50 protein-coding genes and 1 tRNA gene (1 of these 51 cut by a window edge) are annotated in these 57671 nt (G+C 41.2%); 12 read left to right on the top strand and 39 right to left on the bottom strand.

Annotation, left to right across the window (positions count from 1 at the left end; all coding sequences use genetic code 11):
• From ACR65H_RS14715 to ACR65H_RS14655, 13 genes are all read right to left on the bottom strand, one after another.
• Positions 1-1654: the 5' portion of a vWA domain-containing protein gene (locus ACR65H_RS14715; RefSeq protein WP_440501222.1), read on the bottom strand. Its footprint begins 113 nt before the window's first position; 1654 of the gene's 1767 nt are visible here — the first part of the coding sequence; its start codon is at positions 1652-1654; its stop codon lies beyond the left edge, outside the window.
• 14 nt (positions 1655-1668) lie between these two features.
• Positions 1669-2541: a DUF58 domain-containing protein gene (locus ACR65H_RS14710; RefSeq protein ID WP_440501220.1), complete on the bottom strand. Its 873-nt coding sequence runs from the start codon at positions 2539-2541 to the stop codon at positions 1669-1671.
• Complete coding sequence (locus ACR65H_RS14705) at positions 2541-3533, bottom strand: AAA family ATPase (RefSeq protein ID WP_440501219.1); 993 nt, start codon at positions 3531-3533, stop codon at positions 2541-2543. The genes ACR65H_RS14710 and ACR65H_RS14705 overlap by 1 nt, the downstream gene beginning before the upstream one ends.
• 22 nt (positions 3534-3555) lie before the next feature.
• Positions 3556-5013 carry a DUF8809 domain-containing protein gene (locus tag ACR65H_RS14700; RefSeq protein ID WP_440501218.1) on the bottom strand — a complete coding sequence of 486 codons (1458 nt, stop codon included), beginning with the start codon at positions 5011-5013 and terminating at the stop codon, positions 3556-3558.
• A gap of 13 nt (positions 5014-5026) precedes the next feature.
• Complete coding sequence (locus ACR65H_RS14695; protein ID WP_440501260.1) at positions 5027-5878, bottom strand: ABC transporter permease; 852 nt, start codon at positions 5876-5878, stop codon at positions 5027-5029.
• On the bottom strand, positions 5875-6804 hold the full coding sequence (locus ACR65H_RS14690; protein ID WP_440501217.1) for an ABC transporter ATP-binding protein: 930 nt from the start codon (positions 6802-6804) through the stop codon (positions 5875-5877). The genes ACR65H_RS14695 and ACR65H_RS14690 overlap by 4 nt, the downstream gene beginning before the upstream one ends.
• On the bottom strand, positions 6801-9215 hold the full coding sequence (locus tag ACR65H_RS14685; protein ID WP_440501216.1) for a DUF8725 domain-containing protein: 2415 nt from the start codon (positions 9213-9215) through the stop codon (positions 6801-6803). Before ACR65H_RS14685 ends, ACR65H_RS14690 begins: the two co-directional genes overlap by 4 nt.
• A 79-nt stretch (positions 9216-9294) precedes the next feature.
• Complete coding sequence (gene ccpC, locus ACR65H_RS14680) at positions 9295-10185, bottom strand: transcriptional regulator CcpC (protein WP_440501215.1); 891 nt, start codon at positions 10183-10185, stop codon at positions 9295-9297.
• Entirely contained in the window at positions 10172-11659 is a 1488-nt protein-coding gene (locus ACR65H_RS14675) for an MDR family MFS transporter (protein ID WP_440501214.1), read from the bottom strand. Before ACR65H_RS14675 ends, ccpC begins: the two co-directional genes overlap by 14 nt.
• A gap of 92 nt (positions 11660-11751) precedes the next feature.
• Positions 11752-12189, bottom strand: a complete 438-nt coding sequence (gene cbpB / locus ACR65H_RS14670) for a cyclic-di-AMP-binding protein CbpB (protein WP_440501213.1) — start codon at positions 12187-12189, stop codon at positions 11752-11754.
• A gap of 119 nt (positions 12190-12308) precedes the next feature.
• Positions 12309-12545 carry a hypothetical protein gene (locus ACR65H_RS14665; RefSeq protein ID WP_440501212.1) on the bottom strand — a complete coding sequence of 79 codons (237 nt, stop codon included), beginning with the start codon at positions 12543-12545 and terminating at the stop codon, positions 12309-12311.
• 68 nt (positions 12546-12613) lie between these two features.
• On the bottom strand, positions 12614-13372 hold the full coding sequence (gene fadH / locus ACR65H_RS14660) for a 2,4-dienoyl-CoA reductase (protein ID WP_440501211.1): 759 nt from the start codon (positions 13370-13372) through the stop codon (positions 12614-12616).
• Positions 13373-13503: 131 nt separating this feature from the next.
• On the bottom strand, positions 13504-15210 hold the full coding sequence (locus tag ACR65H_RS14655) for a putative bifunctional diguanylate cyclase/phosphodiesterase (protein WP_440501209.1): 1707 nt from the start codon (positions 15208-15210) through the stop codon (positions 13504-13506).
• Positions 15211-15431: 221 nt separating this feature from the next.
• Here ACR65H_RS14655 and ACR65H_RS14650 point away from each other — a divergent pair, with 221 nt between their 5' ends.
• Positions 15432-15893, top strand: a complete 462-nt coding sequence (locus ACR65H_RS14650) for a YkyB family protein (protein WP_440501207.1) — start codon at positions 15432-15434, stop codon at positions 15891-15893.
• A 69-nt stretch (positions 15894-15962) separates the two neighbouring features.
• On the opposite strand, the gene ACR65H_RS14645 is transcribed toward ACR65H_RS14650, so the two are convergent.
• The 5 genes from ACR65H_RS14645 to ACR65H_RS14625 all read right to left on the bottom strand — a co-directional run bounded on the left by ACR65H_RS14645 (position 15963) and on the right by ACR65H_RS14625 (position 20507).
• Positions 15963-16868, bottom strand: coding sequence for an NAD(P)-dependent oxidoreductase (locus tag ACR65H_RS14645; RefSeq protein ID WP_440501259.1), 906 nt, complete (start codon positions 16866-16868; stop codon positions 15963-15965).
• Positions 16869-16983: 115 nt separating this feature from the next.
• The gene (locus ACR65H_RS14640; protein ID WP_440501206.1) at positions 16984-18225 is read right to left on the bottom strand and encodes a hypothetical protein; all 1242 of its coding nucleotides are present in this window, start codon (positions 18223-18225) and stop codon (positions 16984-16986) included.
• A complete protein-coding gene (locus ACR65H_RS14635; protein ID WP_440501204.1) occupies positions 18168-19376 on the bottom strand; it encodes a DUF58 domain-containing protein in 1209 nt (402 codons plus the stop codon). The genes ACR65H_RS14640 and ACR65H_RS14635 overlap by 58 nt, the downstream gene beginning before the upstream one ends.
• On the bottom strand, positions 19376-20311 hold the full coding sequence (locus ACR65H_RS14630; protein WP_440501202.1) for an AAA family ATPase: 936 nt from the start codon (positions 20309-20311) through the stop codon (positions 19376-19378). The genes ACR65H_RS14635 and ACR65H_RS14630 overlap by 1 nt, the downstream gene beginning before the upstream one ends.
• Positions 20298-20507: an aspartyl-phosphate phosphatase Spo0E family protein gene (locus tag ACR65H_RS14625; protein WP_440501200.1), complete on the bottom strand. Its 210-nt coding sequence runs from the start codon at positions 20505-20507 to the stop codon at positions 20298-20300. The genes ACR65H_RS14630 and ACR65H_RS14625 overlap by 14 nt, the downstream gene beginning before the upstream one ends.
• 185 nt (positions 20508-20692) lie before the next feature.
• Here ACR65H_RS14625 and ACR65H_RS14620 point away from each other — a divergent pair, with 185 nt between their 5' ends.
• Both ACR65H_RS14620 and ACR65H_RS14615 read left to right on the top strand, forming a co-directional pair.
• Positions 20693-20881 (top strand): YkvS family protein, encoded by a 189-nt coding sequence (locus ACR65H_RS14620; protein ID WP_060210187.1) that lies wholly within the window; start codon positions 20693-20695, stop codon positions 20879-20881.
• A gap of 124 nt (positions 20882-21005) precedes the next feature.
• Positions 21006-21656: a hypothetical protein gene (locus ACR65H_RS14615; RefSeq protein ID WP_440501199.1), complete on the top strand. Its 651-nt coding sequence runs from the start codon at positions 21006-21008 to the stop codon at positions 21654-21656.
• 88 nt (positions 21657-21744) lie between these two features.
• On the opposite strand, the gene ACR65H_RS14610 is transcribed toward ACR65H_RS14615, so the two are convergent.
• Entirely contained in the window at positions 21745-22185 is a 441-nt protein-coding gene (locus ACR65H_RS14610) for a MarR family winged helix-turn-helix transcriptional regulator (RefSeq protein ID WP_440501198.1), read from the bottom strand.
• An 89-nt stretch (positions 22186-22274) separates the two neighbouring features.
• Positions 22275-23696 carry an ATP-binding protein gene (locus ACR65H_RS14605; protein WP_440501197.1) on the bottom strand — a complete coding sequence of 474 codons (1422 nt, stop codon included), beginning with the start codon at positions 23694-23696 and terminating at the stop codon, positions 22275-22277.
• Positions 23697-23901: 205 nt separating this feature from the next.
• Here ACR65H_RS14605 and ACR65H_RS14600 point away from each other — a divergent pair, with 205 nt between their 5' ends.
• Complete coding sequence (locus ACR65H_RS14600) at positions 23902-25653, top strand: B12-binding domain-containing radical SAM protein (protein WP_440501196.1); 1752 nt, start codon at positions 23902-23904, stop codon at positions 25651-25653.
• Between the two features lie 47 nt (positions 25654-25700).
• Here the strand turns inward: ACR65H_RS14600 and ACR65H_RS14595 are convergent, their stop codons facing one another.
• From ACR65H_RS14595 to ACR65H_RS14565, 7 genes are all read right to left on the bottom strand, one after another.
• The gene (locus ACR65H_RS14595) at positions 25701-27050 is read right to left on the bottom strand and encodes a TrkH family potassium uptake protein (protein WP_440501195.1); all 1350 of its coding nucleotides are present in this window, start codon (positions 27048-27050) and stop codon (positions 25701-25703) included.
• Positions 27051-27175: 125 nt separating this feature from the next.
• Positions 27176-27928: a TerC family protein gene (locus ACR65H_RS14590; RefSeq protein ID WP_440501194.1), complete on the bottom strand. Its 753-nt coding sequence runs from the start codon at positions 27926-27928 to the stop codon at positions 27176-27178.
• A 357-nt stretch (positions 27929-28285) separates the two neighbouring features.
• Positions 28286-29377 (bottom strand): SDR family oxidoreductase, encoded by a 1092-nt coding sequence (locus tag ACR65H_RS14585; RefSeq protein ID WP_440501193.1) that lies wholly within the window; start codon positions 29375-29377, stop codon positions 28286-28288.
• A 124-nt stretch (positions 29378-29501) separates the two neighbouring features.
• Positions 29502-32567 (bottom strand): efflux RND transporter permease subunit, encoded by a 3066-nt coding sequence (locus tag ACR65H_RS14580; RefSeq protein WP_440501192.1) that lies wholly within the window; start codon positions 32565-32567, stop codon positions 29502-29504.
• A 431-nt stretch (positions 32568-32998) separates the two neighbouring features.
• Positions 32999-34573, bottom strand: coding sequence for a peptide chain release factor 3 (locus ACR65H_RS14575; protein WP_440501191.1), 1575 nt, complete (start codon positions 34571-34573; stop codon positions 32999-33001).
• Positions 34574-34710: 137 nt separating this feature from the next.
• Positions 34711-36201 carry a UDP-N-acetylmuramoyl-L-alanyl-D-glutamate--2,6-diaminopimelate ligase gene (locus ACR65H_RS14570; RefSeq protein WP_440501190.1) on the bottom strand — a complete coding sequence of 497 codons (1491 nt, stop codon included), beginning with the start codon at positions 36199-36201 and terminating at the stop codon, positions 34711-34713.
• Positions 36202-36253: 52 nt separating this feature from the next.
• Positions 36254-37306: a M42 family metallopeptidase gene (locus ACR65H_RS14565; protein ID WP_440501189.1), complete on the bottom strand. Its 1053-nt coding sequence runs from the start codon at positions 37304-37306 to the stop codon at positions 36254-36256.
• A gap of 95 nt (positions 37307-37401) precedes the next feature.
• Here ACR65H_RS14565 and ACR65H_RS14560 point away from each other — a divergent pair, with 95 nt between their 5' ends.
• Positions 37402-39012 carry a two-component system sensor histidine kinase NtrB gene (locus ACR65H_RS14560; RefSeq protein ID WP_440501187.1) on the top strand — a complete coding sequence of 537 codons (1611 nt, stop codon included), beginning with the start codon at positions 37402-37404 and terminating at the stop codon, positions 39010-39012.
• Between the two features lie 58 nt (positions 39013-39070).
• On the opposite strand, the gene ACR65H_RS14555 is transcribed toward ACR65H_RS14560, so the two are convergent.
• Complete coding sequence (locus ACR65H_RS14555; protein ID WP_440501186.1) at positions 39071-40456, bottom strand: aldehyde dehydrogenase; 1386 nt, start codon at positions 40454-40456, stop codon at positions 39071-39073.
• A 319-nt stretch (positions 40457-40775) separates the two neighbouring features.
• Between ACR65H_RS14555 and ACR65H_RS14550 the strand changes: the two genes are divergently transcribed.
• Positions 40776-40934, top strand: a complete 159-nt coding sequence (locus ACR65H_RS14550; protein WP_440501184.1) for a hypothetical protein — start codon at positions 40776-40778, stop codon at positions 40932-40934.
• A 37-nt stretch (positions 40935-40971) separates the two neighbouring features.
• Here the strand turns inward: ACR65H_RS14550 and ACR65H_RS14545 are convergent, their stop codons facing one another.
• On the bottom strand, positions 40972-41817 hold the full coding sequence (locus ACR65H_RS14545; RefSeq protein WP_440501183.1) for a DNA-3-methyladenine glycosylase family protein: 846 nt from the start codon (positions 41815-41817) through the stop codon (positions 40972-40974).
• A gap of 130 nt (positions 41818-41947) precedes the next feature.
• Here ACR65H_RS14545 and ACR65H_RS14540 point away from each other — a divergent pair.
• A tRNA-Val gene (locus ACR65H_RS14540) sits at positions 41948-42020 on the top strand.
• A gap of 147 nt (positions 42021-42167) precedes the next feature.
• On the opposite strand, the gene ACR65H_RS14535 is transcribed toward ACR65H_RS14540, so the two are convergent.
• Both ACR65H_RS14535 and ACR65H_RS14530 read right to left on the bottom strand, forming a co-directional pair.
• Positions 42168-43550, bottom strand: coding sequence for a VWA domain-containing protein (locus ACR65H_RS14535; protein WP_440501181.1), 1383 nt, complete (start codon positions 43548-43550; stop codon positions 42168-42170).
• 35 nt (positions 43551-43585) lie between these two features.
• Positions 43586-44740 carry an AAA family ATPase gene (locus tag ACR65H_RS14530; protein WP_440501179.1) on the bottom strand — a complete coding sequence of 385 codons (1155 nt, stop codon included), beginning with the start codon at positions 44738-44740 and terminating at the stop codon, positions 43586-43588.
• A gap of 203 nt (positions 44741-44943) precedes the next feature.
• On the opposite strand from ACR65H_RS14530, the gene ACR65H_RS14525 reads away from it, so the two are divergent.
• Positions 44944-47004 (top strand): catalase, encoded by a 2061-nt coding sequence (locus ACR65H_RS14525; protein WP_440501178.1) that lies wholly within the window; start codon positions 44944-44946, stop codon positions 47002-47004.
• A gap of 217 nt (positions 47005-47221) precedes the next feature.
• On the top strand, positions 47222-47455 hold the full coding sequence (locus tag ACR65H_RS14520) for a hypothetical protein (protein ID WP_440501177.1): 234 nt from the start codon (positions 47222-47224) through the stop codon (positions 47453-47455).
• A gap of 45 nt (positions 47456-47500) precedes the next feature.
• Here the strand turns inward: ACR65H_RS14520 and qoxD are convergent, their stop codons facing one another.
• From qoxD to qoxA, 4 genes are all read right to left on the bottom strand, one after another.
• Entirely contained in the window at positions 47501-47782 is a 282-nt protein-coding gene (gene qoxD / locus ACR65H_RS14515) for a cytochrome aa3 quinol oxidase subunit IV (RefSeq protein WP_252503785.1), read from the bottom strand.
• A gap of 1 nt (position 47783) precedes the next feature.
• Positions 47784-48380 (bottom strand): cytochrome aa3 quinol oxidase subunit III, encoded by a 597-nt coding sequence (gene qoxC, locus ACR65H_RS14510; protein ID WP_440501176.1) that lies wholly within the window; start codon positions 48378-48380, stop codon positions 47784-47786.
• Positions 48367-50325 carry a cytochrome aa3 quinol oxidase subunit I gene (gene qoxB, locus ACR65H_RS14505; RefSeq protein WP_440501175.1) on the bottom strand — a complete coding sequence of 653 codons (1959 nt, stop codon included), beginning with the start codon at positions 50323-50325 and terminating at the stop codon, positions 48367-48369. Before qoxB ends, qoxC begins: the two co-directional genes overlap by 14 nt.
• 69 nt (positions 50326-50394) lie before the next feature.
• Positions 50395-51309, bottom strand: a complete 915-nt coding sequence (gene qoxA / locus ACR65H_RS14500; RefSeq protein ID WP_440501174.1) for a cytochrome aa3 quinol oxidase subunit II — start codon at positions 51307-51309, stop codon at positions 50395-50397.
• Between the two features lie 621 nt (positions 51310-51930).
• On the opposite strand from qoxA, the gene ACR65H_RS14495 reads away from it, so the two are divergent.
• Together ACR65H_RS14495 and ACR65H_RS14490 are read left to right on the top strand one after the other, a co-directional pair.
• Entirely contained in the window at positions 51931-52047 is a 117-nt protein-coding gene (locus ACR65H_RS14495) for a YjcZ family sporulation protein (RefSeq protein ID WP_440501173.1), read from the top strand.
• A gap of 331 nt (positions 52048-52378) precedes the next feature.
• On the top strand, positions 52379-52666 hold the full coding sequence (locus ACR65H_RS14490) for a phospholipase (RefSeq protein ID WP_440501171.1): 288 nt from the start codon (positions 52379-52381) through the stop codon (positions 52664-52666).
• Positions 52667-52862: 196 nt separating this feature from the next.
• Here ACR65H_RS14490 and arsC read toward each other — a convergent pair whose 3' ends face one another.
• From arsC to ACR65H_RS14475, 3 genes are all read right to left on the bottom strand, one after another.
• Positions 52863-53282 (bottom strand): arsenate reductase (thioredoxin), encoded by a 420-nt coding sequence (arsC, locus tag ACR65H_RS14485; protein WP_440501170.1) that lies wholly within the window; start codon positions 53280-53282, stop codon positions 52863-52865.
• 25 nt (positions 53283-53307) lie between these two features.
• On the bottom strand, positions 53308-54603 hold the full coding sequence (locus ACR65H_RS14480; RefSeq protein WP_440501168.1) for an arsenic transporter: 1296 nt from the start codon (positions 54601-54603) through the stop codon (positions 53308-53310).
• Positions 54604-54717: 114 nt separating this feature from the next.
• Positions 54718-55191, bottom strand: a complete 474-nt coding sequence (locus ACR65H_RS14475) for a GyrI-like domain-containing protein (RefSeq protein ID WP_440501167.1) — start codon at positions 55189-55191, stop codon at positions 54718-54720.
• Between the two features lie 91 nt (positions 55192-55282).
• On the opposite strand from ACR65H_RS14475, the gene ACR65H_RS14470 reads away from it, so the two are divergent.
• Positions 55283-55738, top strand: coding sequence for a GNAT family N-acetyltransferase (locus ACR65H_RS14470; RefSeq protein ID WP_440501166.1), 456 nt, complete (start codon positions 55283-55285; stop codon positions 55736-55738).
• 36 nt (positions 55739-55774) lie between these two features.
• Here the strand turns inward: ACR65H_RS14470 and ACR65H_RS14465 are convergent, their stop codons facing one another.
• Positions 55775-57580, bottom strand: coding sequence for a S9 family peptidase (locus ACR65H_RS14465; protein WP_440501165.1), 1806 nt, complete (start codon positions 57578-57580; stop codon positions 55775-55777).
• Between the last annotated feature and the right edge of the window lie 91 nt (positions 57581-57671).

Here is a 57671-nt window from a genome sequence, read left to right as displayed (position 1 = left end):
CTTCAGCAAAGTCCACTCCAAGTTTATAACTGGATCCATAGGAAATTGACTTCTCATCGTGTTCAAGCTCGACGGAAAAATACCTTTCCTTTCCCCCATCCATCAGCTTATAGATCCCTGGTTTAGACGGCGCGACAAAATTTCCGCCTGCTGGATACGTAGCGACATACTCATCATCAATCGTAAAAATTTCAATTCCTTCCGTTCCATTTCCCGTCAATAACGCTTTTCTCTCATTTGGCATGAAAATTCCAGCGATATCACTACTTGATCGCAACATTTCCATCGAACTCCAAAAGAATAACGGAAACGACGGATGCAAAGGCCAATCTGTCAGGCCAATATCCGTCAAGATGATAATATCGCCTCTCGGTGATTTCTGGATGAACGGTTTGCCGTCGATAGAAGCTAAAGTCGAATACCCTTCGAATGGTGGATAGAGAGCGCTCACATAAACATCATCTATTGAAGCAATCGTGAATAATGCATCATTTGATGATTCCACTGGACCCGAAATCGGCTCTGCCGTTGAATCATTTCTGCCGATCAACAGAACTGGCTCTGTTCCATTCTTCAAAAAGGAAGTTTCATTCGTCACGATCATTGCATGGTCTCTTGCTGACGTAATTTCATTCACAGACCCAGAACTAACGGTGAGACCGATCGCTTCAAATGCTTTTTTGACTAGCTCATGCAATTGACTGTCTACGATGACTTCCGATGATTCACTACCAATGACGATAAATGCTTCGTTGTCTGCAGCATAGTCATCTTCCGCCTCGATATGAACATGGAAAGCCGGAAGTAACGGTAAATCCTTGAATGAAAGGAGAGCGTCCGCATCTTCTTCAACTGAAAAATCTTGTTCAGCCAATTTATCTCCCGTCAATCCATTATTGACAATCACCTTCCCCGATTGTTTCAATAATGTTTGATTTGAAAGCTTAACAATCGCCTCTGTACCATCTACAGTATGTATGGCACCAATTTTTTCAATTGCAATATTGTCTAAAGGAACTTCATTGTTATGAACAGTCCAAGTAATCCCATTTTCACTTTCCATAAATATGGACCGATCGAGGAAATCTGTAAATATATGAACATCCGCTCCTGTTTGTGATGTAATTGATTTCACTATATCGAGCGACCTTCCAATATGCTCATGCTCATAATTCAATTCCAGCCCGTCAATCGAAGCTAAAACAAGCCGCTCATCGGTCTCTTGACGAAGCAACAAAGCAGGCTCTTTCCCAGTCGTTATGATAGAGAACGATTCACCAGCACGTTCTTCTGCAATCGATCGCATCTTCGTTTTACTTTTTTCCAATAATGATTGATCGCTATCATTGGCAGACATGCTTGCGGAAACATCTACGATAAAAACTGTATGACCATCCGCAACAATATCTTTCGGCAAAAACGGTTGAAGCAAGATGAATAACAATAGCAACAGTGCCGCCATCTGCAAATAAAATAAAGCGTTCCGCTGCAAATTTTTCAAGTACGGAGAAACTTTTGTCTCCCGCATTGATTGTTCCCAAAACAGTGTGGAAGATATTGTAGTCGTTACAAACTTCTTCCGAAAGAAATAATAAAGAAGGACGGCCAACGGGAAAATTGCCGTCCACACATTACTAATTTGATCAAACCCCACTTAGCCGCCCCCTTTCAGCGCAACCATCCTGCATGCCTCATCTTTTTTGTAAAACAATCCATTGCACCTTCTGATACTTCTGTACGCATTAGCTGGATTCCGTATTTTCTCGCCAATGCTGATAATCCCGCTTCATGTTTCAATTTCTTTTCTTTATATTCTTTGACGATTCGTTGACTCATCGAAACTTCAACGACCGATCCTTTTTCCACATCGACAAGGCGCACATCACCTTCGTATTCTGGAAACTCTTCTATCGGGGAGTGAACTGTCAAAATTCGTACATCCTTACATACACCGGGCAACCTTCTGAACAGCCGCTCCCATTTGTCTATCTGCTCCAAGCCATCTGTAATAATGAATAAGACTGTCATTGCCTTCGGAACATGCTTAATGAGTTGATCTGCAAATTCACCTTCGAAAATCGGTTCTTGTAATTGCGATACGAATTTTGAAAACGATGCCCGATGCAATGCCCCTTTTTTCCGAAAGAAATAATTCTGGTCAGCAGACCATGTCGAAAACGAAACAGTGTCGCCACTTCTTAACGCGATATGTCCTAACCCGATCGCCAGTTGACGTGCAAAATTCCATTTTCCATCCGTCCCCATCGATTTAGTGGAATCAAGCAGTATATGTACCCGCATTTCTTGTTCATCTAAAAACTGCTTGATGAATGGTTTATCGGTGCGCGCAAACACATTCCAGTCAATATGACGCAAATCATCGCCTGGGTGATATTCTCTGAAATCCGAAAAATCTAAAGAAGTTCCCGTTTTACTGGAACGATGCATCCCTTTATGATGTCCTAGCTTTCTCGCTCTCGATATGATGGATAACCCGCCTAAACGTTTGGATAATCGATCAGGGAAAAGTTCTTCTCTCATTACACTTGCGCTCCTTGGCGGATATCCTCCAATAATCGATCGATAAGTTTATCGACATCAATTCCTTCCGCTTCCCCCTCATAATTGATAAGGATACGGTGTCTTAAAGCCGGTTTGGCGACAGTTTTAATATCGGCAATTGATACGTGGAAACGGCCTGCCATTAACGCTCTTGCCTTTGCCAATCGAATGATGGACTGTAATCCACGAGGTCCGCTTCCGTACTGGACATATTGGCTCCAATCGTCTTCGCTGTCAGTTCGGTGATGTGTCGCCGATACTAGATCGACGGCATAATCCATCATCTCGTCTGCAATGACAATTGTCTTCGCCATTTCCTGGGCCAAAATAATCGATTCTGTATCCATCACTTTTCGAATAGATACAGTTTTCGGTCCGGTTGTTCGTAGCATTATTTCCTTTAACTCTTCCTTTACGGGATAAGGAAGTAGAATCTTACATAAGAACCGGTCCATTTGCGCTTCTGGCAATGGATATGTCCCTTCCATTTCAATCGGATTCTGTGTCGCAAGAACAAAGAATGGTCTGGACATTTTCCGGGTTTCACCAAGGACGGTTACGGTTTTCTCACCCATCGCTTCAAGCAAAGCACTTTGAGTTTTCGGAGTGGCACGGTTAATCTCATCGGCCAGCACCATTTGACTAAATATCGGTCCTTCTTTAAATACAAAACGTTGAACTCCGTCTGGATTCCGTTCTAAAATGCTTGTTCCTGTAATGTCTGCAGGCATGAGATCCGGTGTGAATTGAATACGGGAAAATGACAAATCCAACACTTCAGATATTGTGCGGATCAGCATTGTCTTTCCTAAGCCAGGCAACCCCTCCAATAAGGCATGCCCTTCTGCCAATATAGAATATAGCGAAAACTCGACAGCTTCCTGCTGACCTACAATGAACTTACCGATTTCTTCTCTCACTTCTGCAAGCGTACTGCTCATTTCTTCAAATTGTTCAGGTGAAAACGACATTTGTACATCTCCCATCCATTAATCATTCAATTGATGAAAAGTAATCAGAAAGGACTCGTTGTAAGTCCGCAGGAAGATTCATTTTATCTGACCCTTTTAAATAGGCGTCCTTATAACTTCCGACCACTTCTTGATATGGCCGCAATGTTCCACGTTCAACAAGGCCATCACGCTCATTCTCTTCAACGAATTCCCCTTCCCCTAGCTCACCGCCTACAACAGAAGGGTCATTGTAACTTCCTATTCTATCGAAGGGAATGGAAAGTAAGTCGCGTCCACCTTTCCCTGTTCCCGTGCCAGACCCTTGTCCTTGACCTTGTCCTTGGCCCTGTCCTTGACCTTGACCCTGTCCCTGTCCTTGACCCTGTCCTTGACCTTGGCCTTGGCCTTGACCTTGACCTTGGCCTTGACCCTGACCTTGGCCTTGGCCTTGGCCTTGACCTTGGCCTTGACCCTCGCCTTGACCTTCGCCCTGACCCTCACCTTGACCCTGGCCTTCGCCTTGACCTTCGCCCTGACCTTCGCCCTGGCTCCCTCCATTGTTGCCGCCGGATTGAGACTGTCCCTTGCCAGGCTTTGCGTTAGAACCCGTTTGATCAGTGTTTGCCGTGGACGGAGTTCCAGCACTTGCCAAAGCGGGAAGCGATGGGGCTTTACCTATTTTATTCAATGCACTTTGCGCTTTCCCCGCTTGTTGTGCGAGCTGGTCAACAAGCGATTTTAGTTCCTCAAGCTCCAATTCCTCTTTTTCACTTAAGCCTTCTTCAGAGCCTTCCTTTTTTTCAGTCAATCTCTGTTCCTTCAGCTTAAACTCTTTTTGCTTCTTCACTAATTCTCTTAACGTTTCATCTGTCGTTTCAGTCTCTTTCAGTTTCTCCGCCAGCTTTGCCAATTCTTTTTTCTGTTCAGGATTTTTTTCCTTCTTTCCTAAATCGGCCACTTCCTTTTTCAATTCCTCGATGATTACCTTTTCCTTAGCGACAGCTTGTGCTTCCTGCTGTGCTTCTGAAGGAAACATGAGCAGAAGGACGAATGTGGCGAGAAAAATTAGAAAACCTGAAAGCGTTTTTCCGTTAATATATCTTTTTTCTCGTTTCTTGAATTGCGGATAAGCTATGTCCACCGCCTTTTCCGCTCTTCGCACAATCGCCTGACCAAAATCCGAATGTCGAACGCGATCATCCAATGCGGTTACAAGTAAATTGTCAGGTACATAATGATCCAGCTTCCAAACAGCCTCTTCTCGGCTGACATTCTTAATGAACAGCACGATGATCGTTGCAACGATAGCTGTTATAGCAATCCCGAATGTTATCCATTCATAATGAGGTAATATGAACAGTCTGGAAGCAGCTAGGAACAATGAAGACAACAAGGCAGTCATGAAAAGTCCTGCTTGCAGCATACGGACAGATCGCTCGAAGCGCAATGAACTTAGGGCCCTTCCAACATATCGATGTAATGCTGATTTCTCTTCCATCCGTTTCACCTCATCACTTTAATCTTTTCATATTGACACGAAGTTTTTTAACTGCGATGAACAGCGCTACTGCAGTTAGAACCCCATAAAAAATCAAGTATCCAGCCCAGATCGGAAAATCGATATTTGTCATGTCTGAGATCGATCTGTTGAGCTCGGGCGACAAAAAAGTTGCGAATAATACCGCCGGATTGATCGAGGCTAAAAACTGCCCGATATATGACGGCGAAGTTACCGGAGTCCCCATATAGTTAAAAGCTTTCACTTGCATGACAATAATAAACAGAAAACCAGTTACTACCGAAAGGAAAAGCATCATACCGTATGTTGCAATCATTGAGACAACCGTTCTTCGAATTAATGTCGAAAACATGACGCCAATGCTACCGATTGCAAGCAATGTTACAAATAAGAAAAGGAATATTTTAACGAAATCACCAGGCGATATTCCTCCGAATAAAAAGACTAAGCTGTACACAGGAAGCCCCGCTACTATGAGCAGCAAAAGAAAAGCTACTGACGAAAGCATCTTTCCGGAAATGATTTGGAAAGAGCTTTGCGACGTCGTCAATAGAATAGGCAACGTCTGTTTCTCCCTTTCCGAGCTGATCGAACCCGCCGTCAAACCAGGGGCTGTAAACAATACGAGCCCTAGTTGGATATAGGAAAGAAATGCGAATAGGACAAAGCTTTGGCTCGGTCTGAAGTAAGAAGTTCCCGTCATATTCACCGTCAAAAAAATATACCCGAATACGAAAATACACATCGCCAACAGAAAGAAGAGGATGCCATTGAACCCTTTAAATGATCTGAATCTCAACTTCAACTCTTTAAAAAGAACCGGATTATTAAAATTCATCTTCAGTCGGCTCCTTTCGTAATTTCCATAAAGACGTCTTCCAAATTCGTAATATGTTCCATAAAGGAAACAATCGACAAGTCAGACAAGACTGCCCGTTTCAACATTTCAATCTGCTCCGTTTCCTCGCCTCTATAAACGAAGGAAATCCCTTCCCCGTCTTCAAGCTTTTCAATCGAATTGACAAAAGGCTGCTCTTCAAAAAACGCAATAGCCTCCTCAGTTTTACCCGCTAATCGGACTGTTATTGTCTTTTCACCTTGCAGTTTCTTTTGGATATCTGCAACCGAGCCATGCGCGATCAATTTGCCATTGTCAATAACTCCGATTTCATCACACATCTCAGCCAGTTCAGGCAAAATATGCGAAGATATTAATATCGTCTTCCCCATTCCTTTCAACGTCTTTAAAATATCACGCATCTCAATCCGCGCTCTTGGGTCCAGCCCTGATGCCGGTTCGTCCAATATGAGGACTTTCGGATCGTGAATAAGACATCTGGCCAAGCATAATCTTTGTTTCATGCCTCGTGACAATAAGTCGACATACGAATATCTTTTATGAGACAAGTTCACTAACTCCAGCAGCTGCGGAATTAGTTTCTTTCTTTCCTCTTCAGGAATTCCGTAGCTAGCACCATAAAAATCGAGATATTCATCAGCTTTAAGCTGATCGTAAACCCCGAAAAAGTCAGGCATATAACCAATCAGTTTCCGGATTTCTGCTGGCTTTTCCCGCACGCTTACACCATCGATGAGTACGTCACCAGAAGTAGGCTGCAATAATGTCGAAACAATTAGGAACGTCGTGGATTTACCAGCACCGTTTGCACCTACAAACCCAAATACAGTTCCTTCATTCAACGTTAAGTTCAGATCATCGAGTGCTGTGAATTGGCCGTACTTCTTCGTTAAACCTATAATTTCAATCATTTCTTCACCTCGCCATGCAGCTTGATTTCAGGAGGTTGACCTTCATTGCCATGTTGTTTATTGAGAAACTCCAATTTAAAAGTCACTTTTCCATCTTCGGTTATATAGTCATCAATTGAATCCAACGTCAATTTCCTTTCGGATTCAAGTGAATCATAGCTCTGCGTTTTGACATTCCAAATCTGCAAAGTGTATAGCTGCTTTTGAATTTTTGAAATATCCATCGATTTCCATACCGATACTTTTTGTATTAGATCTTCCGGCACTTGCCACCTTTGGACATACGTGTCCTCGTCAAAATAATACATATTCGCCGCATACCCAATTTGGTGCGCCTGTATATTATTTACTTCTGAGATAAGGCTCATCGACATCATTTCCGGATCTACAGTAAAGCTATCGCTAAATTCGACTTTCGGTGCGAACGACTGCGATAGCATCGTTAAGGAATCTATTACAGCTTTTGATTTTTCAAGTTCTATCGGCACGAGTTTTGTATCCGCATACCCAATGAGGGCAGGCATGGAAGTGTTGCTCATAAACTCACCAGAAAACGTTATTAGACTGTCTTTTCTCATTTGTAACAGATCATCCGTATTCGTTGGCATATTCCCCATATACATTGTGTTTGAAGACCTTTTCCTAATTAAAGTCGATGTCTTCAACTTTTCATTTACCTTCAACGTTTCTCCAGGACCTACATCTCCAACTTTGATTCGACTCGTCCCCGACCAAATCGCAAGTTCTTTCACTGGGAATGGAAAGTTATTTGTAATTTCACCTGTCAATTGTTTGTCTTTAACGGTCAATGAAATATCGAAATTTCCGATTGCGTCTAAAGTTGTTTGCCCATAGACAGTCGCAACATCCCAATAGCCGATGTCTCGTAAATGCAAGTTCGAACCTGTTGCACTTCTCTCAAGTACAGCACGTTTATGAGAATTGACGCCCATTGAGGATGGACCGAATAATCCCATGGAGTAAGGGGTGTATGTTGACATTGTCGTTTCTTTTGGTGCTGAAAAGACAAAGTCTCCTGCCTTATTCGTCAAAATCGATTCAACGAAATATCCGTTCAACCTTCCGTCTTGTTCAACTTCAAATACAGATGTTTGCTGAATTTGTGCTTGGCCGATGCGATCACGTGCGCCATAAGCGAATATGAAGATTGATACTGCAACAGAAATGGCAGGAATGATCCACCATGCATGTTCCCGCTTATCTTTTCGTTTTAGGATAATATATAAGACCGGGATGATAATAATGATGTAAAATATGATTACACCAAATAGAAATGGTGCGGATACTTTAAAAGAAGGGAAAAGTTCATTTGAATTTCCGATTGACCACCGTAACGATTCCATAGGATCATTGTAATAAGGCATCATGCCGTTTGCGATCATCGATTGAGTTGCCGTATCGAGTATGTTTTTCCATACCGCTGGTGCTCCATGCATTTTGGAAAATGGTTCATCCCCTACGGAAAAAGCAGTTTGCAAAACGAGCCCTTTGCCAAGCTGTTTAGAAGCAGCAAGGATATCCGCATCTTTCGAAAAAATAACTTTCGAATCAGGATTTAAAGCAGCTTTTGCAATTGTAATTTCTTGATTGAAATCTTCCCTAGACGTCCATTCATTTAATACTTCAGGATTAAGAGCTTTCTTTCCATCCAATGCTAACGGTAAATGTTCTGCAAATGCACCCGACTCTGCCATCAAATGATCGGAGCCACCAAAAACGATAATGCCTCCCGAGCGCACCCAGTTGACTAAAGCTTGCTGCGTAGCTGGCGACATATCGGCAATCGGATATTCGTCAATGATTATTATATCCGTCGGTCCCCACCCTGCTGCTTCCTCCAAATCCAGCGAAGCAATTTTTGAAACATCAATCAATTGAGTACTCGGATAATTCGTCAGGCGAAACCCTTTCAACGCAGACAATCGATCGATGTTGTCTGTGAATGCGGTGATGATTTTTGTATCGTCGTGATACATGGCGACGGTAATTTGCTGAGTCCCCTTATGATCGATTTCCTTGCCTTTTTTCCATCCACCTTCATAAAAGAAGATAGATTTGTTGTTCATGCCATACATATTGTAATCGAACATTTTAGGATTGATGAACGTCACAGTTTTTGATTCGCCCGCACCAATGTCGAGCGGAAAAACTTCCCCGATACCAGACTCATAAGACTGCTGTGTATCAATGACCATGTCGCCGCTAAAAGCGGAAGTTCCGTTATTTTCGATTTCAACTATGATAGGTGCACCTTTTCCAAATTTTGCTTTCCCGTCAAAGCCTGCAGTCACCTTTACTTTCAATTCAGGTGCGGCTGAAGCTTCTATTGTCGGCAGGAATAAGCAAAATACAAACATGGCGATTAGTAACCCCCACTGTTTTTTCCACATAATTGATTCCCCCAATTGGACATCGCCAATATTCTGTACCTTTCTTAATTAGTACGTAGCAAAATTAGGAAAGTTCCCGTCACTTCAATTCTTTTCTTAATTTTTCGGCATGCATGTTAAGTACTTCAGTAAAAGCACTCACTTGCTTGAGTTCAAAAGTAGAGTCATAGCCGATCAGCCATGTATCCCTCGTCAATTCGAATTCTTCTTCACTATTCAGCAAAGGAATTTTATTCACCTTCTCATCTCCTGCCAAAGTGATTGAAGGTAATATCGCATAACCAATTCCATTCAAAGCGAGTTGTTTGCACGTTTCAATCTGGTCAACTGTAATTTGCCTCTTCGGATATTGTGAAAAATGGCGTTGCCACCATCGTTGAATTTCCATGTAGTAATTGGAATCACTTTTAAATTGAATAAACGGTCGCTCAGTTTCCACTAATTCATCAATTGAAGTAATTTCCTGGTCGACTAAATAAAGACGGTCTCTAAATAGATATGATTTCCTGCTTTTCCAATCCACCTGGCCACGAACAATTCCAATATGCGCCTCTCCTTCATAAAGCGCTTTCACAATTTCCGAACTCCAACCTGTCATCAATGAAATTTTCGCATCCGGGTACATGCTTACAAATTCCTTCAATACTTGCGGCAGCCAAGTCTGTCCGACGATGGAAGCGCAAGCGATTTTAAGTGTACCGTGTACTTTATCCGCAAGAGATGCTATCATCTCGGCAGTTTCCTCTTTTTTCAGGATTGTCTCTTTTGCGAAAGCAATGACAAGCTCGCCTGCAGGAGTTGGCTCCAACCCTTTTTGAGAACGGATGAACAACATCGTTCCCCATTCCTTTTCAATCGTTTGAAGGCGTTGTGACAAAGCTGGCTGTGATAAAAAAAGCCGTTCAGCCGCCTTGCGCATATTGCCTTCCTCCGCTAATGCTTTAATGATCTCTAATTCAGTTGTCGTCATGACTAACCACCTTTCCTCTAGGTATCCGCAAGATAAGTAGTAAGCTGATGACTGCAAAAACAAGTACAGCCACATACACCCATTGCAAAGAACCATCGAGCGCGTGTTGTAAGGTATTCACATTCGAAGCAGGTAAAGTAGACCTCGCTTCTTCCGTCAATAAAAGATTTATATCATTCACTTTATAATCAAGATTTCGCTCCCGGAAAGAAGATAGTAATGATCCGTTCAAAACTGCTCCAAAAATTGCCGCCCCTATTGTATTTCCGAAGTTTCTCATGAACATGTTTGCAGCAGTCGCCGAACCCCTTTGTTCGCGGCTGACGGCGCCTTGAATGGTTACGATGAATGATGTGCTCGTCAATCCCATTCCGATTCCGACGAAAAAGCTTGAAAATGCAGCCCATAATGGACCAGAGTCACCTGTCATCCATACGAACATGAGTGAACCAAACACTAAGGAGATGCCTCCAGCAAACGACACAGCAAATGTTCCGAACTTGATCAACAAATGCCCGGCAACAGAAGAAGCGATCGGCCAACCGATTGACATCGCTGTCAATGTAAAACCAGCAATCATTGCAGTCTGTTCCATTACACCTGTTACGTAAGTGGGTAAATATGAGGAAACGCCGATAAGAATGACACCGGTTGTCAATGAAACGAGATTGGCATAAAGAATTACAGGGTTTTTCCAAATGTGGAAAGGCATCATTGGATCTTCTGCTTTCTTTTCCACCCAAATGAATAGCGTAAAGAGCGCTGCGCCTAAAATAAGGAGAAGGAGACTAATCGCTGAAGAACGACTAAAGGATTGTCCACCTTCAACGAGCCAAAATAGGATGATAGATAAAGAAGTCGTCAATAAGACTGCACCTTTAATATCGATTGCCGCTTTTCTGTCAGATGCAGGTTCATGTAGGAAGAAATAAATACCGACCATCGCTAACAAACCTAGTGGTACATTAACCCAAAACACGTATTTCCAATTCCAATATTGAACAATGAGCCCGCCGATTACAGGGCCGGATACTGCTGAAATGCCCCAGACGCTCGATAAATATCCTTGTATTTTAGCCCGCTCTTCTGTGGAGTAAATATCACCAACAATCGTTGTCGCTATTGGCATAACTGCTCCTGCACCCAAACCTTGGATCAAACGAAATACAATAAGCTGTTCCATCGTTGAAGCAAACCCGCAAAGAATGGAACCGAATAGAAAAATGGATAAGCCAATAAAAAATATAGGTTTTCGCCCGTAGAGATCTGCCAACTTGCCATATATCAGAACAGTAACCGTACTCATAAGCAAATATGCAGAGAAAATCCAGCTATATCTTGAAAACCCACCAAGCTCACCAGCAATCGCCGGCATTGCCGTCGACACGATTGTCGCTTCAACTGCTCCGACAAACATCGCTAGCATGACTGATATTAGGACAAGTGGACGATTTGTTTTTTTATGTAGTTTCATTCATATTTCCCCTCCCACAAAAAAAGCCAAGAAATAACAAAAGGCCCCTATTGGAGCCTTCTATTCAAGGTAAAAACCTTGTGATAACATCATCATTTCATGTAAAGATATTTTTTGAATTCTTTTAGTATGACTCTTCTCGTCAGTATACCCGCAAATGTGCCGTCTTCTTCAGTGACACATAGGAAAGTGTGATTAATAAGCAAATCTAATCCTTTTTGAAATCTATCGGTTGTTTTAATAGCAGGGATATCAGTTTGCATAATGTGATCGACTTTCAAATCTGCTAGCTTTTCATACTCGATCCGTTCCAATCCTAAGATGGAATCTGTAATCATACCAATCCCTAGCAGTCCCCTTAAATGGTTCTTTACATCAATGACAGGTATTGCAGAATAACCGGTTTTCGTCAGAACGAGAAGGGCGTGTTCCGCGTTATTGCCGACTTGCACACATGCCACTTTTTCAGCAGGAATAAGATAATCTGCAATCGGCACCTGAAGAAAATCCCTGTTATTTACAGAAATCATTGAAAATCTCTCCTTCTGATCATAAGCTGTCATAACAATTCTACAATCCTATCATACCATAAGAGGCAGTGAACATCCCATTGAAATATGTAAAATGAGCAGTAGTAGAAAACCTCTTCCTAATTGGAAGAGGCCCAGTAAAAGAAAATGACAAACAAGATGAATAGCGACACTACACCGATAACCCAGATGATTGGGTTTAAGGAAAATGGATGGTCTTCGACTGCTTCCGGTATTTTATCATCCATTTCACCGAATGATGTGGCGGCAATTGCATCCCATTTTCTAACTGCTTTCCATCCGATTACACCGCAGATAACAAAAACAATCGCTATCGGAATAATCCATATAGCCATTTGGGATCATACCCTCCCTTTGCACGAATTGAAACTAGGATGTGCAAGTTCGGGAATAAAATACTTAATTAAAACGGATACTGATTTAGCCATTGGCCGCCATCTAGTGTGACGATTTCGCCGTTCATGTAGGAGGCTTTGTCTGACATGATGAATGCGGCAAGTTCTGCGATTTCTTCTGGCTTTCCTACTCGGCCAAGCGGGACAGAATTAATCGTCCGTTTCACGGCTTCTTCGGATTGGAATAAACGTTCTGCCCCACCTGTTCGCTCAATCGGACCTGGTGCTATTCCATTTACCCTGAATCCATATTTGCGTCCCCATTCGACAGCAAGAGTACGCGTCAATGACATGACGCCTGCTTTTGCTGCAGCTGAGTGAACGACACCAGGGCCTGCATCCCAGGCATAAGTTGCTAGCATGTTCAATATAGCGCCTTTTTGTTCTTTTTTAATCCAATAGTTGCCTACTGCACTTGTACAGAAGAAAGTTCCATTTAGAACGATATCAATGACAGCCTTCCAGCCATTTGGAGAGAGTTCTTCTGCATGAACAAGAAAATTTCCTGCAGCATTGTTAACGAGCCCGTCGATTTTGCCGAACTTTTCGTCTGCAAATTCAACCATTCCTTGTACATTCTCGATATTACGCACATCCATCTGATAAGTATGTGCACGTTCCCCAATTTCTTCCCTTGCAACTTCTAAGCGGTCAGCATCACGTCCGGTTATAATGACATGAGCGCCTTCATCGGCAAATTTCTTTGCCATGGACTTCCCCATCCCGCTTGATCCGCCAGTTACGATGATTACTTTGTCTGTATACATGACAATCCCCCATTTCCAAGTGAATGAATATTCACTCATAATTGTATCATATTTATCTTCGCTAAACGACTACTTAAAAGACTTCCTTTACTGAAGCTCATTCGCCTCGGTGAAGGAAGTCTTATCATCTACTATGCAAAATACTTTTCCACGATTTCGGAAGCCGGAATCGCTTTGCTGAATAAAAAGCCTTGCGCCTTATGGCAATCCGCTTCTTTTAAAATCTTCGCTTGTAAATCCTTTTCCACGCCTTCCGCGATTACTTGCATGCCGAGACTGTGGGCAAGATTAATAATTGTCTTGGCGATTGCCTCATTCTTTTCATCAAGTTCAATGTCTTTGATGAACAAGCGGTCTATTTTAATAATATCAATCGGATATTGTTTTAAATAGCTAAGTGAGGAATATCCCGTTCCAAAGTCATCGACGGAAATCGTCACTCCGATTTCCTTTAATTTTTGCAGCGTTGAAAGCGTGTCCTTCATGTTCATCAAAGCAGACTCTGTTATTTCAACTTCAAAAGAGGACGGCTGGATTCCATTATTCTCGATGATTTGTTTCGCTTTCTCTGCAAATTCACCAGTTTGGAATTGCTTTGGAGAGATATTCACCGCAATACGGACAGGCCGGAACTGCTTGTTTTGCCATTCCTTCAGCTGTGCACATACTACTTCCAACACCCAATCCCCAATAGAATGAATGAGCCCTGATTCCTCTGCTATCGGTATGAATTGAGCTGGTGAGACAAAACCAAACTTCCTATTATTCCATCGTAAAAGTGCCTCAAAACTATCGATTTCACCTGTTTTCAAATTTACTTGTGGCTGATAATGTAGTTCGAGTTCATTGAATTCGATTGCCCTGCGCAAGTGGGCTTCCATTAACGCTGTATCAGTGAAGCCTGTATTCATTTCTTCACGATAAAATCGATAATGGGAACGACCGCGTTCTTTTACGAATCGAACCGCTTGCTCTGCTTTTTGAAGTAATTCTTCCAAGTTCTCGCCATCATCCGGATAGACCGAAATACCGATTGAAGAGGAAATGAAATACTCTTGATGCTTGAAGTAGAACGGCTTTGTAAAGTCACTCAAAATTTTCTGTGTAAGTTTCTCAGTTATCTCAATCGATTGGTTTTGCAGTAAGATGATATACTCATCTCCACCATTTCGATATAATTTCCCCTCTTTTGGGCAAACAATCTTTATTCGCTCTGCCACCATTTTCAAGATTTCGTCGGCACCATTTCGACCAACCGAATCATTAATTGTGTTGAACCGGTCCAAATCTAAATGGATTAACGATAGCTTTGCATCACTTCGGGAAGCATACTCAGCGTCAGCTTCAAAGTGTTCCTTCAATGCCCTGCGATTCCATAAACCTGTCAATTGGTCATGATAGGACAGAAATAATAGTTTCTCGTTGTTTTTTAGATGAAATGAAGTATCTCTTAATATTAAATGGATCTCCCGTATTTCTCCTCGGACAGTAACCGGAATCGTTTTGATGTAGGCGGATAAGTATTGCCCTCTCTTATGGAAAAACTTAATCCCTTCCATTTCAATAGATTCCCCGAGATATGCACGGGATAGGAATTTTTGGAATTCAACAGTTTTGTCTTCGCTGATCAAATCAATAACAGCACGACCTGACAATTCTTTCAATCGGTAACCGAAAGCTTTATGGACGGCAATATTCGCATACGAAATTCTACCATTCCGATTGATTGTTATGATTGGGTCCAAATTATGATCTATGACAGACATATACTTATGTTCGTATTCCAATCTTGCTTTCCGCTCCATCATCAATTCATCGTGTAGTCTGTTATTGTCCATGAATGCCTCCATGCATGTCGCTGCTCCTATGTACAATAATTTTGTTTATAGATGCCGAAACAGATTTTTCTACTTTATTTTACAAGTATACCTTTAATTTCGACAAAAAAATAGCCGTTTGCAAATATTTCGATTTTCTTCGAGTGAATTGCTTTGAAAAAGTTTTGAGAACCAGTATGATAAACGTAAGGAAAATCCAATACGAGAAGAGGGGGAATCAATTGAAAAAAGAAGATGAAGTACGACAACTTGCCATTGCCATATATACAGTGAACAGGCATGCGAAGACAGCAACGAATAATCGTGAGCTTTATACATTAAAAAACAAAGCCATCCAGCAGCTTCTACAGTCGGGAGATGCAAAAAAAATCGGCTTGCATTTCGTTGAAAATCCTCAGCTTAGCCAGCAAAGCTCCACTGTACTCGTGAAGTGCAGCGATTTCCTCTTTCATACCTTACCGGAAAAAGGCGACTTCACGTCCCTTCCTCATTTAGGCATACAAGACCAAACTTTCCGCAATCCGCAAGAGCGAATGAATTTGAATACAGCTAAAGATTTGTTGTCTGATTTTGTCGGAGTACAAAAAGTGTCGACAAGTCCAAAGAAAAAAGCATTTGTCCCGAAGCGACGAAAAGTATCCAACACACAATCTTTCCGTTCATCCTATTTGGACGGAAAATAACACGACATAAAAACGGGCTAATTCATCCAATCAACTACTGATTGGATGGATTAGTCCGTTTATCTTCAGTTATGCTCGTTTGTATTGCTTATATAATACTTGCGTTCCTTTGTCTCCATAACCTTCTTCGACAAGCTCATTATACATTTTTTTCGCCAATTGTAATCCAGGTAATGATAAATTCATTTGTTCAGCTTCTGCCAAAGCAATATTCATATCCTTTAAGAAATGTTTAACGTAAAAACCAGGTTCAAAATCCCCTTTGATCATTCTAGGGGCCAGGTTTGATAACGACCAAGATCCTGCGGCGCCAGAGGAAATGGATTCGAGAACGGTGTCAGCATCGAGACCCGCCTCTTTTCCATATGCTAAAGCTTCGCAGACGCCAATCATATTAGTCGCAATAGCAATTTGATTGCACATTTTTGCATGTTGGCCGGCACCAGCATCGCCTTGGTAGACAATTTGTCTTCCGAACACTTGCAATAACGGAAGAACTTCTTGGAAAGTCTGCTCAATCCCGCCGCACATAATCGAAAGTGTTCCGTTTTGCGCTCCAACATCCCCACCTGAAACGGGAGCATCGATTGAGGAAATTCCCTTCTCTTCAGCATCAGCAGCAATCCGGATTGCCAGAGCTGGACTTGATGTCGTCATGTCAATGAAAATCATTCCTTGTCGTGCATTTGCAAAAATCCCATTCTCTGAATAATAGACTTCCTCTACATCGGACGGGTAACCAACCATCGTCAATACGATGTCCGCATGGGCAGTTGCTTGTCCAGCTGTTTCAGCCCAGTTTGCCCCTTGTTCTACGAGAGATGCCGCTTTCTCTTTTGTCCGTGTGAATACAGCCACTTCATAATCTGCTTTCAATAAATGTTTAACGATACTACTGCCCATAACACCTGTTCCAATGAATGCAATTTTCTTTTTACCCATTTTAACCCCTCCAAGTTCACTCTCACTATCCATTATAAATGTTTTGAACAAAAAAAGGAGGACAGATCCTATAATAGGGTCCGTCCTCAAAAGGGGGAAATGAGAATGTTGCTGTGTTCAATTATAATGTCCCCCGTTTGAAAACATCTTAAACCTCTTTTTTTGAAAAAGTTTTTTTAATTTCTTCAAGCTCTTGAATAAACATAGAATGTTCAACTTCTGAAGGAGTTCGCGAACCATATCGTACATCATTATATAATGCTAAAACCAAATCTTTCTGCTTCCAGCCCATCCGTGAGAACCATTCTTTTACAGTTTCCCCGTGCATTCGACTATAATTATACGTTTGTGCTTCCTTCTCGAATTGCTCAAATGACTTCCTTACTTCATCTCGTGCAGACGAATAATCATACAACAACTGACTTTGCTCTTTAAGTTTCTCCTTTTTTCCTTTAAACGCGAAAGAGTAGTTTTCCATTTTATCAACTTCTCGCTTCTTCCCTTTTTTCCTAATAAGGAAAAATGCGATGATGACCAAGATGATAACTGCAACTGCCAAAGTAGTGTATTCGAAAATAGAAGAAGTATTACCATACGTAGTTAACTCATCTTTCATTTCAAAGTCAACATATCCACTTTCTTGTTCTGCAATCTTTTCTTCAAGACGTTCAGCGCCTGTATTGAGAAAATCTATTATGGGCTCCATCGCTTTTCCGAAGATCGTAAAGACACCACCAAATAGAAAGATGAATACACCTATTATTGCTCTCCTAACAGAATCTAGTGCAAAAAATACAACAACAAACATGAGACTACCGAGCCCGACAATATATCCGAAAATCCTTCCTGCTTCTCTCACCTGAAAATTGCCCAACTGCCTACTGTTCACGGTAATTGATACCATGCGGATGAAAAAGTAAAGGAATGAGGTAAGCAAATACAAGTATATCTGTTGTTGCATCAGTGTCTCGGGATTGTTATAAGAGAAAAAGAGACGTGCCAAGAAATACAGGACAACGAACACAATCGTGTTGACGGATAAGAAAGGCCATCCGTGAATACGCGACCCATTGAAATTCGCCTGGATTCTCCATAGGACATAGACGAAGAAAAGGAGAACATTCATGAATGGCGCGTTCATAAGCAGCAAGGGTGCCGTAATGACGATTGCTAATCCTACACCGAATCCTAAGGAATAGTCTCGATTGTAAAATACGAAAAAGGAGATGACTCCTCCGATGATTGAGATGATCAGCCAAATATATGGCATAGCAGTTCCAACTTCCCCTAAAAAGAAAATGAATAAATAGGATAGAAGGAACATTTCGACAATTATACGTTCAGAGAGGTTAAATCGGTTTCGGTCTTGTTCGTATTTTGTTTCTCCCAAATCCTTTCATTCCTTTCATGGGAATTATCCAAAATGACTTCATAACGTTTTACCCATTGTTTTGCGAGAGCCTTAACCCTGTCATTTTCATGAGTGATCAATACAACTGTCTGCGAAAGTTGTCCCGAGATTTCCATATGTTGCAGCATGTCCTCGAAACGTAATTTGGCATGCTTATCCGAAATTTTCGCTAGCATGACCATCAATTTTTGGAATTGTACTTTACCCGATCCGCTCGGCAACAGCAAATAAGGTTGTGCCCCGAAACTTCGAATGTTAATAGCAACGGAGTACGGAATATTATTTTTCATGCAGTAATCCGCATATGAAACAAGTTGTTCCACTTTTTTTTCAAAGTCTAAAAACCCTCTATCTTTTTCAATCGTATTCAGCATTAGAACGACGCTTTGCGAGCTGACCGGAAGAAATTCTTTTGTTTGCAACTTCTGCATCCTCGCACTTGCAGTCCAATGAATTTGGTCGAACCGATCCGTCGGTACATAATCTCTCGTGCCGATGGGTTGGAATGCATCCATGAATAGCGATTGTTTTTGTTCAGTTTCCCCCGGTTTGTAAGGCGAAGATTTTAATTCCCTACCTAGAGGAGTCACTCTTGGATAAACTAAGCTTTGATAATAAATCGGTTCATCCAACTCCATATTGACAAATCCGTCTCCAAAAAGGTGAGGAATTTCAAGCATTACTCTTGTCACTCTCGACAATCCCCGTTTTTTACCTTCAAGAGGAATTCGTATTTCCACTTTTTTATTACTCCCAATTGCAAAAGGTACAGTTAAATCATATATACCACTATAATGTTTTTTGTGATCAGATCTTGGCGCAACCGCATCTTCAAGCGATAGTGTGAGAGTCCCATTCCATATCGGAACAGGGCCATTTTGGAAGTCCATGACAAGTTCTTCGCCTTCCCCAATCAAAATCCTTTTCTGTTTCGCACGGAATTTAATTGAAAGGTCCTTTCCCACTTTTGAAAAGTAGATGTTTTGAAAGGCAAGCATCGCAAAAACCGCAGCAAAACAAGCGGCAAGCCATACTTGTAAGTAAACGAATGCATATATGAAAAAAACTGCGGTGATCGCCATTCCCTGATGTATTGATCGAAAGCCATGTTCATAACGTATCCACTTCATTAGACCGTCGCCTCAAGTGGCGCTGTGATGGAATTCGTGATCTCATCCAGCACTTCGTCGATCGTTTTCGTCAGTACCCCTTCCGTCGAAAGTTCCATTCTGTGCAAAGCTGCTGGAGGAAGAATGTTTTTGACGTCATCCGGAGTGACATAATCTCTTCCTTCAATATAAGCTTTCGTCCGGGAAGCCTGTAATATTGCAAGAGCTGCACGGGAACTTAATCCTAGCTCCAAAAAAGGATGCTCTCTTGTCGCTCTGACAATTTTTAATATATATTTCTCAATATCCGCATGGACTTTCACTTCAGCAGCTTCAGCAGCCCATCTACCGACAGTTTGCGCATCGATAATCGAATCGATAATAATCTGGCCAGGGTTTTTGCCGTATTGCCGTAATATTTCATGCTCTTCTTCAAACGACGGATAATCAATATTCAACTTAAACAAGAAACGGTCCAACTGAGCCGCAGGTAATGGGAATGTCCCTTGCTGCGATTCAATCGGGTTTTGCGTCGCGATAACCATGAACGGTGTCGGCAAGGATATCGTTTCCCCATCAATCGTCACTTGCCTCTCCTCCATCGACTCCAACAAACTTGATTGCGTCCTCGGAGTCGCCCTGTTTATTTCATCTGCCAATAATATGTTTGTCGATACAGGACCGGCCTTCAGGATGAATTCCTGTGATTGCGGGTTGAAATAGCGAATCCCAGTTACATCTGACGGCAACACATCCGGTGTAAATTGCACACGTTTGAACTCACCTTTGAATGCATTCGCAAAGCTTTTAGCCATCATCGTTTTTCCGGACCCAGGAACACTTTCAAGCAATACATGTCCTTGTTGCAATAAGGCGATGAGCATCAAGTCGAATTCTTTCTCTCTACCAATAACCGCTCCATTCAACTCATTTCGAAAGTCATTAATTGTTACCATAGAAACCCCTTCCTCTCTTTTCATCTAGCCATTCCATATATTCAGGCATCCGTTCACGAGAATTATATTCATTGATTAAGCTATCGAGCAGTTGACTAATTTTTAAAGTTTCAGTTGAAGATATGCCTTTTTGCCCAGCTACAATTATCAATTCTTTGCGCGTCGATTCAATCTTGGCTTCCAAATTCTGATTCATGCGCAATACCTCCCGAGAGTAGATATACCTAAATTACAATTATACATGATTCTATACAAAAAAAGTAATTCAATTTACGACATTTTCCGACAAATGAAAACGCTTTTTTTAGACTGAAACACTTTACGTAGAAGACTTTTTCAGGCAAACTATAAAAGATAATCTGTTTAAGGAGCTGTTTGATTATGAAGATCGCAGAAGTTGGCAATATTATAGAGTTTAAAGATGGTTTACAAGGAATTGTAGAGAAAGTGAATGAGAACTCCGTAATCGTCGATTTAACATATATGGAAAACTTCGATGAACTGGAACTCGAGGAAAAGACTGTCGTTAACCATAAACGCTATACGATCATCCATGGCAGTGACGAATGAAACGTTTTTGACCTTCAATCGTCCAATACATTGAACCCGATTTAGTGGAGTATGGGATACCGCTGAATAGTAATTGGACCAATCGGGTATGTAATAGCGTGATTAATGAATAGGAGGGTTTTCAATGAAATTTAATTGGAAAATCGTTTGCACTGGGTTTGCGGCTGCGTTTCTCCTTGCAGCTTGCGGTACCGACAATGCAGATTCTAAAAAAGGAACTACTCCGGATAATGAAGAGCAAGCCGTCGATGAGACAAACGGAAGCTCGACAGATGGCACTTCAACTGATACTGGAACAGAGGCCGGTTCAAATAACGAAGATGCCAATGAAGCCGCAGACAATATGGCAGACGCTGTATTGACGAAAAGTGACGCACAGCAATTTGCGATAGAAGTTTTGCCTGGATATACGTTGACAAGTGAGGAGCCTGGTCGTGATAGCTTGTATGCTGACGATAATCCTAATGCATTCATGCGGATTGAAACGCAACCCGCCGAGGATGGAACATATGATTATTTAGTGGACAACATGCAAGAAGTGCTGAAAGCGGCAAGCAATGGTGAAGAAGAACCTGAAAAATTGACAGATGTTTATACGGACGTTGCGGATAAAGGAATCAAGAATGCCAAGGCGTTCAAGGTAGATACGGAATCAGGCCCTGTGACTGGGATTGTTTTCGAAAAAGATGGCATGATTGTGAGACTTACTCTGTTTGACAATGCAGAAGAAGAATACAATGATGACTTCTTGAATATGGGACAGACAGTACAATAATCGGATGCCAACCGTAGTCAAAACGTGTGGTTTTACAAATAACAACGCCGAACAGGTTATGCCTGTTCGGCGTTCTCTATGCATGAAATTATGATAAGTTCTTTATAGATAGTCCCAATTTCCTCATCAATTCAATTGCTGTTTCCTGTTCCGTCTCCGTAAGGGCTGACATTAATTCATTGATTTTCTTTTCGTGTGAAGGAAAAATTTCTTCGATCAAATCCTTGCCTGCAGTTGTGATGGACATATATGTGATCCTTTTATCTTCCGTGCAATACACGCGTTCAATAAGACCTTTTTTTTCAAGCTTATCTACTACATATGTCATGGAACCGCTGCTAAGCAATATTTTCTGACCAATTTTTTGAATCGGCTGCCTTCCTTTATGATATAAAAGCTCTAAGACAGCAAATTCAGTAGGGTTCAGCTTATAAGATTCTATCAGTTTATTCGCCTCTTCCAGAACAACTTTACTTGCTCTTGAAAGGACGATGAATAATTTCAAAGCACGTTTTGTATCGTTTTCCATTGTTCGGATCCACCTTTTATTTTCCTGTCAGCGACTCGACTCGACACTATTATATATACAAATGGTTGAATGTGTCAAAACGAATTGTTTCAAGAGACGATGGACTGTTGGCTTTTCAAAGGACTTTCTTTAACTTTAGGAAAGTTCAATATGAATTTCGTGCCGACACCGACTTGACTTTCTACCGCTATCGTTCCACCATGATCTTCAACTGTTTTTAGGACGAAAGGAAGTCCTAATCCCGTTCCGCCGGGTTTCGAGCTGAAAAACGGCATGAACACTTGATTCACTTGATGGCGCGTCATCCCTTTTCCTGTATCCGTTATGGCTAGTATTAATTTCCCGTCAGCCTCTGAAAGATGAATGAAAAGTTTGCCACCAATTTGCATTGACTCTAATGCATTTTTAAATAAGTTCAAAAGGACTTGCTTTATTTTATCCGAATCGCCGAAGATAAGTGGATTACTGTTCAACTCCGTCTGCTGAATAACTTCAATTCCTTCCATAACCGCTTTCGGAGATAGTATTGAAACCATGTCTCCAACCAATACTTCTAATGAAAATGCAGATTTCTTTTTTTTCGAAGGCTTTGAAAGGACTAGCATCTCCCCAAGAATAGATTCCATTCTTTCGATTTCATCCTCGATGACAGAAATATATCGAATCGAATCCTCAGTTGCCGACACTTTGAGCAATTGCGTAAAGCCTTTTAACGTTGTAATCGGGTTTCTTATTTCATGCGCTATACTTGCCGCAATTTGTCCGACTGCGGATAATGAGCCTGAATGGGCCAACTGAACTTGAAGGTTTTCTTTTTCGGTAGCATCCGACAATTGAACGATAAACATATTAGTATCACTATCATAGTAGGTTATAATATGATAATATCTTATATCGTCCGGTGATCTTTGATACGTTGTTACAGATTGAATGCAACCTTGGTCCTTAACCTTTTCAAAATAAGTCTGAAGCGGTTCACAGTTGTCCGGATTTACAACGGCCATCACAGTTTCAATGTTTTGACCGATAAGTTCATCTCTCGTTTGATTGATAAACACAGTATGCATCTCATTTACATCAATTATTTCTCCATGCGGATCTACGAGCAGCATGAAATTAGATGATTGTTTGAATGCATTATAATAAGTTTTAAGGGATGGTATCTTGTTCATTCCAGGCACATCGAACATAGCTATAATCTTTTCGATTTCCGGTATATAGATTAAATGCATCTGAACTGAACTATTTACTTTTTCAATGAGATTTATTTTAATGATTTCCATCATCATATGTTCAGATTTTCCTGCTCGCTCAGAAAATCTTGTCCAGTCATGCATGGAAGCCGGATCGATGATTTCATTAATATTCTTTTTCTTTTCACTATCAAAATGCATTTTAAATGGTACATTCTCGGAATAGATGTCTCCATTAACATGCAAAATTATACTTGGTCGAAAGTTGTCATCCATTAGAAACGACACACTTTTCCTTATTTTATCGAAATCACTCAATTTGATACCTCCTGTGCCTATTACCAAACAGTATGTGAAACGACAAGATTTCATGCAAACTTTAATTTTTCAACCTAACTTTAATTGAATAAAGCATCTCCAATTCTGATTATTTCATATTATCAGTCGTAATAAAATAGTATCAAAAGACTAAAATACAAAATAGAATACTTAGTAAATAGTATTATAACAGAGGAGACTACATATGAGTATAGTCCTAACAACATTAAACGCTAAATATATTCACACGAATCTCGCTATTCGGTACTTGAAATCATATGCAATGCCCGAATATGAGCCGATTTTAGCAGAATATACGATTAAAGACCCAGTACTAAATATTGTATCAGATATTTATCAAAAAAGACCAAGTATTGTCGGATTTAGTTTGTACATATGGAATATTGAGGAGTCCATTAAAGTAATACGCATCTTAAAGAAAACAAACCCGGAATTGGTAATCGTCGCCGGTGGGCCTGAAGTGACCTACGACTTTGATAAATGGCTGGAAAAAGTTCCGGAGATTGATTTCATTGTCATTGGCGAAGGAGAGCGGACATTTAAACAACTTCTCGATTATCATTCAGGAAAGATCGGTTTACATGAAGTGCAAGGGGTCGCCTATTTGGAGGATGGAAAATTGAAGTCGACAGCTCCCGGAACTAAGCTTGATCTGCGTGAGCTACCATCGCCTTTCAGATTTCCTGAGGATGTCCCCCATCTCGGCAATCGGGTAACTTATATAGAAACGAGCAGAGGCTGTCCGTTCTCCTGTCAATTCTGTCTGTCTTCCATCGAAGTCGGCGTTCGTTATTTCAATCGCGAAACTGTTAAGGACGACATTCGATACTTAATGAAAAACGGAGCGAAGACGATAAAATTCGTCGACCGGACATTTAATATTAGTCGGAGCTACGCTATGGAAATGTTCCAATTCCTTATTGATGAGCACTTGCCCGGCACCGTCTTCCAATTTGAGATAACAGGTGATATTATGCGTCCAGAAGTCATCAACTTCCTGAACGAGAATGCACCTGTCGGCCTTTTCCGTTTTGAAATCGGAGTACAATCGACGAACGATTTGACGAATGAACTTGTAAAACGAAGACAGAACTTCGAAAAACTGTCCAGGACTGTCAATATGGTGAAAGAAGGCGGGAAGATTGCGCAGCATCTTGATTTGATTGCAGGGCTTCCTGAAGAGGATTACAATTCATTTAGAGATACATTCAATGATGTGTTTGCAATGCGCCCTGAAGAGTTGCAATTAGGATTCCTCAAGCTGCTGAGAGGGACAGGTTTACGAATTCAAGCTGAACAATACGGATATACGTATATCGATCAAGCTCCATATGAAATCTTATCCAATAATGTACTTACATTTGATGATATATTAAGAATCAAACAAACTGAGGATGTGCTTGAAAAGTACTGGAATGACAATCGTATGCCGCGGACAGTCGAGTATTTAGTTTCAAAAGTGTTTGATACTCCGTTCGACTTCTTCCAACAGTTTGGAACGTTTTGGGAAACGAGAGGTTGGTCAAGGATCGGCCATCAGCTTCAAGACTTGTATACAAGGCTTGAAGAGTTCTTGCTCGAATATGGAAAAGTGGATATGAATATCGTTAGAAGCTTAATGAAAGTCGACTATTTGGCTCATCATACATTCCAGCCACGACATATTTGGTGGAAGGATGAGATTGAGCCGGAGACATTGCTAGATATTGAGCGGTTGATTTTGGACGATAAAGAGTTGCTTGGCAAAATGACAACGCCAACACGACTCACCGAAAGAAATATTCGGAAACATACATTCATCACCCCAATCGGAGTACGACCAACGGAAGAATATGAACATGAGTTTACAGAAGAAAATGGCTACCTCGTCACTTTCTTCTGTAAAGGGCAAGCGCCACAATTCCATTTTCTACAAACCGAAAAAAGTATGGCATGATAAACAAGAAAGCATCCTCCCTATTTGAATAAAGGGAGGATGCTTTTTCATCCGATAATAACACGTTCTTTAGGATATGCGTAAGGTTTTTTATTCGTTTTTCCTCCTAACGTATAAAGGAACGAAATGAGACCGACACGCCCTATGAACATGAGAACCATAATAATTAATTTACCAATCACCGATAAATCCGATGTAATTCCAAGCGACATGCCGCACGTACCGAACGCGGAGGTGATTTCAAACAGAAGTGCAACAACAGGAACATCTTTTTCAGTAATAAGTAAAATAAGCAATGCAGTCATGACCATTACAGCTGCAAGCAAGATGACTGCGTACGAACGGTATACGTCAATAAGCTTAATTTCACGCCTGAAGATATTGATGACATTGTTACCACGTGCAAAGTTGATAAGGAAGAGGAGCGCGATGGCAAAAGTCGTCGTCCGTATCCCCCCTCCTACCGAACTCGGCGAAGCACCGATGAACATTAAGGAGGAAATGAAAATATCCGTGGCATCGCTAAATTGTGTAATATCGTAAGTTGTCAATCCAGCGGATCGCGAAGACACTGAATGGAAAAGAGATGCGAAGATCTTTTCATGCCATGCGAGTCCTTTGAAGGAGTTGAATGATTCCAGTATGAAAATGAGCAAAGCTCCCCAAAGAAGCAATAGCCCAAATGTGACAGTAGTAATTTTCGTAAACAGGGAAAATCGGAAATTCGGCACTTTTTTTGAGAAGAAGCTCTTCACTTCAATAAGCACCGGGAAACCGATTGCGCCAAGAACAATAAGGATCATGATGACGGTTTGCACAAAGTAATCATTGAAATACGGGTGCATGGATGATCCGGTAATATCAAAACCGGCATTCGTCGTCGCGGAAACTGACATGAACATACCGTTTAACAATGCTTCACTAAATGAATCATAATAATTCATGATATACATTGTTAAGATGATTCCACCTGTAATCTCTATTAAAAAGATGATCCGGACAATTTGCTTAATGAGTCCGACGACTCCAGCTAGTGAATATTGGTTATGATCAACCATGATCAGTTGACGTTCGCGCAAGCCGATCCGCTTTTTAACTAATAACCAGAAGAATGTTCCGATCGACATGATGCCAATCCCGCCCAATTGCAGAACGAGCATGAGCATACATAACCCGAAAACTGAATAGGTGCCACCAATACTAATAGGTGTTAAACCAGTGACACTGACAGCACTTACTGCGGTGAATAGGCTATCTATAAAGCTGACTTCGACGCCAGGTAAATAGACGCCAGGTAAATTCAACAAAAGAAAGGAAAATCCGATCGCCAAAAAATAATAAAAGACGATAACTTGCGCAGGTGTAAAACGATGTAGATTTTCCCTAGTGAATTTCATATGATCAGAACCTTTCTACAAAGAGGGAATCATCTTTTCATTTTAGTGAATTTCTAAAGAAAAAGAAAGAAAACAACCCAAAAAAATTTCGACCGGTACAATTATCATGTACCGGTCGATTCTTATTACGCTTGTTTTCGATTTTTAGCAACAGCTGTCAAATAACCGCCGACAGCAATGACTAATAGAACGACCCAGAAGATTGACTTCCAAAGCGTCGAATGAGGAAATGCCTCATCGATGATTTGCAATTTTGGATGTGACAACGTAAGCACTACCAATTTAACCCCTACCCAGCCAACGATTAAGAATGCAGCTGTTTCAAGGGATGGGAATTTTTCAAGCAATACGACGAACTGTCTTGCAGCAAATCGAATAATGACGAGACCAATGATCCCACCTAGTAGCATTACGACGAATTGGCCGCCATTAATACCGCCAATATGGAAATCTCCCAATTCCGGCAAAGTTACCGCCAATGCGACTGCAGCTAACATTGAATCAAGGGCAAAAGCGATATCTGCCAGCTCGACTTTTAAAACTGTCATCCAAAAGCCGGATTGCTTGCGCTGTTTCTTCACATCATCATGCCCATCTTTCCCTCTATCCAATAAGGCTTTGATCGATATGAATAATAGATACGCCGCTCCTAGCGCTTGTATTTGCCATATATTCACCAAGAACGTAATCATAAACAGTGCAGCAAAACGGAAGACAAATGCTCCGAGCAACCCATAAAACAATGCCTTTTTCTGTTGCACTTTCGGTAGATGTTTTACCATGACCGCCATGACTACGGCATTATCTGCTGCCAATAATCCTTCAAGTGCAATCAATACAACAAGTACCCATGCGTATTCCAACAATATTGCTTCCAACTTATTTCCTCCTTATTTCTCCAAATAAAAAAACCCTCACCTAATAAAAGGCAAAGGTCTCGCTAAGTCAGAAATTTATCCCGCATTAACTGGCTGTAAGATTCCCACTAGTGGGATTCAACAGACAGTAAATGCCCGATTGGTTCAACTAACAATCAGTGGGAAAAGCATCCACTGGTTGAAGTTTCACTTTATGTAATAAAAATCCTGCTATCATAACCGATGGCGCTTGCCATGTATTGACGACTATGAAATAGGTTGCCCTATAGCTACTCCCCTTTGACAACTGTCAAAAGAATTATTAAGTTGTTGAGTGCTTCTTTAATGATTATACCATCATATAATTCCGCACACAATTTATTCACCGATATTAATTTGGAAAGCTTCGTTGTCTTTATGTTCCTTAAAGAATTTTGCCATGACCGGGATTGATTCAATGAAATCCGCACATTCGATTGTACTGTTTTCAAGAAGCTTTTCGGCAACCGATGTATCGAAATGGGAATTCCAATTCAAATAATCCAATGTTTCAATCTCAACACCCATCCTTCGCTGGACATATAACGGTCTCATTGCTAACTCAACAATCTTTTTAGGTACTCTCCCTTTCGGTTTTTTTCCTGTTAAAGCAATTGTCATTGCCCTGAACACCTCTTCTACCGGATGGGGCGAAGGATCAGTCAAATGGACGGTTTTTCTGATGGCTTCTTCCTTGCTGGAAAGGTAAACAGAAGCATCGAGAATATAATCGATCGGAACAACATTGATGTGTGATTGTGTCCTTCCTACGTACGGTATGAAAGGCATCCACTTTAAACGGTCAATCATATTCATAAAAAAATACGGCCCATCAAACTTTATTGTTTCTCCTGTTATTGAGTGACCACGGACAATCCCCGGCCGTATGATTGTAACCGGCTTCTCATTTTTAAGTTCTTCAACTAGAAGTTCTGCTTCGAATTTCGTCTCTTCATAATGGTTTTTAAACGCGACAGGTCGAATAAGTTCAGTTTCAAGAAGTAACCCTTCTCTCAACCCCGCCACATATGCTGTACTGAAATACATATATCTATCAATCAACGGATGATTCTTAACAAATTCATTCATTTGACGTGTACCCTCGACATTCACCTTCCACGCAATCTCGGGCTTCACAGCAAGATCATAAATCGCAGCTAAATGCCATACAGTCATCTTAATCCCTCGTAATTCGGAAAGCATGCCCTCTGACAATCCAAGATTCATTCGTGTAATATCCCCGATTATTATTTCTACCGGGATCTCTTTGTTAACCACATTCATGATGTTATGAACTTTTTCTTTTGCACGCTCCACTTCATGTGCCATTACGAGTACATATACCTTTTTTGCTTCATCCCGACGGATTAATTCCTTAATAAGTTCAGTTGCAATAAAACCCGGAAATCCTGTAAAAAAATGCGTCCTCATAAATCCCCCTCGTTTCCAATTAAGTATAGCACTATAGTAAACTAGTTTACAGATATTATAAAGATAATTCTAATTATTTAAATAGATAAAATGCCTGGAGACCGAAGATTCTCCAGGCACTTTGTTATTTTGTTTCAACTGCGCGTTTTCTCGTTTCACGGTCAAACAAGCTATAAATGATTGGTACGATATACAGTGTGAGGAAAGTGGAACTGATCAATCCGCCAATTACAGCGATCCCCATCGGTTGGTTCATTTCCGTTCCTTCTCCGATGCCGAGCGCAAGCGGCAATAGCCCTAAAATCGTCGTTAATGCCGTCATTAATATTGGACGTACACGATCCTTCACCGAAGCGATAATGGCATCATATGAAGACATGCCCACTTCTTTTCGTTGGTTGATGTAATCAACGAGGACGATTCCGTTATTGACGACTATACCGACAAGCACAAGGACACCGATGACAGCCGTCACACCGATTGGCGTATTTGTCGCGAATAATCCTAATGCAACCCCAATAGCCATTAGCGGTACAGAGAACATAATGACAAATGGATACTTGAATGATTCGAACTGAGCTGCCATGACAATATAGACGAGGACGACAGCCAGAACGATGGCCATCAACATATCATTGATCGCATTTTCGAATAGTTCCCGATCTCCACCAAAGGACATTTCCGTCTCCGATGGCAAATCAATACGCTCCACTATTTCATTTACTTCGGCAGTCATATCACCTAATGAGAAAGATGATTTGTACTTCACATCAAAAGTGACAGAATGGGCTTGGTCAACCCGCTGGATGGAAACAGGTCCTTCCTCTATGGAAATTGCCGCAACGTCCTTCAATGCAACGAAGTTGCCTGTCTGTGTCCTCAACTTGATTTGTTTTAATTTCTCAATGCTATTTCTGTACTTTTCATCATATTGAACAATGATCGAAACGACATTTTCTTTTTTATCAACAAATTGAGAAGCGAATTGCCCCCGCGTAATCGAATTGACTGTTTGTGCGATTTGATAAGGAGCTAGTCCGAGATTGGATGCCTTTTCGCGATTTACCTCAATATGAATCTCTTCGATTGTATCTTGAAGATTATTTGAAACTTCAAGTGCAGAGTCCAATTTCCGCAGTTCATCATCTAGTTTAGCTACTGATTCGTTCAACCTTTCCTCATTTGTATCTTTCAATGAGAAAGTTAACGTATTCGGGCTTGACCCGGCTGCAGTTTGCATTTCAAAACCGATGCTAGCATCACTACCTACAAGATCGAGCACATCAGGCTGAACATCGTCGACAAGCTCAAATACCGAACGATCTCTCTCCGTAAGAGGCACAAGCTTAACGTACATTTCGGCACGGTCTGATTCTGACCCTCCTTGCGCCATACTTTGCTGTGTCCCTCCGATTAGACTGACGTAAACTTCGATTTCTTTCTCTTCTTTCAGCCTGGATTCTATCCTTTTCACGACGTCATTAGTGGATGATAAGGATGATCCATTCGGCATCTTTATAGAAATACTGAAGAAACCTTCGTCTGTAGCTGGCAGAAATTCAGTTCCAACCTTGAATAAACCGAAACCGCTGCCCGCAAGAAGAACAATCGTTAATAGCAAAATGACCGCACGGTTCTTAAGCGACCATTTCACAGACCGTTCAAATCTGTTTAATGTCTTCGAACGGCGTCTTCTCGCTTCGATATTCTTTCTCGGTTTAGTAAGCATTTTGCTAGCCAACATCGGCACGACAGTCAATGCAACGACTAATGACGCAAATAGACTGAAAGAAATCGTCAAAGCGAATTCAGTGAATATCTGCCCGATTAACCCGCTAATGAAAAACACAGGTACAAATACAGCGAGCGTCGTTAACGTCGAAGCGGTAATTGCACCGCTGATCTCTTTTGCTCCATCCCTCGCTGCTTCTGTCGGGCTCTTCCCCATCGCCAAATGCCGTTCAATGTTCTCGATAACGATAATCGCATTATCAACAAGCATACCGATTCCTAATGCCAACGCGCCAAGCGTCATAATGTTGAGCGAGAAATCAGCGAAAAACATAAGCACGAACGTGACAATTACAGAATATGGGATGGCAATACCGATAATAATCGGACTTTTAATTCCACGAAGGAATAAAAATAAGACGATCATCGCAAATAATCCGCCAAGCAATAGCGATTGCCCGATATTTCCAACGGCGAGCTTCACATAATCACCTTGGTCGAACAAAATATCCGCTTCGACACCTTTGTATTCCTCTTGGGCAAGAAGGTGATCCAACGCATCCTTAAATGCAGTAGAAACAGTCGCAGTATTGGCCCCTGATTCTTGGAGCACCGACATAAGTACCGCCTGTTGATCATTAGCTCTCGTTTCGGAAGTAGCTTTCGCCTCAAGCATTGCAACATCTGCCACATCTGCCACTCGCACTTTGCCGCCAGTTATCGGATTGAGGCCGACAACGACATTTCTAATATCAGTTATCGTTGTCAATGTACTAATGATTCTCGTCGTCAGTTGTTTTCCGTCATCCGTTTCGATCGGTTCCCCTGGCATTGATACATTGCTCGCTTGGATTCCCTGTACGATATCCGATTGGACGAGTCCAAATTCCTCAAGCTTCTTCTGATCTAAAATGACTTGGACTTCTTCCACCAATTTACCTGTAACGGTGACACTCGCAACCCCCTTCGTCCGACGCAGCTCTGTTTCCAGCTGCTCCGCAATGTTACGTATATCCGCTTCTTCCGAAGTCGTTCGAAGCGACAGCTGGATGACTGGGAATTGAGCCGGGTCAAATTTCATGAAACGAGGAGCATTAGCACCTTCTGGTATCTGCACTTGGTCGATTCGTTGCATAATATCCAGTTGCACGTCATCAATATTTGTTGACCAATCAAACATGAGCAATATGAAATTTGCGCCTTCTTCTGAAGACGATTGCATTGATTTTAAGCCAGGTGCTGTTGACAGACTTGCCTCAAGCGGTTTTGTCAGCTTCTCACTCACTTCAGTGGATGAGGCGCCCGGATAGTTAGTAACTACGACCGCCACCGGTGGATTCAACTCAGGAATGAGTGTCACTGGTATTTTGAAAAAGGAAACTGCCCCTAGAATGATGACTAAAAACATTGTCACAATTGTAAAGACAGGTCGTTTAATAGAAAAATTACTGATTGTCATTTGCACATCCCTTTCGTGAGATAAAGTGAAACTTCAATCAGTAGGGGTCTCCTTACCCTGCTGATTGTTAGTTGATCCAATCGGGCATCTACTGGCTGTCGACCCCGATTAATAATTATTAATTCCCCACCAATTTTTGAAGGCGGAGTGTTACAGCCAGTTATGCGGAACAAACGAATACTTCTATCATATTGAAAGAAGCTAATAACATCAATTGCGAGCCTAAAATTTCACGATATAAGTTATCGGTCATTGTCACAAGTTTATCGATCAATCTAGAGAAGTTATCGGTCATTTCCCGGAAGTTATCGATCATTTCCTAAGAGTTATTGTCATTTCGTTACCTTTCACCTATAACGTAAAAACGTTTTAACATTTGCTATGCAACTAAAAAAACCGGAAAGACTGAGTCTTCCGGTTAGGCAGATTAATTATAGTAAGCTGTACAATCGGATATCAGGATATTTATCGCCGAACCAACGTAGTGCAAAGTCGTTTTCGAAAAGGAAAACTAAATTGTCATAGCGGTCTTTTACGAGCATTGATCGTTGCCCTGCCATAGACTCTTTTACATCGCTTTCGTTTTCAATCCAGCGTGCAACTTTATTGCCGATATGCTCCATATGAACATCTACGTTATATTCGTTTTTCATCCGATGCTCGAAAACTTCGAATTGAAGTTGACCAACGGCACCCAATAGAACCTCTTCGGTATGCAATGTTTTGTAATATTGGATTGCACCCTCCTGGACGAGTTGAAGAATACCTTTATGGAAGTGCTTTGATTTCATGACGTTTTTCGCTGTAACCCTAACGAATAGTTCGGGCGTGAACTGCGGCAAAGACTCAAATTGGAAATTAGACTTCCCTCCGACAACAGTGTCGCCAATTTGATAGTTCCCCGTATCGTACAAGCCTATTATATCGCCTGCAACTGCTTCGTTTACCGTTTCGCGGTCATCCGCCAAAAATTGTGTCGTCTGCGATAACTTAATTGTTTTGGAAATCCGCGGTACAGTGACCGACATTCCTCTTTCAAATCCGCCCGACACGATCCTGACAAAAGCAATCCGGTCACGGTGGGCAGGATTCATATTTGCTTGGATTTTAAAAATAAAACCTGAAAACTCGTCTGAATTCGGATCGATAAGCTGATCGTCTTTCGTCTTTCTCGGTTGGGGCGATGGCGCAAACTGTAGGAATGTCTCTAAAAATGTTTGCACACCGAAATTTGTCAAGGCGCTGCCGAAAAATACCGGTGTCAATTCTCCTTTGGCTACTCTTTCCACGTCAAATTCATTGCCAGCTTCATTTAAAAGCATGACGTCTTCAAGCGCTTGCTGATAATACGAAGTATCCGTCATCGGATGTTCAACTGCCAGCTCTCCTTCTTCATTCAACGGAAGGAAATGGCTGTCCCCTTCGACACGCGCTTGTTCGATTCGGTTGTTGTATCGGTCATAGACACCAATGAATTCTTTACCCATACCGATCGGGTAATTCATTGCATACGATTCGATTTCTAGTACTTCTTCCAATTCTTCCATCAATTCAAGCGGCTCTTTCCCCTGACGGTCCATTTTGTTCATGAACGTAAAAATCGGGATGCCTCTCATCCGGCATACTTTGAAAAGTTTAATCGTTTGAGGTTCGATACCTTTTGCTGAATCGACCATCATGACCGCGGCATCAACTGCCATGAGCGTACGGTATGTGTCTTCACTGAAGTCTTCATGGCCTGGTGTGTCCAAAATATTGACGCGCTTGCCGTCATAGTCGAATTGCAACACTGAGGAAGTTACTGAGATTCCACGTTGTTTTTCGATTTCCATCCAGTCGGATGTTGCGTATTTGCCTGTCTTTTTCCCTTTTACTGTCCCTGCATCACGGATAGCGCCGCCAAAGTATAGCAGTTTTTCCGTCATTGTCGTTTTTCCGGCGTCAGGGTGAGAAATGATCGCAAACGTGCGACGTGATGCGATCTCTTCATGTATTGGTTTTTGCATTTTGTCAGAGCTCCTTCTTTTCCACTTTTTTAAGCATAGACAGATTGCAAATCATTTTCAACATTTTTTTCTCCATTACGGTAAGTCTTTTACGAAAAGGAAAAGAGCTGTCCAAATTGACAGCTCTTCATCCTCTATTATTTTTCAATATAACCTCTTCCAAACTTCTTCTCCGCTTCGTCCAGCGCGATGTCGGCGTCGGAGTGGGGTAGTTTTTCTCTACCGATAATTTGATAATCTTCGTGGCCTTTTCCGGCAAAGATGATAATATCCCCTGCATCCGCAACAGATACAGCGTGGCGGACGGCTTCCTCGCGATCACCGATGCACGCGTACTTGTCATGTTGCATGCCCGCAGCTAGCTCCGACAAAATCGTCTCATACGGTTCATCACGTGGATCGTCCGTCGTCAAAACGACATAATCGGCGACTGACGCCTTCTCCGCCATGATCGGACGTTTAATACGATCCCTATTGCCCCCTGTCCCAATGACAAAGATCAATTTGCTCTCGGCATCTTTATAAGGCAGAACCGCTTGGATCGCCTTCTCAATCGCGTCAGGTGAATGAGCGTAATCGACATAGATTGTCAATGGCAACTCCGTTTCAACTTTCTCCATTCTGCCTTTTGCAGCAGGGATGACTGCAAGTCCCTCTAGAATTATTTCCATATCTAGTCCCTTTGCGTATAGCGCCGCAATGACTGCGAGCGCATTATATACATTGAATTCGCCTATGAGCGCCATTTTGACTTCGAAGCTTCCAGCGGGTGAATCTAGGTAAAATGAAGTGCTATTCACTGTTAGCTTCACGTCCGTCGCGCGGAAATCCGCGTGGTTGTGAACTCCGTACGTAAATACCGGGAATGAAGTCATCTCCTTCATCCGCTCTCCCCACGAGTCGTCGGCATTGACAATGCCAAATTTCGACTGTTCCAGATCTTGTCCAAGCTGGGCGAATAAAAGTCCTTTTGCATGACCGTAATTCTCCATCGTTCCGTGGAAGTCCAAATGGTCATGTGATAAGTTCGTAAAAATCGCGATATTAAATTCAGTCCCAGCTAATCTTCCTTCGACCAGCCCGTGTGATGACACTTCCATTGTCATTGTCGAGCATCCGGCATCGGCCGCTTGCTTGATCATTTGCTGGGTCGTCAGAACATCAGCGGTCGTGTTTTCAGTTTCAAATAAAACACCGTCTAAATTGAAGCCAATCGTCCCTGTCACTGCAGATTTTTCGCCTGCATGACGTAAAACCGAATGGAGCATATTGCTGACGCTCGTTTTTCCGTTTGTCCCTGTCACACCAATCATTGTCATCCTTTTTGAAGGGTAGTTCAGAAAACGTGGTGCTAGCAAAGAGACCGCTCTTGACGTATCTTCCACATAGACGACCGACACCTTGTCCAAATCGACTTCGACAGAACTTGAAGCTACAATCACCCTCGCTCCGTTGTCAATCGCTTTAGAAACGTAAGCATGTCCGTCTACGGTAAATCCTTTTATACAGACAAACACTCCTCCGGCATTGACAGAGCGTGAATCGACTGCTATGTCCGTGACTGTGTCAGGTAAAATCCCGTCCACCTTCTTAATTGGCAATCTTGAAAATAAATAACAGGTCTCCATTAATAAATCTCCTTCTTTGTCTAACTTTGGGCGCTAGCGCCTTCTGCTTTTCTTAGTCCATCATTTCTGATGTTACATAAGCATGCAATAATTGTGCGGTCGCTTTCAAGGAATCGACATGAGTCCTTTCCAATGCATGGGACGATTCAATCCCAGGACCAAACAGCGCATGTCGTACATCGAAGCCCGCACGAATTGCTGCGGATGCATCCGATCCATAATAAGGATAGATGTCTAGCTTGAACGGGATGCTTCCCTTTTCACAAAGGGCAGTCAAATGCCTCGTCAAAGCATAGTGGTAAGGTCCACTTGAATCCTTCGCACAAATAGACACGGTATATTCATCTGAAGATTGTCCATCACCGATTGCACCCATATCGACAGCAATATACTCAACTGTTTCGTTCGGAATGTTAGAATTCCCTCCATAACCGATCTCTTCATTATTAGAGATGTAGAAATGAGTTGTATGCGGCAGTTCAGTTCCGTTTTCCTTCAATGAACGAATTAATTCCAATAGAAGTGCAGTGCTCGCTTTGTCATCGAGATGTCTTGATTTGATAAAACCGGTCGATGTCAATTCGAACCGCGGATCAAATGAAACAAAATCACCGACTTCAATGCCAAGCGCTCTTGTTTCCGCTGCATTCGTCACCTTTTCATCGATTCGCACTTCGATATTATCAGCATTCCGCTCTGCACTTCCCGAATTGCGGTAAACATGGACAGTTGTCTGGTGCATCAAAATCGTTCCGCGAACTTCTTTCCCAGAAGCCGTATGTATATGGCAATACTCACCTTCCACCGCATTCCAGTTAAATCCGCCAATCATCGCCAGTTTCAGTCTTCCGTTACTTTTAATCTCTTTTACCATCGCTCCGAGCGTATCCGTATGTGCGGTCAACAGACGATGTCGCGAATCATCTTTCCCAGTTAGAGTAGCTATAACTGCCCCTTTATTCGACTGTTTAAAAGGAACCCCAATCTCCCCCAGTTCTTCCATAATGACTTGCATTACTTTTGTAGTGAAACCTGATGGACTCGGTGTTTCCACTAACCTTTTCAACAATTCAGTTGTCCTCGTCTCGTTAAATTGTTGCATCATAAATTCCCCCTGTTTGTTTATCTGAAATTTCTGTTTCCGAAATAAAACAAATGATGTATGATACTTATATTACTACTACTTTCCGAGGTGTATCAATGGAAAACGGTCAACCCATTCAAATGAAAAATAAATATCTCATTATTTCATTCAGTTTTATCGTTTTCGTTCAACTTATTGCTTCTCCCTTTTTCGAAGAGTCGACATATATATTGCCAATCACAGCCGGTGTTATTTACAATTTCAGTCTTTTTGGCCTAATTTACTTCGATAAACTCAATCAAAAGATCATAAGCTGGCTAATTATATTGGGAAGCAATATATATATTCTCGCCTTACTGTTCGTCAATGCAGACTTTCCTTATCTTTTCTTTTTATTTTTCCCTATCATCATGTCACTCATCTTCAGCGACAAATACTTGCATGTAACAATGCTATTGCTAACGACTGTCGAATTGACCGTCTTATTGCAAGTGTTAGGTCCATACTTCCACCCAATGAGTAGTGCAAAAATGGTTATCCATTTCAGCTTCTTATTTTCAATTGTCTTATTGCTCCTATTTTTTTTCGTAGTAAAAATCGGCCCACAGTTGAAAAAGCTTCACTTTGAAAAAGAAGTGATGAGTGCAACTCTATCATCAAAAGATGGCTATTTAGACTCGTTTTTTGAGCATGCTCAGGATGCGATAGCGGTGTTTAGTCTCGATCAAAAATTGCTTGCTGTCAATCCTGCGTTCGAAGAAATGTACGGATGGAAAAAGGAGGAGTGTATCGGAAAACACATAAAATTGACACCTCCCTCCGAATGTAAAGGTATTGCCGAACGAAAAAAACTTTTATTGCAAGGAAGAAGCTTTAAAAACATCCGTACAAAAGAGATGCGTAAAAATGGAACTATATTTGATGCAGAAACGACCATTGCGCCGATTTTTGATAAAGAGAAGAATATTATTGCACTTTCCGTCATCGTCCGTGACATAACAGAAAAGCTCCAAGCAGAGCGGTTAAAAATTGAAGCGGTTAGACTGAATGCTATCGGGGAAATCGCCGCGACTGTCGCACATGAAGTGAGAAACCCGATGACATCGGTGAACGGATTTGTGCAATTAATGAATGAAGACCCAGAAAATCCGTACCGCGCCTACACAGAAATTATGGAAAGTGAAATCGAGCGGATCAATTTAATTGCGAGTGAATTTTTAATTTTGTCGAAGCCGAATATTAAACAGCGGAAAGAAATAGACGTTGAAAATAAAATTATTGAAGTCATCGACCTTTTTGAAGAGGAACTGAAAATGCGACAAATTAATTGTTCGCTCTATTTAGCAGAGTATCCGACCACTGTTTTCGGGAACGAAGAAAGCTTGAAACAAGTATTCATCAACCTAATGAAAAATGCTATAGATGCTGTGAATGATGGAGGAAACATCACATTTTACAATTCGATTATTAATAATATGATTTCCATTACATTGGTTGACAACGGTCAAGGGATGAATGAGGAGACGTTCAAACAGTTGTTCATACCATTCTTCTCCACAAAGGATGGAGCTACTGGACTGGGGCTCGTCATCACGAAAAAAATCATTCTAGATCATGGCGGCAATATCGAATTTAACGGCTTTCGAAAAAACGGCACTGAATTAACCGTCACTTTTCCGATTCATTCATTGAATAAAAGTACAAATCTTCTAACTGCAGCTGAATAATATTTTACATTAAGAGGCGAAGGAATATGCAGTCTGCATCCTTCGCCTCTTAATCTTTTTATTTCATTAGGGATTTCACAAGTTTGAGTTTATTGCCGTATGGTGGATATCCGAGGCGGATTGGCAACTTTGTGCTCTTTTTCAAAATTGATTTTGAATGGGTGAACAAATCAAAGCTTGCCTTTCCATGATAAGCATTCATGCCGGATGCACCAACTCCGCCAAAAGGCAAGTGAATATTCCCGACGTGTGAAACTGTATCATTAATGCATCCACCGCCGAATGATAGATGTTCCAAGAAATAATCCTGCGCTTGATTGTTTTCGGAGAATAGATACGCAGCAAGCGGTTTCGGCATTTGTCTAATACGTTGGATTGCATCTCCTAAATTCTGATACTTCAATATTGGAAGAACCGGACCAAAAATTTCTTCCTCCATCGCAGGTCCGTCCCATGAAACACCATGTAATATCGTCGGACTAATATATAGATCATCTCGGTCCGATTTTCCGCCGAAAACGATATGCTTTTTTTCTTTATCAATCATTTTAGCGAGTCGATCAAAGTGCTTCATATTCACGATCCTGCCGTAATCAACACTTTTAGCACTGTTCTTACCGTAAAAATTATGGATGCAGTCGATAATTTCCGTAAGAAGTTTTTTCATTACTGATTCATGAACGAGTACAAAGTCAGGAGCAACGCAAGTTTGTCCATTATTCACGAATTTGCCCCACACAATTCGTTCCGCGGCTCTTTTAAGATTCGCAGTCTGATCAACTATGACAGGACTTTTCCCACCAAGTTCCAATGTGACCGGCGTCAGTCGTTCTGCAGCTGCCTTCATAACAATCTTACCGACAGCTGCACTTCCTGTGAAAAATATATAATCGAATGGTGCATGGATCAGCGCAGTTGTTTCTTCGATTCCACCTTCAACGACTTGTATATAATCTTGCGGGAAAATTTCTGTGATGATGTCTTTTATGATTTTCGCGGTATGTACAGTCGCTTCAGACGGTTTGACAATTGCACAGTTTCCCGCCGCAATAGCGCCGACTAAAGGGTCCATAATTAACTGAAATGGATAATTGAAAGGTCCTATGATCAGTACAGAACCATATGGCTCTCGAATGATAAAGCTTTTTGCAGGTTGCAGATGTGCAGGCGTTTTTACTTGTTCCGGCTCCATCCACTCTTCTAAATGCTTCATCATGAATGAAATGCTCGATAATACAAAGCCCACTTCTGTCACGTAAGATTCAAATTGACTTTTTCCTAAATCCTTCTGTAACGCTTCATATATTTCTTCTTCTTTGTGACTGATTGCCTTCTTTAAGCGTTCTAGCATGTCCATACGGAATTCAACATTTTTCGTCGCTCCGGTATTATAAAAATTCCGCTGAAAAGTGATCATTGAATCGATTTTTCGAGTTATCTCCATTGGAATCCTACTCCTTCATCAAACTTAATTGTCAATATAGCAAAAGGACCGATTTTCATTTCCGACAAATTCCGACCAATTACGCAGTTTGGGGAAACATGCGCCAACATATACTATGTTTACATGATACATGATTTTATTACTGGTATATGATCGTTTCTGCTAATAATAACAATGCAAAACGGCTTATGAAACAGGTCAGCAAGCAATAGGTCTAACGATTCTTTTTCAATAGTGTGCGTTTTAGTCTCTCTCATTCACGGGTAAAGACATATCACATAACCACAAACTAATTATGAATGAAATGGAGGAAATGAACATGACAACGACAGAAACTTGGTGGGAAACAATTTTTGAAGGGAATCTTTCATTAGGTCTCAACAAGGAGCGCATCACGGACCTGGACAATGAAACTTTCCTCTACTTTGACAGCGAACATGAAATGGAACAAGGTCCCCACCAAACTCATACACATTAATTGACCAAGCTTCCCTTATGACAGGGAAGCTTTTTTGTTATTCTATGCTCCGCCATAAATACAACGCGGCATAACTTAAATTGGGAGACCAGATCGGAAAATTCGCTCGCATTTCGTCAACAGTCGGTTTGCGATCAAGATTCCATAGTCGCTTTAAGGCATTCTGAAGCCCAATATCCGCCAATGGAAATAAATTTGGCCGTCCAAGACCGAACATGAGGAAGTTTTGTGCAGTCCATGGACCGACTCCACGATGGACCACCATTTGCCGCGTCACTTCTTCATCGTCCAACTTTGAAAACTTTTCGAGATCCAACTTGCCATCTACAATCGCCTTCGACAATCCGATAACATACTCCGCTTTCCTTCCGCTAAATTGAAGCTTCCGTAAATCGTCCACTTCAAGTGCGGCAATCGATTCCGGATCCGGATATCTCCATACACCGTCTTGCTGTGAGCCGAAAGATTGCACAAAGCGCATAGTCAGCACGTGAGAGAACGCCAAGTTCAGCTGTTGGTGGATAATGATTTTCATTAGCGTACCATATAGTGAAAAGCTTTGGATGAGCGGAGTACCAGCATGATCTTTAAAAAGTTGTTCCAAATCGGTTCCCTCAAAATGGTTAGCGATCGCATCCAACGGGCGGTCAAAATGAAAAATGGTTTTTATCTTATTGACTTGTTTTTCGTCAACTGCATTCTTCAGTGTAAAGTTAGGAGCAGCTGTTGTTCCGATGCCACTGAGAGTGACGATATTCCCTTCTTCCATCGGAATGCGGATTTCTCGTTTTTCCAAATCGACTGCATTCACTGGATCCCCCGCTAATCGTTCTAGTGCCCTTTCAAAGTCATATATGAACGGAACTGTAAATTGTCTATCCATGATTATCACCTCTTCACTTTCCATCTTACCTTTTTCCATGGATAGAAAAAACTTTTAGAAATAGTGTTGACTTCTATGAAAAACTAGCTATAATAATAAATGTGCAGTAAGCAAGCAACACATATCTCCCGATTCCGTAGCTCAGCTGGGAGAGCGCTACCTTGACAGGGTAGAGGTCGCTGGTTCGAGCCCAGTCGGAATCATTGGGTGCCAAACCCTTGGAAGTATCGTCGGAACAACGATATTTCTCCGAAACAGATCTATTAGGCCGGATGCCTAGGGTCTGTTTTTTTGTTTTTAAAATTATGGCCATTTTTCACGTTTTTAGGGATGTAGACTTATTTGCATTCTTACACTTCATATACGGTAAAACTACCTTCATCATCAAACCCTGTAATTTCGATAACCCGATCGGTGAACTGTTCCACAGTATTTCTATTGCATCCTATTACGAGGGAGAGGACATTGAAAGCTTTCTCACGTTTTTTCTCATTGAAAGACTTTAAGAATGAATTCGTTAGACAGTCTTCTCCATCTGTTACAAAGACCACATCTGCCTGTTTAAAGCGACTTTCGGATATGACGTGTAACGCTTCCTCAAGCGCTAGTGAAAAATTCGTACCTCCACCTAGAAAGGTCCGTGCAAGCCTAGTTATTTCAGGAACCCTAATTTTCCCTTTTATATACTTGTGAGTTTGAACACGCGAAGAGAATAACACTAAGCAGAGATCCCTTCTCTGCTTCCTGGCAATCGACATAAGAGCTAATGTAAATCCTTTCGATTGGGTGTCAAGGCTGCTCATACTGTCCGACTGATCGAGACAAAGTACAATCGGACCCTTCTTCAATACTTCAAGCCCTCTCTGTTCAAATTGCATAGTGTAGTTTTCTGCAAAACGGCGAAGAAAATCCAGTTTCGTTAACGGATGGGTATAAAAGCTATATTCCACCGGAAGCAAGTTTTCAATGTCGCTTCCAACTGAAATACCTTTTCTTTCTATAGATTTGCTCTGTTTTGACTTTTGTTTGAATCGAGCAATCCGTTTGAATCGACCCGCCCAATCTGCAATTTCTATCATTTTCTTGTCGGATGCAAGTTTCTCCGCCAGTGAAATCTTATCGCGCAATGATACTTTTCTTAAATCCGCTTCCACATTTCCAGCAGTTATACCACCCAACAAAGATTTTAAGTTTTCATTCACCTGCTTAGACTCTTGTCGCGCTTGTGCCATCGCTTGTAAAAGATTTTCTCTATTACTTTGTACCGTTTGCTTTAATACTGCACTTAATTCATTAATTGTTTCCGTTTGCCTTTTTCGATCATTTTCTTGGAATAGAGACTTAGGAACTTGCCTTATTTGCAATTGAAAATGCCACAGCTGTTCTTGGAGTTCCACATCCCCCTCTACTTTCCGAACTAACCATTGGTTTATTTTCTCACCAAATACAATTGTGCTAATGGCGGATGACAAATCATGCAATCGGGTAAAGTTCCTAAAGTATAAGTAATATTCATCAGCCATAATAACTTCCATAATCAACTTATTAACTGAAAGAAAACCTTCAACATCCTTTGCTTTTATCAATGGTTTCATTTTAAATAAGGAAGCCCAAATATCACCTAGCAAAGGTTCAAACGTAGGCAATATAGATACATCTCTAAGCTTTTGGAGGCTTTGTGAGATTTCAAGAATCTCTATAAAACGCCTTCTATCGAAAGTATCCGTATTCAATACTGAACTGTTCTCATCGTAGGCCTTAATCCCCCTCACCAAAACACCCCCTTCACATTTTCCCCATTAAAATACATCGGCTCTAAAATTGAGTTCAGAATTTCTTGCTGCATCGATTTTACTTTGGAATGCAATACATTGATTTCCGATTCCCTTTCTCTATGACTCTTTTTCAACTCATTCAATTCGAGATCTAAAGCGTTTATTTTTTGATTTGCCTCCATTTTTGCCTCCACCGAATTATCCTGCAATATCATGTTAATAATTTCTATCGCTTCAGTTTGTATAGAATCGAGTTTCTGAATAACAGTGTCCTGTGCATGTCTACGAACAATGAATGATACTGTGTCTCTTTGTTCAACCCTCTCCCAAAGGACATGTTCAAGTATTATAATGTCGTCCACCAACACGACTTCTCTTTTTCGAATCAACGCTCTCGCCTGGAGTAAGCTCAGTGACTGCTGAAATCGCCGATCTGACGGTTGAATCCCTTCATCTCTCAACTCTTTGCGTATTTTTAAAATAGCCGTGTATACTTCATCTTGAATAACCACTCTTTCTGTTAGAAACTGAAGTCGTGTCAATTCCTCCATAGTCACGGTTGGCAATTGCATATGTCGTCCTGCATTTTTCATCATGAAAATAAAATTCGTATCTTCAACTATATACTCAATTTCAAACCTAAGTAAAAAACGATCGAATAATGCATCGAGCCCCTCTCCTTCTTCCGGGAATTCATTTGAAGCTCCGATTACTGACATTAAAGGGACTTGAATAGGCATTCCGTCATTATAAAAAACCCTTTCATTAATAATCGTTAATAAACTGTTTAAAATGGCGCTGTTCGCTTTAAAAATTTCATCTAGAAACGCTATATCGGCTTCCGGCATTTTTGTTTCTGTGTTCCGCTTGTATACACCTCGTTCCAAATCCTTCAACGATAAAGGGCCGAATAACTCCTCTGGCGTACTAAACCTCGTGAGCAGCCACTGAAAATATTTTGTACCTTGTATAATTTTCGCAAGCGCTGTCACTAATGCAGATTTCGCCGTACCCGAAGGACCAATGATGAGTATATGCTGTCGAGCTAATACCGCTATTAGAATTGCTTCAATCTCAGCTTCCCTCTCATAGAACCTGTTATTTAATGCATTTATGATTTCATCTAATTTTGATAGGTCATTCTCCATTCATCTCGACTCCATTCACATACTAGTAGGCTTTCAACAAGCTTTTCCATCTCTCCCCTGTGCTATTCTGGAATTTTTATTTAGAATCCTGCAATCATAACTCTCTCTTGCTCCTCTCAACTTCGATCCTAGCTAGTGGTCAATTTAAAATCGTTCGCATAGGCTAGTATGTATGTTAAAAAAACTTGTGTAAGGATGGATGAATGGATAGCAAGTCATCAAGAAACCGACAGCCAATAGGTCAAAATCCAAAGCAAGATCAATTGGATCAATTCCGTGTGCAAAACACCGGAAAACAAATGACGACAAACGAAGGCAGAGTGATTCCGAACGACGAACAGACCTTGAAAGCAGGTGTGCGCGGTCCTTCCCTTCATGAGGATTATTGGTTTTTAGAGAAAATGTCCCACTTCAACCACGAAGAGATCCCTGAGAGAGTCGTCCATGCAAGAGGTTATGGAGCATACGGGGAGTTTGAATGCTACCAATCTATGTCCAATTTCACGAGAGCGGGATTCTTACAGGAACCCGGCAAAAAGACTCCTTTGATATGCCGTTTTTCCACCGTACAAGGGCCGAAAGGATCTTATGATACGGCAAGGGATTTGCGTTGCTTGGGAGTCAAACTCTATACCGAAGAGGGCAACTACGATCTAACGACAATCGCCATGCCTGTTCTCATCATTCAAGATCCGATGAAGTTTCCGGATTCGATGCACGCCTACCAAAACAAGCAGGATGACGGAATACCGACTGCCAGCGGAGCACACGATAGATTCTGGGATTTTGTTGCAAACAACCCGGAATCCATTCATATGGTGACGTGGATCATGTCTGATCGAGGCATTATAAGAAGTTATCGGATGATGGAATCGTGGTCAATCAACACCTATTTATTCATTAATGATGAAGGGGTTGCAACCTTTGTCCGGTTTGTTTGGAAACCCGTCCTTGGAGTACACTCCCTGCTTCAGGAAGAGGCGTTCAAAATAGGCGGACTCGACCCAGACTTCCATCGGAGAGATTTACGGGAAGCAATTGACCGTGGAGCGTTTCCCGAATATGAGCTAGGTGTCCAACTCATTCCAATGGAAGATGAATTCAAATACGATTTTGATGTTCTGGATCCTGCTAAGTTCTGGCCGGAAGAGCTTATCCCTGTCCAGTTTATCGGCAAGATGACATTGAACCGAAACATAGATAATTACTTTGCTGAATTGGAGCAAGTGGCATTCAACCCCGCGAATGTTGTTCCAGGGATTGGTTTCTCGAATGATCCTGTCTTGCAAGGAAGATTACTTGCTTATAGAGATACACAGCAATACAGACTTGGCAGCGCCAATTATGATCAATTGCCGGTCAACCGTCCACTCTGCCCGTTCCACAACAATACACGAAGAGGCGTAATGAGGATGCGGATTGATGTGGACCAAGTGAACTATCATAATAATTCACTCGCCAATAATGCCCCCTTTACGGCGCCACCTGAGCAAGAGATCTTTATTCATTACCCCCAAAAAGTTGATGGGCACATCATTCGCGGACGAAGCCCTTCATTCAATGATTTCTTCTCGCAGCCAAGAATCTTTTGGAATAGCTTGACGCCTATAGAGAAACAACATACCATTGACGGATTCAGTTATCAGCTCGGGAAAGTCAAAAGTGAATCGGTACGCCAGCAAAACGTCGATCTATTAGTCAATGTGGATAAGGAACTTGCCAATATTATTGCAGACAATATAGGTGTTAATCGCCCAAGTGGCACAAATGTGCCCGTGTCAACAAGTTACCCATCTCTTAGCCAAGCAAGCACACCTAAGTATGCATATACTCAAAAAGTTGGTGTCTTAATAGGAAATGACTTTAATAGCAATGAAGTAATTAATGCACTTAAAGTATTGGAAGATGCAGGGGTATTTGTCGTCATCGTAAGTGAAACATTAGGTTCAGTCACAGGCAACGATGGCACGAAGTTAAAAGTTGACCAAACATTTCTCACCTCTAGCCCTTACCTACTTGACTCTCTCTACATTGTCGGCGGAAGTCACAAGAACCAGGCAAAATTCAATTATGAAATATCTGAGTTTATACAAGTAGCGTATAAGTTCTATAAACCGATTGGTGTGGCCACCAGCGGACAATCATTGCTGAATGTCTCAGATGATAATAATTTAGCAGGTGTAGTTTTCGCCGCTAACAATCCAAATTTCGGAAATGATTTTGTTACAGCTATTGCCCAGCAGCGTTTTTGGGATAGAACATAGTATAGATGTATGTATGATTCTTACCAGAAAAATCACCTCTCACAAGAAAGAGAGGTGTTTTTTTGTTTGGTCATTCAGAAAATCGCATTTTTTATCGATGATTACTATCTTCAAGCTTTAAATAAATTCGCGAATTCTATCTTTTAAAAATAATCTACGAAAAAAAGTTTGACAACTTTGTGAACAAGGTAAATAATATAGAAAAGGGGTGTTGGTAATGGAAACCAAATTAAAAATTTTGAATGCAGTTAAAGTTGTCGGCATCACAGTACTCGCCATTGGAATCTCTATTTTCTTATATGGATTTTTTGTAAGCGATTACAGTGCAATTACAGGTATCGGGATTGGAACTGTGATGGGAGCCATCTTCATCTTCCTAATGGGTGTCTTTTTTGTTGCAACAGAAGAGATGCATGAGAAAGCGGATAAAGGAATACGTGTTATTCAATAACATAGAAAAGGAGCACCCAAAGGGGCGCTCCTTTTTTTCATTTCATCACATATCCCAAACCAAAATCAATAATGTACCGAAAATCGTGACGAGGGCAATTGCAATTCCGTAATAGATATTTGCGTAGATTGCCACTTTGTCTTCCGACTCACCAGCATGCATAAAGCCGACAAGCTGAACAGCCGCTTGTATGAATGCTGTTGCCAAAAGAATCGTCATCCCTACCGCAAATGACAAATCCAAGAAATAGACAGTCAATGCAGCTGCAGTCAGAACTAATGAAAAGACAAATCCCATCACTTGTTTACGCGGGAATAATTCACTCATTTTACATCATTCCTTTCAAATAGATGAAGCTGAAGATGAAGATCCAGACTACATCTAAGAAATGCCAGTAAAGCGAGAAGATGAATGATTTATTAGCCGTTCCAGGCGTTATACCACGTTTTTTCACTTGCATAATAATGAACAGTCCCCAGAAGAAACCGACTGTCACGTGGGCACCGTGCGTACCTAACGTCGTCAATAGAATGCCAGTGAAGGCACTCACCTGAAGGCCGGCTCCAACGTGGACATAATGAGTAAACTCATAAATTTCCACTCCCAAGAATGCTAGACCGAGAAGCAATGTGATGGCAAAGAATGTCATCATTGCATTTTTTCTACCGATTCGCATTGCATGAACGCCAAGACCAATTGTAAAGCTACTTGTCAATAGCAAAATCGTTTCAATGAGCACCGGCGTGAGTTCGAAAATCTCTGCCCCTGCAGGTCCGCTCCCCGTCCGATTTTCCAATGTGAAATAAGTTGCAAAAAGCGTTGCAAATAGCATCACTTCGGCCCCGAGGAAAATCCAGAAGCCTAGTATGTTCAACTTATTCTGTTCTGTGCCATATTCGAGTGGAAGCGAGTTATCGATTTTCATTTGCTAACACCTCGCTATTATTTTCTGTTGCTTCAATTTCTTTAACGGAAATGTAATGGCCGTCGTCTTTTTCAAATGATCGATGGGCCATGAATGCAAAGATGGCAATCGTCGTAATGATCGCAGGGATCCACATGCTAAATATGAATGAGAAGCCCCAGACGAAGAAAATACAACTCATGATAAACGGCATTCCGCTGTTATTCGGCATATGAATCTTTTCGATTTCACCTTTAAATATCGATTTCCCTTGTTTCTTATGATCCCAAAACGCTTCAATGGAATCGACATGCGGTACACGCGCAAAGTTATAAGATTGAACTGGAGTCTGTGTCGCCCATTCAAGCGTACGTGCATTCCATGGATCAGAACCAATATTGCGGGATGAATGGCGTGTGCTGTAATAAACGTTATAGACGATTAACGCAAAGCCGATCGCAAGGCCAACTGCCCCAACGAATGACAGCATGTTCAACGGACCAAAACCAGTCGCTTCTGAGTAAGAGTACATCCGACGCGCTTGCCCATCCAAACCTGTGAAGAACATAGGGAAGAATGTGACGTTGAAGCTGATTGCGATAAACCAAAAAGCCCATTTACCGATTTTTTCATTCAACATGAAACCGAACATTTTTGGCCACCAATACGTAAGACCGGCAAGCATTGCAAATACAACACCTGGAATGATCGTGTAATGGAAGTGAGCGACTAAGAACATCGTATTATGATATTGATAATCGGCACTCGCCATACCGAGCATAACCCCGGTTACCCCACCGATAGTGAAGATCGGGATGAATCCTACTGAATACAGCATTGGAACTGTAAATCTAATTTTCCCTTTCCGCATCGTCAATAGCCAGTTGAAGATTTTAATTCCAGTTGGGATTGCAATCGCCATTGTCGTAATAGAGAAGATACTATTCGTTAAAGGTCCTTGCCCCATCGTGAAGAAATGGTGCGTCCAAACTAAGAAAGAGAAGAATGAAATGATCACAATTGAAGCGACCATCGATTTATAACCGTATAAGTTTCGTTGTGAAAACGTTGAAATGATTTCACTGTAAATACCGAATGCCGGTAGGATCAAGATATACACTTCCGGATGACCCCAAACCCAGAACAGGTTGGCCCAAAGCATATCCATACCGCCATTAGTCATCGAGAAAATATGAGCGCCGAATAGACGGTCCATTGTTCCTAACAATAATGTAACTGTGAGGACTGGGAATGCGAATACTACAATCGCATTTGTAATGAGCGCTGTCCAAGTGAACATTGGCATTTTCATCAATTTCATACCAGGCGCTCTCATTTTAAAGATTGTTGTAATGAAGTTAATCCCTGAAATCAATGTACCAATACCGGCAATTTGAATCGACATCAAGTAATAATTCGTACCGACAGATTGGCTGAAATCATTTCCTGCGAGCGGGAAGTATGAAGTCCAACCTGCGTCAGGCGAACCGCCGATAACGAATGAAATATTAAATAACATTGCACCCATAAAGAACAACCAGAAGCTGAGCGCATTCAGGCGAGGAAACGCTACATCGCGCGCCCCGATTTGTAGTGGTACAACAAAGTTCATTAATGCATAAATAAACGGCATAGCCATGAAGATAATCATTACAACCCCATGGGTCGTAAACACTTCATTATAATGTTGGGCATCCAACAATTTATTATCAGGTACAGCAGTTTGTGCCCGCATCATTAAAGCATCAACCCCGCCGCGGAATAGCATGAGCAAAGCGGCGATGAGATACATAATACCGATACGTTTATGGTCGACAGTCGTCAACCATTCGCGCCATAAGTAACCCCATTTTTTAAAATATGTTAAGCCTACGAGAATCGCAATTACGGTAAGACCAATGGCAACCATAGATGCGTAAATTGCAGGACTTGGGTGAGGTATGGCAAATCGATCAAAGTAATCCATACTTGTTGTACTCCTTTCGGAAATTTATTTCGAGACATTTGTAGTTTTAATAGAAAATCTCAAGCGCTATTAATGTTGATCCGAATGATCCATTTCCATGTTGGCATGGTCGTCTTCGGAATGATGTTCATGCTCCTCTGTGTCGCTAGATCCATGATTGTGGCCTTCAGGCGGCGGCAAGAATTTCAAGTGCGTTCCACTGAATGTCATTTGCCCAAGATGACCTGGTTCCAACAACTCCGTAAATTTCTCTTCTGTTAAAGGCTCGGCAGTCGATTTCACTTCTTCCACCCATTTATCAAATTCCTCTGCGGGCATCGCCTCTACATGGAAGATGTTTTCTGCAAAGCCTTTTCCGCTGAAGTTCGCATTTCTTCCCATATATTCACCAGGTACTTCAGCTGCCAAATGTAAAGTAGTGATCATATCCGACATCGCATATTTTTGTCCTCCGAGCTGCGGAATCCAGAAACTTGTAATTGGGCCATATGAATAAAGTCTAAATTCCAATGCCCGGTCTGTCGGGATATACAAGTAGTTCACTGTTTCAATATTTTCTTCCGGATAACTGAAATGCCATTTCCAGTCAGAGGAAGAAGCGTACACGACCAATGGTTTTTGGTCTTCATATCCTTTCGGCGTCGCCTCTACTTCATAATTCGATTTGACAGTTACGATAGAGAGGAAAATGATAATGATAACCGGAATTCCGACAATGATGGATTCAACAATCGGGTTCCCCTCGATATGCGGTGGTTCATAATCCTCGCTTTGTTTTGAAGCTCGGTATTTAAATACGACATATATCATTAAAGCAAAGACAGCAATTACAACGATTGCCATCGTTGCAATCGAAATCCAAATGACATTGGCAGTCGTTTCAGCTTGGGGCCCTTTCGGATCCAGCACCATTACTGGTTCACAGCCAGCCAACACTGCTAGAATACCGAAAACCAAACTTAATAACGTCCATTTCCTTTTCATGAAAGTACCCCTTTCCTTTGTTCTATTAGTAATAGAAACAGCAAGTGAAATTATTATATTTAGCAGTTCCTCGAACTAGAGATTTATCTTAATATAATATAATGCCAAAAACAATTATCAGATGCACAGTTCACAAAAACTTCATCCAAAATGGAATGAGTTCGTCACAAATCGTTCATTAAACGGCGATATATCTGACACATTTTATCCGCTCATTTAACAATTTTTAATTTAAAAATAAAGAAACTTATATTTATTTTCCAGAACACATTTTAGGTTATGAAACGAAGAAGTTATTCATTTTATATTAATCTGAATACTACTTTTCAACTTTTTATAAGACTAGTTTTTAAAGGGGTTGAACGTTATTCAACATTCTTTACCAACCTAAAATATTTCACAAAAAAAGGAAGAATACGTACCTAGTTCAGGTACACATTCTTCCTTTGTTTATACAATTTTTGTTGTCAGTTTGAAATGTGATCAATAAACACTTCATAATTATCTTCACGACAAGGCGATAGTCAACCTAATCATGATCATTGACTACCTGATGTTTGTCCAATGCATTTCAATCCTGCTTCATATAATGTACTAATATTGACAAGGGAGGTGTGAATTATGAGTGCAGGTGGATATGGTGGAAGTTCAAGCTTCGCGTTAATCGTCGTTCTGTTCATTCTATTAATCATCGTAGGTGCATCTGTCTTTTATGGCGGAGGTTTCGGTGGTTACTAAGTTAATGACGACCCTAAATATACGTCCTCTTTAGGTAACTTTAATTGTTATTCTAAGGAGCTGCGTTGCATTCAAGTCTATTCTCACCTCAAACCCTTCAAGCAACATATAGGATATGCAAACACCTTAACAAGTTTCTTCCTTCAATTAATAGAACACTTACAGACCATTGGCAGAATGCCTTGGTCTGCTTTTTCATTTTCTCAGCGATAAAAAAGCGAGATAGAGTTACCCATCGCATAGGTTCTCGCTTATGAACTATCGCATAGAGAAGAATAAAATATAATGATATACATTTATTGGACAGAACAAATAGAGAAGGAGATTTAGTATGATGTCATTTAGAAATAATAGAGGGCTTCGTTTTTGTCTATTTCCCGGATATAACTGGTGTGGCCCTGGCTGCAACGGGCCAGGTGGTCCAGTGAATGCAGTCGATGCTGCATGCAAAGCACATGATATTTGTTATCGCCAGTTTGGCAATCGCTGTTATTGCGACCGTGAATTCCTTCAACGTCTACTACCTTATATAAATGAAGACTCCCCAATGGGTAGACACGCGAGGATTTTCTACAACTATATACGATTTCAAACAACCTTCACTTGTGGCAGGTTCTAATTGTGACTTGCACATTGTCCCGGTGCCTGTGCAAGAAACAGTTATGACAATTCAATTGAATGTATAAAGTTTTTCACTATATTAGAATCAAAATACTATTGAAAGTAACTATCCAAGAACCCTTTATACAAACGTAGACAATCGTAGTAAATTAACTGAATCGTTCGTTGCACAGGCACCTACAATATTCTAAAATTCATCTCCCGGTGTTGTTAAATTGCTCAATTCTCCGACCGATTTCATCTCGTACCCGTTGAAAGAAAGCCCATTTCTCCTCGTCTGTCCCTGTTGCTTTTGCAGGATCATCGAAGCCCCAGTGATCACGTTTTATATGAGATGGTGTTACTGGGCATTTATCCGCAGCATCTCCGCATAGTGTAACAATAAAATCAGCTTTATTTATAATACGCATATCAATAAGTTCTGATTTTTGATTGGAGATATCAATTCCCACTTCGTTCATTGCTTTTATTGCGTTGGGGTTTACTCCATGTGCTTCAATTCCAGCACTTTTGACTTGCCACTCTATACCGAGTATCTTTTTCCCCCATCCTTCAGCCATCTGGCTACGGCATGAGTTACCGGTACAGAGGAAATAAATTATTTTTTTCTCCAAGTTACTCACTCCACTTTTTCTCTAATTAGATAATCAATAACCATACGTACAATCCAACTAGTGTGATGAAAAGCGTTGGGACTGTCAAAATGATTCCGACTTTAAAGTACGTTCCCCAACCAATTTTTACACCTTTTTGCGAAAGGACATGCAACCATAGAAGTGTTGCGAGTGAACCGATCGGTGTAATTTTAGGGCCAAGATCGGACCCGATGACGTTTGCATAGATGAGTGCCTCACGGATCGGTCCCGTTGTGTTCGTTTCCGCTATCGCAAGTGCGTCAATCATAACAGTCGGCAAATTGTTCATCACTGATGACAATATTGCGGCAATGAACCCCATTGAAACTGTTGCAGCAAAAAGACCATGGTCAGCTGCCAATTGAATAATACTTGCCAAGACACTCGTCAATCCGGCGTTTTTCAATCCATAGACGACGACGTACATTCCAATTGAAAAGAAGACGATCGCCCAAGGTGCACCTTTCAACACCTGTTTCGTTTGAACAGCCGGGCTCTTTTTTGCCATGACTAAAAAGAAGATGGCTACGATTCCAGCGATAAAAGATACTGGGAGCCCGATGAATTCGCTTGAGAAATACCCAATAAGCAATATGCCCAGCACTCCCCAAGAAAGCCGGAACATCCTGCCATCTTTGATTGCTTCTTTCGGTCGTTTTAATTCTGACACTTCATAATGTCCAGGAATGCTCTTTCGGAAAAATAAAAATAAGACTAGAATGCTCGCGATTAATGAAAATAAGTTCGGAACAATCATCCGTGAGGCGTATTCCGCGAAACCAATTCCAAAATAGTCGGCGGAAACAATATTGACTAAGTTGCTTACAACTAATGGCAACGATGTCGTATCTGCGATAAAACCACTTGCGATGATAAATGGAAAAATCATTTTCTCGCTGAACTTCAAATTTCGAACCATTGCCAATACAATCGGAGTCAGTATCAATGCAGCACCATCATTTGCAAATAAAGCCGACACAATCGCACCAAGAAGGCTGACATAAACGAACATTCGAAGCCCGCTCCCTTTAGCCAAACGGGCCATATGTAATGCAGACCATTCGAAAAATCCAATTTCATCCAGAATTAAAGAGATGATAATAATTGCTACAAATGCCAGTGTCGCATTCCAAACAATGCCCGTGACATCGAGCACATCCGTTAAATCAACGACACCGAATAACAAAGCAATGACTGCACCTGCACATGCCGACCACCCGATTGATAGGTTTCTAGGCTGCCAAATAACAAAAATAAGTGTAATGATAAATATTATTGACGCGGTTATGGCTGAATACAAATTTTAAGTCCTCCCTATTCGTAGTACATCCGACATCATATTATTTAATAGCCATCTGTACAATAGCAAATAAAATGAACCGGCCAACTCCTCTTCGGATAGCCGGTTCTCTCATCATTGGATTGGTACTAAAATTTCAACGACTTCTTCTTCAGCTCCCTCTTCAAGATAGAAAACCTCCATTGGAAATGATTTATCATACCATTTTTGTTTATAACCGTTCTCACCCATCCACGCAAATAATTTGGAATACCCTTGATCGATCGTCTTATTGGAGCAGCTGATTTTTGCATAATCCATCAGCGGAAGTGTAAATCCAATCATCCCTTCAGGTATTTCTGTAAGCTCCTCGACTTCCACACACGCGAAATAAGTAGCGACGATATCATTGCACATATACGGACTGATTAAGACTTGTTTATTTTTACAATTTACGACTTCGTCGATCCGCTTTTCAAAATCCATTTGAACTTTCATGGCAGCATTCGGGAACGACTGTGGAAAATTTGCTGTTATGCTTTGTCCAATCAATGCATATTCCCTTTTTACTACTTCACATACAAACGTAGCAACCGTTTTTACTTCCATCCCACTCTCTCCTTTGTAACTATTTCCTTATATAATTCTCTATTTGTTTTTGAAACTCCTTCCTTTATAGTAATATACAGGAGGTGTTATTGTGGAAATTTATTCGATACATGATAGAGAAGAGTTGTTCGAAGAGGCGGTACAAGCATTTTGGAAACAATGGGGCAACGAATCGAACTATCGGTTTTACAAGGATTGTATGAAACATTCATCTGTGACTGGCGATGAGGTTCCTTCTTTTTATATTGCCGTTGCAGATTCTAATATTATTGGTACATATGCGATTTTACGAAATGACCTCGTAAGCAGGCAGGACCTTTCCCCATGGCTTGCTTGTCTATACGTAGATCCTAAATATCGCGGACAAGCAATTGGATCACAGTTACTTGATCATGCAGTTGCCGAGGCGAAACGGAAAGGATTTAAGAAGCTATATTTGACGACAGACCATGTCGGATATTATGAGAAATATGGCTGGTCAAAGATCGATACGTGCTTTGATATTTTCGGGAATCCGTCCTCGGTCTATGAAAAATCATCCATATAAAAACTCCAGTGCTAGTCGCACTGGAGCATTTTTCATTTACAAATACGTGTCCAAAAATTCTCGAATCGCTCGATATCCTTTAATTTGGTTTTCACGTTTCGTGAAGCCATGACCTTCGTCGTCAAAAATGATGTACTCAACCGGAACACCATTCTCTTTCACTTTTTCAACAATATCATCCGACTCAACTTGCAACACTCGCGGATCATTGGCACCTTGCAAGACGATGAGCGGCTTATTAATTTTTTCCGCATGAAAAAGCGGTGAAATGCTACGGATATAATCAGTCTGTGTATACGGGTCACCGATTTTCTTGTACAACAATTCACGCATAGCTTCCCACCATGGTGGTATGCTTTTCAACGTTCGCTCCCAGTTGGATACTCCGAATATATTCACCCCAACTTCAAACGAACCAGGTTGGAATGCAAGAGCAGCAAGCGCCATATAACCGCCATAACTTCCACCAATAATTCCGATACGATTTTCGTCAATCAACCCTGTCTCAGTTAAAAACTTTTTGCCTTCAATACAATCAGCCAAGTCAATTTCACCGTGCTTCAAATCGGCTGCCTTGAAAAATGTTTTCCCGTATCCAGAGCTTCCGCGGTTATTCACTGCGAGCACTGCGTAACCATGATTCACTAAATACTGGATCATCGGATTGAAATCGACCGTCGACTGGCCTCCCGGACCACCGTGTACCCAAATAAGTGCAGGTGCTTTTTCACCTTTTTCTAAGTGTGGCTCGTAATAAATTGCCGGAATCTCAAGACCATCAAACGACGGATAATGAATAACCCTTGCATCCACTAAGTCATTCTCATCAATCTCGGGATTAAGTGTGTCAGTTAAGCAGCTTAATTCATTAGACTCAAAGTCATATACATACGAATTCGCAGGAGCTGTTGACCGGTTTACTAAAAACGCAATATACCGCTCACTCTTGGAAATGGATAATCCACTAATTTGTCCTTCTGGAAAATCTGCTATTTCAACATACTCTCCTGTTTCCGAATCAATTACTTTCACTTCGATTTTCCCGTCATTATTCACATAATAGTAAAGGTATTTATGATTTGGAGAAAACCGGGCAGTTAAAACATCCCAGTTTTCTTTCGCAACGATCTCTTTGTTTCCTGTTGATAAACAAAGCCGCTTCACATATAAAAACTCATGATCTTCATCTGTTAAATAATATAAATGAGTAGAATCCAAATCAAATGCTACTGGTTGATATTGAACATCTCCAACATGGTTAGATATATGTTTGACACCATCTTCTTTCGTGTATATAAACATATCCGAATCATTCGATGTCCGTGGCTTGTGGAGTGCAATGTATTTTTTATCATCGGAAATCGCCGAGACATAATAACCATCTTCATTTTTAAATAATATAGTCGGCTCCAATGTGTTGATATTCATTTCATACAAATCCATGAAACGCGGATCCCGATTGTTAGATTCATAGAAAAAGTATTTCTCATCCCGGCTCCAACGGTGAAATTCCGCTTTTTCTTCTTTACCAGGAGTAAGATCGATGCTCTTTCCATCTTCCGTTTGCATATACAAATGTGTTATCTCGTTCCCTCCTTGATCACTTCTGTACAGAAACTTGCGACCATCCGGGAAATAGCCTACAGGAATCTTCCAATTGTCAGCAGAGTCTGTCAGTTGCTCGATATTGCTTCCTTTCAGAGCAACCGCATACGTATTATAGACACCGGAACGATCGCTGCCAATTAAAATTTTTTCATCGTCAGGCGATATCGATACCCCAATTAGACTCTCGCAATTGATAAATTGTTCGATGGAGTACTTTTTCTTTACACTAATCATTTATTAGCCCCTTTTCCCTTTTTATACTACACCCCACAAATATTTTAAACTATTTTGACTACTAAAACAAATTGTCCCCAAAAGAAAAAGC

This window comes from Sporosarcina sp. SAFN-015 (assembly GCF_059415085.1).
The sequence above is the reverse complement of the archived record's forward strand: the minus strand, read 5'-3'. Positions and strand labels throughout refer to the sequence as shown.

What these genes read in the sequence shown, in the direction of transcription:
- ACR65H_RS14595 (WP_440501195.1), bottom strand. Translation starts at nt 27,050, where the DNA reads ATGAAATTCACTAGGGAAAATCTACATCGTTTTACACCTGCGCAAGTT.
- ACR65H_RS14465 (WP_440501165.1), bottom strand. Translation starts at nt 57,580, where the DNA reads ATGATTAGTGTAAAGAAAAAGTACTCCATCGAACAATTTATCAATTGC.
- ACR65H_RS14475 (WP_440501167.1), bottom strand. Translation starts at nt 55,191, where the DNA reads ATGGAAGTAAAAACGGTTGCTACGTTTGTATGTGAAGTAGTAAAAAGG.
- ACR65H_RS14675 (WP_440501214.1), bottom strand. Translation starts at nt 11,659, where the DNA reads ATGAAACTACATAAAAAAACAAATCGTCCACTTGTCCTAATATCAGTC.
- ACR65H_RS14645 (WP_440501259.1), bottom strand. Translation starts at nt 16,868, where the DNA reads ATGGATAGTGAGAGTGAACTTGGAGGGGTTAAAATGGGTAAAAAGAAA.
- ACR65H_RS14710 (WP_440501220.1), bottom strand. Translation starts at nt 2,541, where the DNA reads ATGAGAGAAGAACTTTTCCCTGATCGATTATCCAAACGTTTAGGCGGG.
- ACR65H_RS14635 (WP_440501204.1), bottom strand. Translation starts at nt 19,376, where the DNA reads ATGAAGTGGATACGTTATGAACATGGCTTTCGATCAATACATCAGGGA.
- ACR65H_RS14665 (WP_440501212.1), bottom strand. Translation starts at nt 12,545, where the DNA reads ATGGCTATATGGATTATTCCGATAGCGATTGTTTTTGTTATCTGCGGT.
- ACR65H_RS14655 (WP_440501209.1), bottom strand. Translation starts at nt 15,210, where the DNA reads ATGGACAATAACAGACTACACGATGAATTGATGATGGAGCGGAAAGCA.
- fadH (WP_440501211.1), bottom strand. Translation starts at nt 13,372, where the DNA reads ATGTATACAGACAAAGTAATCATCGTAACTGGCGGATCAAGCGGGATG.
- ACR65H_RS14555 (WP_440501186.1), bottom strand. Translation starts at nt 40,456, where the DNA reads ATGGAGATAACTCGAAAAATCGATTCAATGATCACTTTTCAGCGGAAT.
- ACR65H_RS14685 (WP_440501216.1), bottom strand. Translation starts at nt 9,215, where the DNA reads ATGTGGAAAAAACAGTGGGGGTTACTAATCGCCATGTTTGTATTTTGC.
- qoxC (WP_440501176.1), bottom strand. Translation starts at nt 48,380, where the DNA reads ATGAAAATCGATAACTCGCTTCCACTCGAATATGGCACAGAACAGAAT.
- ACR65H_RS14610 (WP_440501198.1), bottom strand. Translation starts at nt 22,185, where the DNA reads ATGGAAAACGATACAAAACGTGCTTTGAAATTATTCATCGTCCTTTCA.
- ACR65H_RS14600 (WP_440501196.1), top strand. Translation starts at nt 23,902, where the DNA reads ATGAGTATAGTCCTAACAACATTAAACGCTAAATATATTCACACGAAT.
- ACR65H_RS14575 (WP_440501191.1), bottom strand. Translation starts at nt 34,573, where the DNA reads ATGCAAAAACCAATACATGAAGAGATCGCATCACGTCGCACGTTTGCG.
- ccpC (WP_440501215.1), bottom strand. Translation starts at nt 10,185, where the DNA reads ATGACGACAACTGAATTAGAGATCATTAAAGCATTAGCGGAGGAAGGC.
- ACR65H_RS14495 (WP_440501173.1), top strand. Translation starts at nt 51,931, where the DNA reads ATGAGTGCAGGTGGATATGGTGGAAGTTCAAGCTTCGCGTTAATCGTC.
- ACR65H_RS14545 (WP_440501183.1), bottom strand. Translation starts at nt 41,817, where the DNA reads ATGGATAGACAATTTACAGTTCCGTTCATATATGACTTTGAAAGGGCA.
- ACR65H_RS14525 (WP_440501178.1), top strand. Translation starts at nt 44,944, where the DNA reads ATGGATAGCAAGTCATCAAGAAACCGACAGCCAATAGGTCAAAATCCA.
- ACR65H_RS14490 (WP_440501171.1), top strand. Translation starts at nt 52,379, where the DNA reads ATGATGTCATTTAGAAATAATAGAGGGCTTCGTTTTTGTCTATTTCCC.
- ACR65H_RS14630 (WP_440501202.1), bottom strand. Translation starts at nt 20,311, where the DNA reads ATGGTAACAATTAATGACTTTCGAAATGAGTTGAATGGAGCGGTTATT.
- ACR65H_RS14585 (WP_440501193.1), bottom strand. Translation starts at nt 29,377, where the DNA reads ATGAGGACGCATTTTTTTACAGGATTTCCGGGTTTTATTGCAACTGAA.
- ACR65H_RS14615 (WP_440501199.1), top strand. Translation starts at nt 21,006, where the DNA reads ATGAAATTTAATTGGAAAATCGTTTGCACTGGGTTTGCGGCTGCGTTT.
- qoxD (WP_252503785.1), bottom strand. Translation starts at nt 47,782, where the DNA reads ATGAGTGAATTATTCCCGCGTAAACAAGTGATGGGATTTGTCTTTTCA.
- qoxB (WP_440501175.1), bottom strand. Translation starts at nt 50,325, where the DNA reads ATGGATTACTTTGATCGATTTGCCATACCTCACCCAAGTCCTGCAATT.
- ACR65H_RS14705 (WP_440501219.1), bottom strand. Translation starts at nt 3,533, where the DNA reads ATGTCGTTTTCACCTGAACAATTTGAAGAAATGAGCAGTACGCTTGCA.
- ACR65H_RS14625 (WP_440501200.1), bottom strand. Translation starts at nt 20,507, where the DNA reads ATGAATCAGAATTTGGAAGCCAAGATTGAATCGACGCGCAAAGAATTG.
- ACR65H_RS14620 (WP_060210187.1), top strand. Translation starts at nt 20,693, where the DNA reads ATGAAGATCGCAGAAGTTGGCAATATTATAGAGTTTAAAGATGGTTTA.
- ACR65H_RS14550 (WP_440501184.1), top strand. Translation starts at nt 40,776, where the DNA reads ATGACAACGACAGAAACTTGGTGGGAAACAATTTTTGAAGGGAATCTT.
- ACR65H_RS14580 (WP_440501192.1), bottom strand. Translation starts at nt 32,567, where the DNA reads ATGACAATCAGTAATTTTTCTATTAAACGACCTGTCTTTACAATTGTG.
- ACR65H_RS14700 (WP_440501218.1), bottom strand. Translation starts at nt 5,013, where the DNA reads ATGGAAGAGAAATCAGCATTACATCGATATGTTGGAAGGGCCCTAAGT.
- ACR65H_RS14565 (WP_440501189.1), bottom strand. Translation starts at nt 37,306, where the DNA reads ATGATGCAACAATTTAACGAGACGAGGACAACTGAATTGTTGAAAAGG.
- cbpB (WP_440501213.1), bottom strand. Translation starts at nt 12,189, where the DNA reads ATGATTTCTGTAAATAACAGGGATTTTCTTCAGGTGCCGATTGCAGAT.
- ACR65H_RS14530 (WP_440501179.1), bottom strand. Translation starts at nt 44,740, where the DNA reads ATGGAGAATGACCTATCAAAATTAGATGAAATCATAAATGCATTAAAT.
- ACR65H_RS14570 (WP_440501190.1), bottom strand. Translation starts at nt 36,201, where the DNA reads ATGGAGACCTGTTATTTATTTTCAAGATTGCCAATTAAGAAGGTGGAC.
- ACR65H_RS14520 (WP_440501177.1), top strand. Translation starts at nt 47,222, where the DNA reads ATGGAAACCAAATTAAAAATTTTGAATGCAGTTAAAGTTGTCGGCATC.
- ACR65H_RS14560 (WP_440501187.1), top strand. Translation starts at nt 37,402, where the DNA reads ATGGAAAACGGTCAACCCATTCAAATGAAAAATAAATATCTCATTATT.
- ACR65H_RS14690 (WP_440501217.1), bottom strand. Translation starts at nt 6,804, where the DNA reads ATGATTGAAATTATAGGTTTAACGAAGAAGTACGGCCAATTCACAGCA.
- qoxA (WP_440501174.1), bottom strand. Translation starts at nt 51,309, where the DNA reads ATGAAAAGGAAATGGACGTTATTAAGTTTGGTTTTCGGTATTCTAGCA.